The organism is uncultured Psychrobacter sp., from assembly GCF_947488565.1.
In the GTDB taxonomy this organism is placed as follows: Bacteria; Pseudomonadota; Gammaproteobacteria; order Pseudomonadales; family Moraxellaceae; genus Psychrobacter; species Psychrobacter saeujeotis.
This window is the reverse complement of the sequence record NZ_CANKZC010000001.1, coordinates 461372-519042: the sequence shown is the minus strand read 5'-3', so window position 1 is coordinate 519042 and position 57671 is coordinate 461372. Positions and strand designations below refer to the sequence as shown.

The 57671-nt window shown below is 41.9% G+C and carries 49 protein-coding genes (2 of these 49 running past the window's edge); 20 read left to right on the top strand and 29 right to left on the bottom strand.

Annotation, left to right across the window (positions count from 1 at the left end; translation table 11 throughout):
- On the bottom strand, positions 1-541 hold the 5' portion of the coding sequence (locus Q0890_RS01975) for an alpha/beta fold hydrolase (protein ID WP_299216888.1). Its footprint begins 386 nt before the window's first position; 541 of the gene's 927 nt are visible here — the first part of the coding sequence; it begins with the start codon at positions 539-541; its stop codon lies off the left edge, out of view.
- Positions 542-655: 114 nt separating this feature from the next.
- The gene (locus Q0890_RS01970) at positions 656-2413 is read right to left on the bottom strand and encodes an amidohydrolase (RefSeq protein ID WP_299216885.1); all 1758 of its coding nucleotides are present in this window, start codon (positions 2411-2413) and stop codon (positions 656-658) included.
- Between the two features lie 315 nt (positions 2414-2728).
- Here Q0890_RS01970 and arsS point away from each other — a divergent pair, with 315 nt between their 5' ends.
- The 4 genes from arsS (at position 2729) to Q0890_RS01950 (ending at position 6148) form a co-directional block, all read left to right on the top strand.
- Positions 2729-3700, top strand: a complete 972-nt coding sequence (gene arsS, locus Q0890_RS01965) for an arsenosugar biosynthesis radical SAM (seleno)protein ArsS (RefSeq protein WP_299216882.1) — start codon at positions 2729-2731, stop codon at positions 3698-3700.
- A gap of 228 nt (positions 3701-3928) precedes the next feature.
- Positions 3929-4738 (top strand): DUF547 domain-containing protein, encoded by an 810-nt coding sequence (locus Q0890_RS01960; protein ID WP_299216880.1) that lies wholly within the window; start codon positions 3929-3931, stop codon positions 4736-4738.
- 20 nt (positions 4739-4758) lie between these two features.
- Complete coding sequence (locus tag Q0890_RS01955) at positions 4759-5481, top strand: TIGR04283 family arsenosugar biosynthesis glycosyltransferase (RefSeq protein WP_299216877.1); 723 nt, start codon at positions 4759-4761, stop codon at positions 5479-5481.
- Positions 5482-5515: 34 nt separating this feature from the next.
- A complete protein-coding gene (locus Q0890_RS01950) occupies positions 5516-6148 on the top strand; it encodes a TIGR04282 family arsenosugar biosynthesis glycosyltransferase (protein ID WP_299216874.1) in 633 nt (210 codons plus the stop codon).
- 184 nt (positions 6149-6332) lie between these two features.
- Here the strand turns inward: Q0890_RS01950 and mtnP are convergent, their stop codons facing one another.
- Positions 6333-7265, bottom strand: a complete 933-nt coding sequence (gene mtnP, locus Q0890_RS01945; RefSeq protein ID WP_299216871.1) for an S-methyl-5'-thioadenosine phosphorylase — start codon at positions 7263-7265, stop codon at positions 6333-6335.
- A gap of 215 nt (positions 7266-7480) precedes the next feature.
- On the opposite strand from mtnP, the gene Q0890_RS01940 reads away from it, so the two are divergent.
- Genes Q0890_RS01940 through Q0890_RS01930 form a run of 3 tightly spaced genes read left to right on the top strand, consistent with a single transcriptional unit; the run spans position 7481 to position 11073 of the window.
- On the top strand, positions 7481-8512 hold the full coding sequence (locus Q0890_RS01940; protein ID WP_299216868.1) for a TAXI family TRAP transporter solute-binding subunit: 1032 nt from the start codon (positions 7481-7483) through the stop codon (positions 8510-8512).
- Positions 8493-9017, top strand: a complete 525-nt coding sequence (locus Q0890_RS01935) for a DUF1850 domain-containing protein (RefSeq protein WP_299216865.1) — start codon at positions 8493-8495, stop codon at positions 9015-9017. Before Q0890_RS01940 ends, Q0890_RS01935 begins: the two co-directional genes overlap by 20 nt.
- Positions 8989-11073 (top strand): TRAP transporter permease, encoded by a 2085-nt coding sequence (locus Q0890_RS01930; RefSeq protein ID WP_299216862.1) that lies wholly within the window; start codon positions 8989-8991, stop codon positions 11071-11073. Before Q0890_RS01935 ends, Q0890_RS01930 begins: the two co-directional genes overlap by 29 nt.
- Before the next feature lie 272 nt (positions 11074-11345).
- On the opposite strand, the gene lipA is transcribed toward Q0890_RS01930, so the two are convergent.
- Positions 11346-12389, bottom strand: coding sequence for a lipoyl synthase (lipA, locus tag Q0890_RS01925; RefSeq protein ID WP_299216860.1), 1044 nt, complete (start codon positions 12387-12389; stop codon positions 11346-11348).
- A 148-nt stretch (positions 12390-12537) separates the two neighbouring features.
- On the bottom strand, positions 12538-12933 hold the full coding sequence (locus tag Q0890_RS01920) for a carboxymuconolactone decarboxylase family protein (RefSeq protein ID WP_299216857.1): 396 nt from the start codon (positions 12931-12933) through the stop codon (positions 12538-12540).
- A gap of 411 nt (positions 12934-13344) precedes the next feature.
- On the opposite strand from Q0890_RS01920, the gene acnB reads away from it, so the two are divergent.
- From acnB to Q0890_RS01905, 3 genes are all read left to right on the top strand, one after another.
- Positions 13345-15948 (top strand): bifunctional aconitate hydratase 2/2-methylisocitrate dehydratase, encoded by a 2604-nt coding sequence (gene acnB, locus Q0890_RS01915; RefSeq protein WP_299216808.1) that lies wholly within the window; start codon positions 13345-13347, stop codon positions 15946-15948.
- Between the two features lie 198 nt (positions 15949-16146).
- A complete protein-coding gene (locus Q0890_RS01910) occupies positions 16147-18006 on the top strand; it encodes an ATP-binding protein (protein WP_299216805.1) in 1860 nt (619 codons plus the stop codon).
- A 218-nt stretch (positions 18007-18224) separates the two neighbouring features.
- Positions 18225-18668 carry a PACE efflux transporter gene (locus Q0890_RS01905; protein WP_299216803.1) on the top strand — a complete coding sequence of 148 codons (444 nt, stop codon included), beginning with the start codon at positions 18225-18227 and terminating at the stop codon, positions 18666-18668.
- Positions 18669-18775: 107 nt separating this feature from the next.
- Here the strand turns inward: Q0890_RS01905 and Q0890_RS01900 are convergent, their stop codons facing one another.
- The gene (locus Q0890_RS01900) at positions 18776-19573 is read right to left on the bottom strand and encodes an enoyl-CoA hydratase-related protein (RefSeq protein ID WP_299216800.1); all 798 of its coding nucleotides are present in this window, start codon (positions 19571-19573) and stop codon (positions 18776-18778) included.
- Between the two features lie 383 nt (positions 19574-19956).
- On the opposite strand from Q0890_RS01900, the gene Q0890_RS01895 reads away from it, so the two are divergent.
- Positions 19957-20769 carry an alpha/beta fold hydrolase gene (locus Q0890_RS01895; protein ID WP_299216797.1) on the top strand — a complete coding sequence of 271 codons (813 nt, stop codon included), beginning with the start codon at positions 19957-19959 and terminating at the stop codon, positions 20767-20769.
- Positions 20770-20853: 84 nt separating this feature from the next.
- On the opposite strand, the gene Q0890_RS01890 is transcribed toward Q0890_RS01895, so the two are convergent.
- From Q0890_RS01890 to Q0890_RS01875, 4 genes are all read right to left on the bottom strand, one after another.
- On the bottom strand, positions 20854-21918 hold the full coding sequence (locus Q0890_RS01890; protein WP_299216794.1) for an HpcH/HpaI aldolase/citrate lyase family protein: 1065 nt from the start codon (positions 21916-21918) through the stop codon (positions 20854-20856).
- Positions 21919-21987: 69 nt separating this feature from the next.
- Positions 21988-23157, bottom strand: a complete 1170-nt coding sequence (locus Q0890_RS01885) for a cysteine protease StiP domain-containing protein (RefSeq protein ID WP_299216791.1) — start codon at positions 23155-23157, stop codon at positions 21988-21990.
- 35 nt (positions 23158-23192) lie between these two features.
- The gene (locus tag Q0890_RS01880) at positions 23193-24014 is read right to left on the bottom strand and encodes an HAD hydrolase family protein (protein ID WP_299216788.1); all 822 of its coding nucleotides are present in this window, start codon (positions 24012-24014) and stop codon (positions 23193-23195) included.
- 70 nt (positions 24015-24084) lie between these two features.
- Positions 24085-25377, bottom strand: coding sequence for a phosphoribosyltransferase domain-containing protein (locus tag Q0890_RS01875; protein ID WP_299216785.1), 1293 nt, complete (start codon positions 25375-25377; stop codon positions 24085-24087).
- Positions 25378-26181: 804 nt separating this feature from the next.
- Between Q0890_RS01875 and Q0890_RS01870 the strand changes: the two genes are divergently transcribed.
- From Q0890_RS01870 to Q0890_RS01860, 3 genes are all read left to right on the top strand, one after another.
- On the top strand, positions 26182-26883 hold the full coding sequence (locus Q0890_RS01870) for a hypothetical protein (RefSeq protein ID WP_299216783.1): 702 nt from the start codon (positions 26182-26184) through the stop codon (positions 26881-26883).
- Between the two features lie 123 nt (positions 26884-27006).
- Positions 27007-27747, top strand: a complete 741-nt coding sequence (locus tag Q0890_RS01865) for an MHYT domain-containing protein (protein ID WP_299216780.1) — start codon at positions 27007-27009, stop codon at positions 27745-27747.
- Between the two features lie 411 nt (positions 27748-28158).
- Complete coding sequence (locus Q0890_RS01860; protein ID WP_299216777.1) at positions 28159-29346, top strand: sugar transporter; 1188 nt, start codon at positions 28159-28161, stop codon at positions 29344-29346.
- Positions 29347-29366: 20 nt separating this feature from the next.
- Here the strand turns inward: Q0890_RS01860 and Q0890_RS01855 are convergent, their stop codons facing one another.
- Positions 29367-30488, bottom strand: a complete 1122-nt coding sequence (locus Q0890_RS01855; protein WP_299216774.1) for an ATP-grasp domain-containing protein — start codon at positions 30486-30488, stop codon at positions 29367-29369.
- A 239-nt stretch (positions 30489-30727) separates the two neighbouring features.
- On the opposite strand from Q0890_RS01855, the gene Q0890_RS01850 reads away from it, so the two are divergent.
- Complete coding sequence (locus Q0890_RS01850; protein ID WP_299216771.1) at positions 30728-31996, top strand: TerD family protein; 1269 nt, start codon at positions 30728-30730, stop codon at positions 31994-31996.
- 124 nt (positions 31997-32120) lie between these two features.
- On the opposite strand, the gene Q0890_RS01845 is transcribed toward Q0890_RS01850, so the two are convergent.
- From Q0890_RS01845 to Q0890_RS01835, 3 genes are all read right to left on the bottom strand, one after another.
- Positions 32121-32729, bottom strand: coding sequence for a TerD family protein (locus tag Q0890_RS01845; protein WP_299216768.1), 609 nt, complete (start codon positions 32727-32729; stop codon positions 32121-32123).
- Between the two features lie 204 nt (positions 32730-32933).
- Complete coding sequence (locus Q0890_RS01840; protein WP_299186313.1) at positions 32934-33686, bottom strand: TIGR00266 family protein; 753 nt, start codon at positions 33684-33686, stop codon at positions 32934-32936.
- A gap of 186 nt (positions 33687-33872) precedes the next feature.
- The gene (locus Q0890_RS01835) at positions 33873-34448 is read right to left on the bottom strand and encodes a TerD family protein (RefSeq protein WP_299216765.1); all 576 of its coding nucleotides are present in this window, start codon (positions 34446-34448) and stop codon (positions 33873-33875) included.
- Positions 34449-34768: 320 nt separating this feature from the next.
- Between Q0890_RS01835 and Q0890_RS01830 the strand changes: the two genes are divergently transcribed.
- Entirely contained in the window at positions 34769-35428 is a 660-nt protein-coding gene (locus Q0890_RS01830; protein WP_299216762.1) for a 7-cyano-7-deazaguanine/7-aminomethyl-7-deazaguanine transporter, read from the top strand.
- A gap of 145 nt (positions 35429-35573) precedes the next feature.
- On the opposite strand, the gene Q0890_RS01825 is transcribed toward Q0890_RS01830, so the two are convergent.
- From Q0890_RS01825 to queC, 8 genes are all read right to left on the bottom strand, one after another.
- Positions 35574-36635 carry a DUF475 domain-containing protein gene (locus tag Q0890_RS01825; protein ID WP_299216759.1) on the bottom strand — a complete coding sequence of 354 codons (1062 nt, stop codon included), beginning with the start codon at positions 36633-36635 and terminating at the stop codon, positions 35574-35576.
- Positions 36636-36887: 252 nt separating this feature from the next.
- Positions 36888-37463, bottom strand: a complete 576-nt coding sequence (locus Q0890_RS01820) for a TerD family protein (protein WP_299216756.1) — start codon at positions 37461-37463, stop codon at positions 36888-36890.
- Positions 37464-37704: 241 nt separating this feature from the next.
- A complete protein-coding gene (gene rlmKL / locus Q0890_RS01815) occupies positions 37705-40002 on the bottom strand; it encodes a bifunctional 23S rRNA (guanine(2069)-N(7))-methyltransferase RlmK/23S rRNA (guanine(2445)-N(2))-methyltransferase RlmL (RefSeq protein ID WP_299216753.1) in 2298 nt (765 codons plus the stop codon).
- 192 nt (positions 40003-40194) lie between these two features.
- Positions 40195-41400 carry a mechanosensitive ion channel family protein gene (locus tag Q0890_RS01810; RefSeq protein ID WP_299216750.1) on the bottom strand — a complete coding sequence of 402 codons (1206 nt, stop codon included), beginning with the start codon at positions 41398-41400 and terminating at the stop codon, positions 40195-40197.
- A gap of 117 nt (positions 41401-41517) precedes the next feature.
- Entirely contained in the window at positions 41518-43002 is a 1485-nt protein-coding gene (locus Q0890_RS01805; RefSeq protein ID WP_299216747.1) for a dihydrolipoyl dehydrogenase, read from the bottom strand.
- 531 nt (positions 43003-43533) lie between these two features.
- Positions 43534-44031, bottom strand: a complete 498-nt coding sequence (locus Q0890_RS01800) for a peroxiredoxin (RefSeq protein ID WP_299216744.1) — start codon at positions 44029-44031, stop codon at positions 43534-43536.
- Between the two features lie 164 nt (positions 44032-44195).
- Positions 44196-44525, bottom strand: coding sequence for a hypothetical protein (locus Q0890_RS01795; protein ID WP_299216741.1), 330 nt, complete (start codon positions 44523-44525; stop codon positions 44196-44198).
- A 320-nt stretch (positions 44526-44845) separates the two neighbouring features.
- Entirely contained in the window at positions 44846-45643 is a 798-nt protein-coding gene (queC, locus tag Q0890_RS01790) for a 7-cyano-7-deazaguanine synthase QueC (protein ID WP_299216738.1), read from the bottom strand.
- Between the two features lie 277 nt (positions 45644-45920).
- Between queC and ttcA the strand changes: the two genes are divergently transcribed.
- Positions 45921-47084 (top strand): tRNA 2-thiocytidine(32) synthetase TtcA, encoded by a 1164-nt coding sequence (gene ttcA, locus Q0890_RS01785; protein ID WP_299216735.1) that lies wholly within the window; start codon positions 45921-45923, stop codon positions 47082-47084.
- Positions 47085-47194: 110 nt separating this feature from the next.
- Here ttcA and Q0890_RS01780 read toward each other — a convergent pair whose 3' ends face one another.
- The 6 genes from Q0890_RS01780 to ccoN all read right to left on the bottom strand — a co-directional run bounded on the left by Q0890_RS01780 (position 47195) and on the right by ccoN (position 53102).
- On the bottom strand, positions 47195-47782 hold the full coding sequence (locus tag Q0890_RS01780; protein ID WP_299216732.1) for a FixH family protein: 588 nt from the start codon (positions 47780-47782) through the stop codon (positions 47195-47197).
- Positions 47783-47885: 103 nt separating this feature from the next.
- Complete coding sequence (gene ccoG / locus Q0890_RS01775) at positions 47886-49295, bottom strand: cytochrome c oxidase accessory protein CcoG (protein WP_299216729.1); 1410 nt, start codon at positions 49293-49295, stop codon at positions 47886-47888.
- A 341-nt stretch (positions 49296-49636) separates the two neighbouring features.
- Entirely contained in the window at positions 49637-50794 is a 1158-nt protein-coding gene (gene ccoP / locus Q0890_RS01770) for a cytochrome-c oxidase, cbb3-type subunit III (protein ID WP_299217981.1), read from the bottom strand.
- Positions 50794-50973 (bottom strand): cbb3-type cytochrome c oxidase subunit 3, encoded by a 180-nt coding sequence (locus Q0890_RS01765; RefSeq protein ID WP_299216726.1) that lies wholly within the window; start codon positions 50971-50973, stop codon positions 50794-50796. The genes ccoP and Q0890_RS01765 overlap by 1 nt, the downstream gene beginning before the upstream one ends.
- Entirely contained in the window at positions 50973-51611 is a 639-nt protein-coding gene (ccoO, locus tag Q0890_RS01760) for a cytochrome-c oxidase, cbb3-type subunit II (protein WP_299216723.1), read from the bottom strand. The genes Q0890_RS01765 and ccoO overlap by 1 nt, the downstream gene beginning before the upstream one ends.
- Positions 51612-51620: 9 nt before the next feature.
- Entirely contained in the window at positions 51621-53102 is a 1482-nt protein-coding gene (gene ccoN / locus Q0890_RS01755) for a cytochrome-c oxidase, cbb3-type subunit I (protein WP_299216721.1), read from the bottom strand.
- Between the two features lie 1035 nt (positions 53103-54137).
- On the opposite strand from ccoN, the gene Q0890_RS01750 reads away from it, so the two are divergent.
- Positions 54138-54527 (top strand): SCP2 sterol-binding domain-containing protein, encoded by a 390-nt coding sequence (locus Q0890_RS01750; protein WP_299216718.1) that lies wholly within the window; start codon positions 54138-54140, stop codon positions 54525-54527.
- Positions 54528-54695: 168 nt separating this feature from the next.
- On the opposite strand, the gene Q0890_RS01745 is transcribed toward Q0890_RS01750, so the two are convergent.
- A complete protein-coding gene (locus tag Q0890_RS01745; protein WP_299216715.1) occupies positions 54696-55682 on the bottom strand; it encodes a hypothetical protein in 987 nt (328 codons plus the stop codon).
- A gap of 504 nt (positions 55683-56186) precedes the next feature.
- On the opposite strand from Q0890_RS01745, the gene Q0890_RS01740 reads away from it, so the two are divergent.
- Both Q0890_RS01740 and lolD read left to right on the top strand, forming a co-directional pair.
- Positions 56187-57422, top strand: coding sequence for a lipoprotein-releasing ABC transporter permease subunit (locus Q0890_RS01740; RefSeq protein WP_299216712.1), 1236 nt, complete (start codon positions 56187-56189; stop codon positions 57420-57422).
- Between the two features lie 96 nt (positions 57423-57518).
- Positions 57519-57671 carry the beginning of a lipoprotein-releasing ABC transporter ATP-binding protein LolD gene (lolD, locus tag Q0890_RS01735; protein WP_299216709.1) on the top strand. It continues 528 nt past the right edge of the window, so the window shows 153 of its 681 coding nt (coding positions 1-153); the start codon lies at positions 57519-57521; its stop codon lies off the right edge, out of view.

Below are 57671 nucleotides of genomic sequence, written 5' to 3'. Positions count from 1 at the left end.
TAAGCTTGGCATTAAGTACCTTATTCATAATTTCAGCGAACACGGTATTAGGTTTTTTGGGGGCTGTTTTGGCAAGAATAGCATTCAACGGCAGCAGTACTTTTACAAGTGGGTTGGCATCAGCAGTCCCCATAAGAATGGCACCCCTAAAGTCTTGCGCATGATGTTTAAGTACCACACGCACAATAAATGAGCCCATAGAGTGCCCCATAATAAAATGCGGGACGTCAGGATGACGCTCTTTTAAGGTGTTTGCCATGATGATGACATCTTTTAATAATGATTGTGCTGGATGTTCATTACCAAAAAATCCTAGCTCGTCTGATGACTTAATCGTACGACCATGACCGAGCTGATCATAAGTGGCAACTGCGATGCCGTGATCGGCTAAAAACTGCGCAAAATCGCTATAGCGGCCGCTATGTTCTGCCATACCGTGTACGATTAATAAAGTCGCTTTGATGTCGTCTTTAGGTTCAAAAAACGTATGGTGCAGATAATGGCTGTTGTCAGATGAGGTGATCGGCGTCGATGTACTCATAAAATTCCCTGATAAATCAAATAGGTCAAAAAGGTCACAATAAAAATGACGACAATACCGTCATGTGTTAAGACATAACGGTAAAAATAAGCGTCATTATACTTAAATATCGGCTCAACGTTGATAAATCGTTTTGCCTTCTTTGATGGTTTGAACCACCTCGATATCTTTAATGCTGTCAGGCGCCGATGTCAATGGATTGGCATCCAAAATGACCAGATCCGCCAATTTGCCTGGCGTTAAAGTACCTTTGCTGTCCTCTTCAAAGTACTCATATGCGGCATGTGAGGTAGTGGCTTTTAACGCTTGATAAGGGCTGACGCGCTCATCACGACCGATAATCTGGCCGCTACGCGCGGTGCGATTGACCGCTGACCATACAGCGAATAATGGATCGACTGGAGTCACGGTATCGTCTGAGTGATTGGTGTATTTCAGCCCCATTTTATCAGCAGTCGCAAGTGGACTCAAAAAGTTGGCGCGCGCTTCCCCTAAATTTTTGACATGCACGTCTCCCCAAAAGTAGGCATGATTGGTAAAAAATGACGGCAGCATGTTATATTTTTTAAAGGCCTCTAGCTGATCCATTCTGGCAAATTGCGCGTGAATGGGTACGGTGCGGCGGTCTTTGTCTAGTGCTTGTCCGGTTTTGTTTGCGGCATATTCGTGGGCTTTGATGATCATATCAGTCGCCGCATCGCCATTATTATGAATAAACAATTGGTTGTCGCGCGCATAAGCTTTGGCAAACATCTCATTCAGCGCTTCTTGGCTCACGCTTGGTAGTCCGCGACAGTCCTTATCGCAATCAGGTACAGGGGTCAGATATGGCTGGCTAAAATACGCCGTCTTGCCTTGCGGTGAGCCGTCGGCGATGATTTTGGTGCCTTGAACCTTAAAGCCGTTTTGATAGGTTTTCCAAACAAAGTCTTTATCGGCTAAGTTTTCATCCAAGTCACTGACGCCAGCGAGTGACACCAAATCAATCTTTAATTTGCCGGCATCGGCTTGCGATTGAAAAAACTTGATCGCATCGCGCGTGGTTGAGCCATCTTGCGCGGTGGTGACGCCATGCTGAGCATAATAATCTTGGGTTTGCTCAAAAAACTCTGCTTGATTGGGCTCTAACACCTCAAGCATCTTACGCACAAACGGATACGTGGCGGTTTCTTGCACCAAGCCATTGGGCTCACTGCTGCCTTTGACGCGAGCGATATTGCCGCCTTCAGGGGCTTCGCTATCAGCGTCAATACCCATAGCCGCAAGCGCTTTTGAGTTGGCAACACCCATATGCCCGCTGGTATGCTGTAAGTACACCGGATTGTTGGGTAGCGCTTTATCGATCTCATCTTTGGTCGGGTGACGATCCTCGTCAAGTTGACTTTCATCATAGCCCCAGCCGTAGATCCACTCACCATCAGCGATATTGTTGTCTTTTTTATAGGCGCTTAAAGCCTCTAGCATTTTATCAATACTATCAACCTTGCCGACGGGCGGCGGATTGAGGTTCACTTGTCCCATAGTGTTTGAGACCATACCAAAGTGGCTATGCGGATCGATAAAACCTGGGAGTAAGGTTTGGTCTTTTAGATCCACTTGTGCTGCGTTTTTATATTTTGACTGGGCAGAATTCAAGCTTCCAACATAAGCAATTTTGCCTGCTTGAGTAACTAAAGCTTCAACCATTTGTGGCTTATCACTCTCCATCGTAATAATATTGCCATTATAGTAAACAGTCGCTTGGGCAGCTGTTGTCTGTACCACCGCCGGATTGGCTTTTTGATTATCAACATTCTGATTAACAGTACAGCCAATGAGGCTCATAATCCCAAGGCTTAATAAAGTTGGTTTTATAAATATATTCGTGGTCATTATGCTGCTCCTAATTGTGTTAAATATATAGCTGGATGAATGTAACCAATCTAACGATAAAGCCTTATGCGGTCAATGTTATTTGGCTATTTATATTGCTTTACGCTATTGATGAGCAGTTTGCAGTGATAAATAAACGCTGATGTTGATAAAAATATAAAACATATTAATGGAAATATACAAAAGAAAATAAGGTATTATTGATTAGATTAACTTTATTTTGACGGTGAATTTATAAGACGATTTTTGAGACGTTAAAATCTTAGCTATGTCTATTTATACTAAAAAGGACTGACAATTGGGTTCTATATCATTATGAAATCTACCATTGAATTACTCGAAGACACTGACTTTCCTGCTATTAAAAGACGAGGACTCACTGTCCTACAAGTTAATATGGGTTATCTATGCAATATGTCTTGTGTGCATTGTCATGTTGCAGCCAGTCCGTACCGAACGGAGATGATGTCGCGTGAGCTGATTGAGCTTATTCCAAAAGTGCTACAAATACAAAATATCGATACGCTGGATTTGACTGGCGGCGCCCCTGAGATGCATGAGGACTTTAAATACTTGGTCAAGGCGGCACGCAAGCTTGGTATCAAAGTGATTGATCGTTGTAATTTGACAATCTTGATGGAAGAGGGATATGAAGATATGGCGCAGTTTTTGGCAGATAATGAGGTCGAAGTGGTCGCTTCACTGCCGTGTTATTCGCTAGAAAACGTCGATAAACAGCGCGGCAAAGGCGCATTTGATGACAGCATCTTAGGTCTGCATAAGTTAAATGCGCTCGGTTATGGCAAAGACAACCCCAACCTTATGCTCAATCTTGTCTACAACCCGCAAGGCGCAAGCTTGCCGCCCAATCAACAGCGACTAGAAGCGGACTATAAACGCGAGTTAAAAGAACATTTCGATATTGAGTTTAATCAACTGTTTGCCTTAACCAACATGCCGATCCAGCGTTTTGGCGCGGTATTGCTGGCCAAGGGTGAGTTTTATCCTTATATGGATTTGCTCAAAGACAATTATGACGCTCGTAATCTAAAAGACGTCATGTGTCGCTCGACGATTAGTGTCAATTGGCTTGGTGAGTTGTTTGATTGTGACTTTAACCAGCAATTACAGATACCAGTACCGAATAAGTCTCGTCGTCATCTTAGCGATTTATTAACGCAAGACCCTGCTGGTGATGACATTGCGATCGCCGATCACTGTTATGGCTGTACTGCAGGACAGGGCAGTAGTTGTGGCGGTGTTTTAGAAGAAGAGACAGAAACGTAGTTTAGGATTGTTTTTAACCATTTTTATTTAACACACCTCAGTCATTCTTAAATAAAAATTCACGATTTTTACTCCAAGCGACTGTTATAAATTTTTTGTAGCCTCTGTCTGTGAATGCGCCGCAAGCAAAAAATTTATATCAGTAGCAATGTAATATTTTTAGACCAAATCTACTATGTCAGTAGCTACGGAGCGCGTTCCATGTTTACCAATAAGGCACTTTTAACTATGACCTCAATATCTATAGCCTCAACGACCAAAGCTCTTCTTGCTGCCACAATTATGCTATCGAGCGCCGCTTACGCTGATTTTAATCACAGTAGCTGGGATAGTTTGCTGGACAAAAACGTCACTATGACCAATGGTGGTAAAGCGTCTGTGGTCAACTATGCTGGCATGAAAGCGGACAATGGTAAGTTGCGTAACTATTTGGATGCCACGAGCAAAGTCAGTCAGGCAGAATTTAACCGCTGGAATAAAGATGAGCAATTGGCCTTTTTAATCAATGTCTACAATGCTGCTACGATAGAGCTGGTACTCACAAAATACCCTAATATCAAATCCATTAAAGATATCGGTGGACTACTAAGCTCACCATGGAAGCAAGACTTTATTCAGCTACTTGGCAAAACCCGTTCGCTAGATGATATTGAGCATAACCTTATACGCGGCTCAAAACGTTATAACGAACCGCGCATTCATTTTGCGGTCAACTGTGCCAGCATTGGCTGTCCAGCCTTATTAGACGATGCTTTTACCGGCAAAAAGCTAGAAAGACAGTTAGAGCAAATCACCAATAAATTCTTAGCAGACAGCAGCCGCAATCGTCTTAAGGGTAGTACGCTTGAGGTGTCACCGATATTTAAGTGGTATAAAGAGGACTTTGAGACGAACTGGCGTGGTACTAACGACTTAGAAGGGTTTTTGGCCCGTTATAGCTCGTCTTTGGGTCTTAATAAATCACAAACTGCTGACCTAAAAGCTGGCAAAACCAAAATAAGCTACACCAATTATAATTGGAACCTAAATAAGAAATAAAAGATTGAGTACTGCTAACTATGACCGCCGCACTTACTGTTTCTATTGTTGTTCCTATATTAAATGAAGCGGACAATTTACCAAAGTTGTTTGAGCATTTGCATCAATTGACTGCAAAACCGCAGCAAATCATCATCGTTGATGGTGGGTCGATAGACGGCTCGTTTACACTGGCTCAAAGTCTCATGACAGAGATGATAACGATTCAGCAGTCAGCTATCGATTGGCAAGTGCTAGCTTCTAGCGCTGGTCGTGCATTGCAGATGAATAGGGGTGCGGCATTGGCTAGTGGTGATGTACTGCTATTTTTGCATGCAGATACGAAGTTGCCAAATCAGGCTATGACTGAGATAGCATTGGCTATTACACAAGCTAAGTGGGGACGTTTTGATGTGCATTTGGACAGTAATAAACTGCTGCTAAAACTCGTTGGCAGTATGATAAATCTACGCTCGCGACTCAGTGGTATTGCCACAGGCGATCAGGCAATATTTGTTAGGCGACGAATTTTTGAGCAGCTTGGCGGTTACCCCAATCAAGCGTTAATGGAAGATGTTGAGATAAGCAAACGCCTAAAAGCTATCGGCAAACCTGCTTGTTTAACCAGCAAGGTCATCACTTCAGCACGGCGCTGGCAGCAGCACGGCACTTGGCACACAATATTACTGATGTGGCGGTTACGCTTTGATTATTGGCGCGGTGTATCACCAGACAGTCTTAAGCGGCACTATTACAACACCTAAATGACAATGCATATCCTATGTCAAGAAACACTTTATGATAAAAGACACCCTTGTTGTTATCTTTGCCAAGTTTCCCGCTGAGGGCAAGGCAAAAACGCGCTTGCAACCGGCGCTTGGGATGGCAGGCGCAGCTCGTATAGCGCGTAAACTGCTTTTGCACAGTATTGAGCAGGCATTAGCGACAGGGTTTACGGTTGAGCTATGTGTCAGTCCCGCACCAAGCGATCCGTGCTGGCAGACGCTTAATTTACCCGGGTCAGTACAGTGGTCAGCGCAAGTAGAGGGTGATTTGGGGACACGTATGTTAACTGCCAGTCAGCAAGCTTTAGCCACACTCAAGCAAGTTATATTAATTGGCACTGATTGTCCTAGCCTTAATACAAGTCAGATTCGGCAGGCTGTGAGGCATTTGGAAACGTCTGACAGCGTCATGATTCCAGCCTTTGATGGTGGTTATGTACTTTTTGGTTTCAAACAAGCTTATGCCAGTCTATTCGCAAATATCGAGTGGAGCACCGCTAGCGTCGCCTCTATTACTCAGCAGCGCATTAAAGATTTAAACTGGTCACTAGCTTCGTTAGCGCCTTTGCCTGACATTGATGAGCCTACTGATTTAAAATACCTGCCCGTAGGCTGGCTGGACGGTTATAGAATGACTAATAGCTAATTTATGACTATTTGAATATTTTTTCGTAGGCTGTGGCTTTAGCCCAGCATCTTAACTTCGCGTAAGTAGAGCGCTGGGTTAAAAACCCAGCCTACAATGACTTTTCAAAAGTAAAAAAGACCATCAAATGCTTTGATAGCCTTTCATGTGTACAAAGACCCTATAAATTTTAAGGGTTCAACCATTAAGGAAGTAACGCTGCCAGTTTTGTTTTGGTTTGCTCATCCATTGCTGTAACGGGCGTGACTAATGCTTGGGCAAGCGCAGTATGAGCAATAGATTTGGGCTGCTCGCTAGCGAGTAAAGCAATGGCTTGCTTAATGACTTGCTGGGCATTGTCGGCATTTTTCAGCAGGTTCTGAATAGCGTAGTCGGCACTGACAGCTTCCTCAGTAGGATGCCAGCTATCAAAGTCGGTCACTAGCGCAAGTGTGGCATACGCAATACTGGCTTCACGCGCAAGCTTAGCTTCTGGCATATTGGTCATACCGATGATGTCGGCTCCAATCTGCCGATACCAGTGTGATTCTGCGCGAGTAGAGAACTGCGGGCCTTCGATACATATATAAGTCGCTTTTGAGTGGCATTGTCCATCCGCAATATTTGCTTTTTCATAAGCTTGTATCAAGATATCTGCCACTTTAGAGCACAAAGGGTCAGCCATAGACACATGAGCGACTGCGCCATTACTAAAAAATGTACTGTCACGCTGCTTGGTCATATCAATCATTTGATCAGGGACGACCATATCTAAAGGCTTTAGCATTTCCTGCAATGAGCCAACCGCTGATACTGAGATGACATAGCGTACGCCTAAGGTTTTTAGCGCATATATGTTGGCGCGATAGGGTACTTCTGATGGGGACAGTCGATGTCCTTGACCGTGCCGCGTCAAAAACGCGACCGTTACGCCATCAAGTTCGCCGAGCACAATATTATCGGACGGATCTCCATAAGGTGTCTCAACTTTGATGCTGCGTTTATTAGTCAAATCTTGCATCTGATATAGACCGCTACCACCGATAAAAGCGATTTCAGCTGAGTTGCAAATAGCTGTGGAGATGCTGTCGTCTAAAGGCTTTTCATTTGCGATTTGACTATCTTTTACTGTGTTCATTTTACTTGGCTTCCATGTCGTTATAATTGACGTCAGCATAGATTATATTTTTTCAAAAAATAAATTACTATGAATGAGCAGCTTATAGGTATAACACGAAAAAGTCGTTAGATATAATTTGTATTTGAAGTGAGTTGCGGTATGCTTATGAAGCTTATAAAGCAATTAGTTCAACTGATACTCAAAAACAGTCTTAACCATCAAGGAAGAAACCAATGAAATTGACCAGTAAAACGTCTCTAATCATAGCAATGATTGCGTCTAGTTTGGCATTCACTGCGTGCTCAAATACAGAAAATGAAACGGCGAGCGTTGATGATTCAGCGGTCTCTGGTGAGTCGGAAACTGCTGCGGCCACTGCGAATGATAAGCTGGACACAAAGTTTGTTACTATCGCTACAGGCGGCGCATCTGGGCCTTATAATATCATTGGCACGGCATTGTCTGAGGTTTATGCCAAAACCTTTGGGGTTAACTCAAAGACGCAAACCACAGGTGCTTCAGTTGAAAACGTCAACCTATTAACCCAAGGTAAGGTGGATATGGTACTGGCGTTAAGTGATGTCGTCACTGATGCCGTTGAAGGTAAAAACAACTTTGATCAGCCAATTGACAACATCCAGCAGATCGCTGTGTTATACCCCAATGTGGTACAAGTCGTGACGTCGCAACAGTCAGGCATCAAAAATATCGAAGATTTGCGTGGTAAGCGTATCGCGGTAGGCGATCAAGGCTCAGGCACAGAGGTAAATGCCCGAACCCTATTAGAAGGGTTTGGTATTACTTATGATGATATTGATGTGGATTATTTAGGCTTTGCTGAAGCAGCAGATGGCATGAAGGCTGGTAAAATTGAAGCGGCGTTCTTTAGTAGTGGTTTACCGAACTCGTCGTTGATGGAGTTAGAGCAAGGCTTAGACTTGCAACTGATCACGATTAACCAAGACAAGCTGAACGACATCATCGCAACCAAACCTTACTTTAAGACGTTTGAGATTCCTGCTGGTACCTATGGTAATGAGACCGCAATACCGACGGCCGCAATTATGAATGCATTGTTGGTGAGTTCAGACTTATCTGAAGACGATGGCTATAAGCTCACCAAAGCTTTGTTTGAAAACTTAGATGGCTTAAAAACAGCGCACCAAGCAGCTAACGATATCAGCTTGGAGTCTGCCAGTACTGGTATGGTAGCCCCAATCCATCCTGGCGCTAAAAAGTACTACGATGAGCAAGCAGCCAAGTAAACGTCTATGGTTATTAACTAGCGCGGCACTGATGGCTGCGCTAGTTTTTTTTGTGCTATGGGCCAGCGTATCCCAGCAGCCCGTTGTCGAAGTGCAAGTCGATGGCACCACCTGTTATTTTACTGAGCCCAACTTTGAGCTGCGCTGGATTCATTCTGTAGAAAAGCAGTGGTGGGAGGAGCAGTATCAGCGTACAGACGATAGCCTGCTGTTGACCACCACTTATTTTGAAGCGTTTGGCGCAGGTACGCCGTCGACTGAAGCGCTGGCACCCATACAAAAACCTGGTTATTTGGGTTATCAAATCAATGAAATGCTGCCTAACTTAAATTGGGTAGTGTCTAGGCTAACCAAGGGTGAGCTAAATTATGCCGACCATCGGCTTTTGATTCATGAGTGGGCGCCAGACTATTCTGAAGTAACGATTACGCCCAAAGCGTATCATTTAATTGATAGATTAAAAAAGGACTTTTGTCATGAGCTCTCAGATGACGGATCACAATAGTGTGACAACGATGACAGCTAACAATGCTGATCTGCCTATACATGCCAACACTGCTGCTGATACCAATGTAGATGCTGAGCTTGAAGCGCAAGCTCATAATCAAGCCATATTAGAAAAGTATGATCGAGAGTCAATCACCCGACAAATCACTCAAGGCCCAGTCAAGTATCTTATCGCTGGAATTTGCATCTTATATTCTCTATTTCATTTATATATCACCTTCAATCCGATGCCAGCTTTGCTACAGCGCTCTGTACACGTCGGTGTTGGATTTGCCCTGATATTTCTGATATTTCCAGCCAGTAAAAAAAGTAGCCGTAAGCGGGTGGCTTGGTACGACTGGATTTGGTTTGTCCTGTCCTTATCGGGGATGGCCTATCTCATATATGAGTACCAAGACATTGTGACCTCGCGCGGCGGTATGGCCAATCCGGTCGATGTGATATTTTCTATCATCACCGTCATCTGTGTGTTAGAGGGCAGTCGCCGTATCACAGGCTGGATTTTGCCTATATTAGCGTCGATATTTTTGGCTTATCCATTTGTCAGTCACTTAGATTTTATGCCCGATCGATTGCTCACGCGTCCTTATGATATGGGTGATATTTTTGGTCAATTATTTCTAAAGACTGAAGGTCTGTATTCTGTCGCGATTGGCGCGTCGGTGACATTTATCTTTTTGTTCATTTTATTTGGCGCATTTTTGGCGCGCTCTGGTATGGGTCAGCTGTTTAATGACTTGGCACTCGCGCTAGCCGGTGATAAAAAGGGCGGCCCTGCCAAGGTTGCAGTCATTTCAAGCGGCTTTATGGGCAGTATCAATGGCTCAGCATTATCGAACGTTGTCAGCACCGGCGCGTTTACCATCCCGCTGATGAAAAAGGTCGGTTATCACAAAGACTTTGCAGGGGCGGTAGAAGCCAGCGCGTCAGTTGGCGGGCAGATATTACCTCCTATTATGGGGGCCAGTGCTTTTATCATGGCCGAAACCACAGGGCTGCCTTATAGCACGATTGCTTTAGCAGCATTACTACCAGCGGTGCTCTATTACCTGGGCGTTATTGCGCAAGTGCATTTTCGAGCTGGTCGCCGCGACCTAAAAGGCATCGCTAAAGAAAACTTACCAGCCGTCAAAGAGGTGCTAAAAGCACGCGGCCATATGCTACTACCGATTGTATTTTTGATTTACTTATTGATTGAAAACGTACCGGTCGGCTATGCCGCGGCTTATACCATTGGCTTTACAGTTGCCATTAGTATGATACGCAAAGAGACCAGAATGGGGTTCTCGGATATTTTGGGTGCACTAGAAGATGGTGCTCGCCAGTCGCTGGCAGTGATGGCAGCTTGTGCGGTCGTTGGAGTTATCATTGGTGTGGTCAGCTTGACCAGCTTTGGGACGGTGATGACTTCGTCCATCGTGACGTTAGGAGCAGGGTCGTTATTCCTCACCCTAATATTGACGATGCTAGCATCGATGGTACTCGGCATGGGGCTGCCGTCTATTCCTGCGTATATCATTACCGCAACAATGGCAGCGCCTGCGCTAGCAGGTTTTGATATTCCGATTTTATCAGCCCATATGTTCGTCTTTTATTTTGGTATTTTTGCCAATATTACCCCACCTGTGTGTCTAGCCGCCTTTGCTGGGGCGGGCATATCCGGTGGTGATCCAATGAAGACAGGCTTCTTATCGTTGAAGCTGGCATTGGCCGGATTTATCGTGCCGTTTATGTTTATTTATAGTCCGACGATGCTGATGATAGATCCCACGGGTCTAGCGGTCACAGCAAAAGACTTTCCGTTGCCGCCTATCTTTGACATAGTGACAGTCGTATTGACATCGGTAACAGGTGTTATCGCCTTAGGGGCCGCGTTAGAAGGGTATTTTAAAGGTGCTATGAGTCCACTCACGCGTGGCATATTGGCCATCGGCGCGTTACTACTGATTTATCCTGAGCTAACCACAGGATTGGTAGGCGGCGTGATCGTGCTGATTATTGCGATATATAATATCAAGACAGCTGATAAGCCAACGCCAACTATGACGGTTTAAAGAGTTGAGCTTGAAAGCTTTGAAGATTTTTAAAGGTTTATTAAAGTTACGTCATTCTCAACTATCTAACTTTATAGTTAAATATAGGGAGTTCAGTATAAAAACGATACAGCGGAACTGGTATTAGTTTCGCGCAGCATCTGTCGGCGTAGGTTGGGTTAAAAGCCCAGCCTACAGTAATCCTAGAGTACTTTATAAAAAAGGGTGAACAGCAACTAGCGACTGTTCACCCTTCATTTTATTTACAGACTTGCGCTTACAGTCTTGCGAATTTAACAGCCAAGCTTACCTTCAGCCTCAAGTGCCTTTTTGCTACGGATAGGCGCTGGGCAATCCTCGCCGTAGTATTGACGATCGGCAAAGTAGCTTGAACGTACCATTGGGCCTGCCCAAATGCTAAAGAAGCCAATCTTTTTACCATAATCCATATAACGCTGGAACTCGTCTGGATGTACGTAGCGATCAACAGGCGCATGGTTTTTACTCGGCTGTAGATACTGACCGATGGTAATCATATCGACATCATGAGCTTTTAGATCATCGAGCAGCGCGTAGATTTCTTCTTCAGTCTCACCGAGGCCAACCATAAAACCGCACTTAGTAGCGATATCAGGACGACGCTCTTTATACAGTTTAAGCAAGTCGAGCGAATGCTGATAATCAGAGCCTGGACGGAACGCTTTATACAGACGCGGCACCGTCTCGATATTGTGGTTAAAGACGTCTGGCGGTGTTTCAGTCAATAAATCAAGCGCAATCTCCATACGACCACGGAAGTCGGGTACCAATATCTCAATCAAGCAGTTAGGGCTTAGCGCACGAGATTCGTTCAATACTTCTACAAAATGCCCAGCGCCGCCATCTTTTAGATCGTCACGATCGACAGAGGTAATGACCGCATATTTAAGACCCAGGCCTTGAATGGTCTCAGCAGTATGACGTGGCTCATCCTTATCTAGCTCGTTTGGACGACCGTGGCCCACATCACAGAACGGACAGCGGCGGGTACAGATATCACCCATGATCATAAAGGTCGCTGTCCCATCAGCGAAGCACTGTGGCAGGTTAGGGCAGGCCGCTTCTTCGCAGACGGTATAGAGCTTTTGCTCGCGCAAGGTGGCTTTGATACGCGCGACTTCAGCAGGCGACGACATCTTTACCCGAATCCAATCTGGCTTTTTCTTGGCCTCGACGGTCGGGATGACCTTAATTGGAATACGCGCAACTTTGTCGTAGCCACGCAGTTTTTCGCCTTGAATGGCTTTTTTTGGTTTGACCTTAGCAGCAGGTACATGTGTTTGTACGGCAGTTGTCATAATAGAGTTATCTCTTAACCCTTTATACTATAAGGGTTTATGGAATGATCAGAATGTTTGATAAGTGTCGGTATTATAGCAGAAATTTAGGGTTTAATTTTTAGTGAATACTCTTAAGACTACTATGAATTGTTTGACTACCATAGTTTTAAATATCTATATCAATATCCAACTCATTCAGGATTTCTATGGCAGCGCGAAACGCTTCTTGGGTAGCAGGTGCACCGCAGTATGGCAAGCTATGCATCAATACTTCTCGAATCTCAGCAACACTAGCACCATTATTGATAGCACCGCGAATATGGCCTTTGAGCTCGGTCGGACTTTTTTGCGCGATCAAAAAAGCAATGGTAATTAACGAGCGATATTTACGCGGTAGTACTGAGTCATCTTGCCATGTGCTGCCCCAAGCGTGTTCAATGATCCAGTCTTGTAACGGCTGAGTAAAGCCAGTCGCGCTATCAAGCGAGCGCTTAACATGTGCTTCACCCATTACTTCAGTGCGCACTTGTAGACCATTTTGATAATCGATATTTTCTGTCATTTTAAGCTCCTTCCTATTATTTTTAATGTCATTATTCCCTATATTTCTTTTATGCGGTTCTTATTTATGAATAAAACTGGTTTTTTCAAGCCAGTCTAGCGTATTCATACAGTGTATCTATTTTGTTTAGTATCGACTATCGCCCATTTATATACCTGACTATGATGCTAAAAATAGGTGCCTATTTTTTAGGGTCATGAAAGGGTAGTTAATCATATAATTGATAGTACTATTTTTATAATAAATGTCCAATATGGCTTTATTCTGTACCTTTTAAAGCCATAGCCATTAACATTTAGAGCATTTTAAGCTATGATTGCACCGAAATTATTTTATAAAGTACATAGACGCAGGCAGTCATACTGACTACCCACGTATTGTGTTAATTCCCAACTAACGAGGACGACTATTGTGTTAGAAGCTTATCGTAAACATGTCGAAGAACGTGCCAAGCTAGGAACTGTACCGCTACCATTAAATGAAAAACAAGTAGCAGAGTTGGTTGAACTATTAAAAAATCCACCAGCAGGTGAAGATGATTTCTTAATGAACCTGCTAGAAAACCGTATTCCAGCAGGGGTTGATCAAGCGGCTTATGTTAAAGCCGCATTTTTAGCTGCTATCTTAAAGGGCGAAGCCTCATCACCGCTTATCAATAAGAAAAAAGCGGTTGAAATCTTAGGTACGATGCAAGGTGGCTATAACGTACAGCCATTGGTTGCCGCACTAGATGACGCCGATGTTGCTCAGGACGCTGCTGAAGCGTTAAAAAAGACTTTGCTCGTATTTGACGCGTTCAATGACGTCACTGAAAAAGCTGAAGCGGGCAACGATATTGCCAAAGAAGTCATCCAGTCTTGGGCGGATGCTGAGTGGTTCTTGAACCGCGCCGAGGTACCAAAGAAATCAACTTATACAACGTTTAAAGTCACAGGCGAGACCAACACTGACGATCTATCTCCTGCGCAAGACGCGTGGAGCCGTCCTGATATTCCATTGCATTCATTAGCCATGCACAAAAACTCTCGCGACGGCATCACTGCTGATGAAGAGGGCGTGGTCGGTCCGATGAAGCAAATCGAAGAGCTCAAAGAAAAAGGCCACCCACTTGCGTACGTCGGTGACGTGGTTGGTACTGGTTCTAGCCGTAAGTCTGCAACCAACTCAGTATTGTGGTTGATGGGTGAAGATATCCCTAATGTACCAAACAAACGTGGCGGCGGTCTTGTACTAGGTAATAACATTGCTCCGATCTTCTTTAACACGATGGAAGATTCTGGTGCATTACCAATCGAAAAAGTAGCGGTTGATAACCTAAATATGGGCGATGTGTTCGACATCTATCCGCATGATGGCAAAATCACTAAGCACGACTCAGATGAAGTTATCTCTGAGTTCAAGCTCAACTCACCAACCTTGCTTGACGAAGTGCGTGCGGGTGGCCGTATTCCATTGATCGTTGGTCGCGGATTAACTAACCGTGCGCGTGAGTACATGGGTCTAGGTCATTCAGATGTATTTGCTAAGCCTGAAGAGCCAGCCGATACCGGCAAAGGCTTCACCTTAGCACAAAAAATGGTTGGTAAAGCGTGTGGCCTAGAAGGCGTCCGTCCTGGTATGTACTGTGAGCCAAAAATGACCACAGTCGGTAGTCAGGACACTACAGGCCCAATGACCCGTGATGAGCTAAAAGATTTGGCTTGCCTAGGTTTCCAAGCGGACCTCGTCATGCAGTCATTCTGTCACACTGCCGCTTATCCAAAGCCCGTTGACGTTGAGACTCAGCATACTCTACCTGACTTTATTATGAACCGTGGCGGTGTGAGCTTACGTCCGGGCGATGGTATTATTCACTCGTGGCTTAACCGTATGCTACTTCCAGATACTGTTGGTACTGGTGGTGACTCGCACACGCGTTTCCCAATGGGTATCTCGTTTCCAGCGGGTTCTGGTCTGGTTGCATTCGCAGCGGCGACTGGGGTTATGCCTCTAGATATGCCTGAATCTGTGCGTGTCCGCTTCGTTGGCGAGCGTCAGCCTGGTATCACACTACGTGATCTCGTGCATGCCATTCCTTATCAAGCGATCAAAGAAGGTTACTTGACGGTCGACAAAAAAGGCAAAATCAACGAGTTTAATGGTCGTATCCTTGAGATCGAAGGTTTAGAAGACTTAACCGCTGAGCAAGCGTTTGAGCTATCTGATGCCTCAGCTGAGCGAAGTGCTGCTGGTTGTACCATTACCTTATCTGAAGAGTCAGTGACTGAGTACTTAAACTCAAACATCACGCTACTTAAGTGGATGATCTCAGAAGGCTATGGCGACGCGCGTACCATCAGCCGCCGTATCGAGCAGATGCAAGACTGGCTAGCGAATCCAAGCCTGATGCGTGCTGACGAAGACGCTGAATACACCATCGATATGACCATCGATATGAACGAAATCAAAGAGCCGATCCTGTGCTGCCCGAACGATCCAGACGATGCCAAGACCTTGGCTGACGTGGCTGGTGATACCATTGATGAAGTATTCATTGGTTCGTGCATGACCAACATCGGTCACTTCCGTGCCGCCGGTAAACTGCTACAAGACGTACCAGCAGGTAGTCTCAAGACTCGTCTATGGATTGCGCCGCCGACTAAGATGGATGCGCGTCAGTTGATGGAAGAGGGTTACTACAACATCTACGCACAAGCAGGCGCTCGTACTGAAATGCCAGGCTGCTCACTATGTATGGGTAACCAAGCGCGTATCGCACCGAAATCGACTGCCGTTTCGACCTCAACCCGTAACTTCCCGAACCGTTTGGGTCAAGGCGCGAACGTTTATCTTGCGTCTGCAGAGCTAGCTGCGGTTGCCGCGGTATTGGGCAAATTACCAACCAACGACGAGTACCAGCAGTATGCCGGTATGCTTAACAGCATGGGCGAGGAAGTGTATCAGTACATGAACTTTGATCGTATGGAAGAGTACACTGAAGAAGCGGATAAAATTAACGTCGCTCAGTTGACTTAATTTTGCGTATATAAGCTTTTAAAATTAGAAGCTTTATACTAAAAAATTATACGTAAAACAAAAAACCCCCGTATCGTTATGATGCGGGGGTTTTTTGTTTTACGTATAATTTAACCTGACTTGAAAGTAAACTTTATTCCACCAGTATCATAGTGTATAGTCTGCATATATTTTGTAGAAAAATAATAGGCCTTGATCATGAAGATAGTAAAGTTGCAAATCGAAAATTTTAGGGGGTTTGAAAACGTTGAGGTCATGCTTGATGAAAAGTTTAACGTAATAGTAGGGAGGAATGATGTCGGAAAGTCTACTGTTCTGGAGGCACTCGAAATATTTTTTAATAATAATACAGTCAAAATTGATACTGAGGATTTATGTAAGTTTAGCGATAAAGACTACATAGAAATAGGTGTATCGTTCAAATTACAAAGCTTTGAACTGAGAATAGATACCATACCAACTTTCCTAGATAAAGAGTATTTGTTGGATGAATATGGTTTTTTAAACGTAGTTAAAAGATGGGATTGTAGCAAGAAATCTATAACAAAAGCGTCAGAAAGAATTTTTATAAGAGCTAACTATCCTAAAGGATACGATGAGCCTCTCATTACTTTGAAAAATTCTGATCTTAAGTCAAAAGTAGCTGATATATTCGGCGATGATTTACCTGATAATATAAAGCAGAATACTAATTCAACTATGAGGTTAGCTCTATACGAAAGCTATAACAAACTAAATAGTATTGATTTAAAGACAACCTTAATAGAATTAAACAAAGAGGATGCGAAAAAGGTATGGATCAACCTACAAAAAGATATCCCTTTATTCTTTTTATTTCAATCAGATAGAGCTAATAAAGACTCAGATAAAGAGGTTCAAGATCCATTAAAAGCAATCACAAAACTAGCCATAAGCGAAGTGCAAGATGATTTAGAGAGGGTTATTAACAGAATTGAAAACTTAGTAACTCAGGTAGCACAAGATACAGTCAATAAAATGCAAGAAATGGATCCTAGCTTAGCAGAGTCATTAAAACCTAATCTCAGTCAAAAAAATTGGGATTCACTGTTCTCTTTTACTTTTATAGGCGATGACGAGGTACCAATTAATAAGCGTGGAAGTGGTTTTAGAAGATTGTTACTTTTAAACTACTTTAGAGCAGAAGCGGAAAGGGCGAATGAAAGTAGAAAGCCAATTATATATGCTATTGAAGAACCAGAAACAGCGCTACATCCTAATTGGCAACTCATGCTAATTCAATCTTTGTTAGATTTAAGTGAGAACAATAGTGCGCAGATACTGATAACTACTCATAGCCCAGCGCTCGCAAGTACAATAAATTATGAATATATAAGGTTCATAAAAAAAGAAAATAGAGTACATGATATTAGTCAAGGACATAATACTAGTCTAGATGAGGTGTGCGCTACTTTAGGTATTATGCCTACAATTTCTTCTTCTAATGATTTGGGTAGAATCAAAGTCATTCTATGTTTAGAAGGCATCAACGATGTTAAGTTTTTTTATAATATAAGTAACTTATTTGATATTGATCTAGAAAATGATTGTAGGATATTGGTAATTCCTTTAGGTGGTAACACTCTTCTTGAATGGGTTAATAAATCATACTTAGACAAGTTGACCTTACCTCAAATACATATATATGATAATGATGTTGCAAAATATCAAGATGCTATAGATATTGTAAATGAACGGACAGACGGGTCTTTCGGTTGCTTAACGCGCATGGTAGAGATTGAAAACTACGTACATCCATCTTTAATTAAAAGTATTTATAATATTGATGAAGATTATTTCGTAGACAACAATAATTGGAAAGAAGAATGGGTGACTCATAATGTACCAAAAAACTTAAATGAATTTCTAACTGATTTGTCACAAAGACGAGGCACAGAAATACTTAATCACGGAAAATCAAAAATAAAAAGTAAGTTTGCAGACGAAGGTGCTAAGCTGATGACCGTAGAGCTTTTGCAAGATTTGAATGTCTTTGATGAAGTTAATGATTGGTTTAGTGGAATAAAAGCATTCCTTTGAGAGATATTTAGCAACGTAAGTTTTACTCATAGTAAAAGTTGAGAACCAAAATCGTGCGTGGTTTTACTGTGGGCGGCACCAGCTGATTTTTTATGCCATCTTCTATATAATATAAGGGCAGGCGGAAACCGTGGCTCTGTACTTTTTTACTTTTTTTATCTCGGGACGGACCGACACTTTGATCATGCACTTATAATCCAAGTGCTTTGGAGTCTTGGTTGATTACCTTATCCCCTCTCAAACGTCGCATCGTTTATGTAGTTATCTTTGAGATTATTGCTATTATCTCGTCCACTTATGTATTGATGAAACTTAGTGATAGTGATGCCGCAGAGTCGCTACCCGTCGCGGTGATGGTGTCATTGGCTGCTGTGATTTGGAATTTTATATATAACACCGCTTTTGAAGCATGGGAACAGCGCCGGCAGGTAGCAAAGCGTACGTTATTAATCCGCAGTATTCATGCATTGGGGTTTGAAGGCGGCTTGGTATTGGTTTGCCTACCGATTTATATGATTTGGTACGATGTTGGTTTGCTAGAAGCTTTCATGATGGAGGTGGCATTACTGCTGTTCTTCTTGGTATACACCTTTATCTTTACTTTAATATTTGACAAGATATTTACCTTACCAAACCATCATAAGCCAGCCCCTGCTTCTTAAACAGCACTCATATATCAAAGTACTGCTTATTATTTACAAACCATGCTCAAAAAAAGCTGCCAATAATAGGCAGCTTTTTGAGTAATGTATACAGACATAAAGAGGTGTTATTTGCCTTTATAAACTGGTTTGCGCTTTTCGATAAAGGCGGTTACCCCTTCAATAAAATCATCGGTTTTGGCCAGCATGACTTGCTGCTGTACTTCCCTATCTAGGGCTTCGTGTAGGCCAGAATAGGCATGGGTATTAAGAGAGTCTTTCATGATAGACAGTGCTTTACCGGGCAAGGCACTCAGACGAGAAGCGAGCTTTAGTACCGCGTCATCTAACGCCTCAACAGTGACAACTTGGTTGACTAGATTTAAGTCAGCCATATCTTGTGCGCCGATTTTATCTCCCAGCATGACAAGCTCGGTAGTCTTGGCAGGACCGACTAGCTGATTTAATAAGTACACACCGCCAGCATCAGGTATGAGACCAATATGGACGAACGCTTGGACAAATTTGGCATTGTCTGCAGTGATACGAAAATCACAAGTAAGCGCCAAGTTCATGCCAGCGCCCGCGACAGCACCTTCGAGCTTGGCGATAATAGGCTTGTGGATACTACGCAGCTTTAAGCTGACTTCGCCTGCGCCTTCGACCATACCTTTTAGTTTATTGGAAATTACCTCTTTGTCGATGCCTTCAGACAGCATCTCTTTGATATCGCCGCCACTTGAGAAGTTACCGCCAGCACCTTGTAAGATAATTACCCGAACATCATCATCAGTGTCGGCCTGCTTAAGCGCTGCTAGTACACTTTCTTTAAGAGGAGTACTAAAGGCATTTAGGCTCTTTGGATCATTTAGGGTAATAGTGGCGATATGATTTTCGCTCTGATACTCAACGAGAGATTGGGGCATTTTGGATTTCCTTGTCTTATACAGTTGTTTATATCTATTAGCAGTCAATACAAAGAGAAGATAATAAGTCGGTTCTACTAATGCCAATTACTATAGCAGCTTGCTATGATTATAAAAGCAGGTTTTGTGAGCGCTAAAGCCACAGTAAGATAAGTAATATATAGAAGATTATGAATCAGGGGTCAGTCTCAACACTTGATAAAAACAATGTATTTATTTAAATTTGCTTACATTCATTATCAAAGTCCGTACTAGGCGACAAAGGGTTTGTGTCTTATGCTAAAGCATAAAAACCTGTATATAAAAATACTCACAAACAAGCCAATCGCTTTTTACTTATAAATAACTATAGTTAATTGACTACATCAGACAAGGACGCTTTTATGCCACATATAAAAATCAATAATGCCGATATTTATTACGAGGACAGTGCACCCAACGATCAGCATAAACCGGTCATGGTATTCGCTCATGGTCTGCTGTGGAGCTCACGGATGTATGATAAGCAGGTCACTTATTTTAAAGAAGATTATCGCTGTATTGCTTTTGATTTTCGCGGGCAGGGACAGTCGCAGGTCACCAAAACTGGTTATGATATGGACTCTTTAACTAATGATACCATCGCGCTACTAGACGCTCTTGATATTGATAGTTGCCACTTTGTAGGCTTGTCAATGGGCGGGTTTATTGGGCAACGAATCGCTATAGACCGTCCAGAACTTTTGTCCTCCTTAATACTACTTGAAACGTCATCTGATCCTGAAGATCCCAAAAACGCCCCACAGTATCGCAAACTCATTACCGCGATCCGGTGGTTAGGGATGAAGCGCATCAGTAAAAAAGTCATGCCAATTATGTTTGGCAGTAGTTTTTTGGCAGACAAATCGCGCAAATCTGAATACAAAGAGTGGCTGGCGCAGATCCAAGGCAATAGTAAGATTGGGGTGACTAAGGCTACGATGGGCGTCATCGAGCGTAAAGGAACCTATGAGCAGCTAGGAAGTATCACCACACCAACATTGATCGTAGTTGGTGACGAAGACGCTGCGACGCCTTATTCAAAGTCTGAGCGTATGCACTTTGCCATTAAGAGCTCTAAGCTTGCAGTCATTAAGCGCGCCGGTCATACAGCGACTGTAGAAGAGCCTGAACAAGTCAATACTGTGATGAGTAAGTTTTTAGAGTGCTGCGTGTAGTGTATAAAGTCTGACTGACAAAAAACCGCTATCCTAGCTGGGTAGCGGTTTTTTTAGGTCAATGTAATGTATAAATCATCAATCTTATAAACGGGGTTTGTAGTCACTGTTGCCATCGTTAATAGTACCAAACACTTCAGCACGGTTCACTATTTCATGGGCCCAAGCGCGATGTGTTGCAGGCTCCAACATCGTATTGTTGTATTTAAATACCGCTTTTGCTTCACTATGGAGTATCGCTTGCGCCTCATCTAACATACTAAGCGGCACACAATAAGCTTGCTGCACCAAAGCAATCTGACTTGGATGGATGACGGTCTTACCGACTAAGCCCAAGCTGACATCACGAGTCAGCTCTTGCATAAACAGCGTTGGTTGATCTAAATATTCAAACACGGGCGCGCTGAGATAAAACCCATGCGGCACAAAGCAGCCAAGTAGCTGATAAGCGAGTGTACCAATCGGAGTATCGTAGACGACACTATTCTTTGGGCGACGCAAACGCAGCGCGGCAAACAAGTCGTTACCGCCAATACGCAAGGCATAAACGGGCTGATTAAAGGCTTCTTTAAAGCCAATCGCCAACTCTTGATTGTGATGCGGATTAAATAAAGCGGCAGTCTCCAAGGTTGGCATCAACAACTGCTCTGTGCTGACATTTTGGCAGGCCATACGCCAATTCGACAGGCTGTACATATCGACTTTGGGCATGACAAAACCATCGACAAGATCAATATGAACAAAATCTGCAAGTTGTTGTAGCATCATCGGATTACGTGGGCGTACAAACACTAGCGGCCGCGTTGGTTGCTGCGTCTGAATATCTGCCTGTCTTGAAGGCTTATTAATGCTATCGACGTGTAATGCCCACGTATGGAGTAGTGCTTGCAAGCGCTCAAGTGCCAACTCGACATCGTGATGGCTAACGGCATCTTCTAAACAGATAATGATGCTATTAATCGTCGGTAATTTATCTCGCTTAATGACTTGCCAAATATCTTGACGAGTCGCTGGCATGTAAAGGCTTGCACCAAGCTGATAGGGATGATAAGTGTGCGGCTTGATCATGGCATGACGCTCAGTGATCAGATGCTCATAAGACTGTGTGTGGCTATAAATATTTGTTTCGTTATTTGGCGTATCTGACATAGTTGGCATCATAAATAAGGATAAATGAGAAATTATAAAAGGTGACAAAGAGTAGAAGATTACAAGGCGCTAATCGTCTTTGCCGCGCTGCTTAATAAGAGTGATGGCTTGATAAGGCAGTATTTTAGCACCTAAAACGCTGATAGCAATATGACGCTCGCTACATAAATGACGTAATAACACCGTGTCAGGGTGCTCAGCAGTGGCTAACAAAATACGCTCAGGGTCGCGGCGTAATATCGCTCTTGTCGCCTCTGCAATCGTTGGCTTAATGCGGTTACGATTGGTGATGTCGTAGTCTGCTGCGATTTTATCTATCAGCTCGGCTGTCTGATATCGGGGCCGCGTAAACGTCGGCAAACACTGCGCTGATATCGTCAGTGTTTGCCGCACGTTATCGATTTGCTCGATAAATTTTAGGCTATGGTCTGCCTCTACCAAATTATCATAAAATACGCTGCGATGTAGCCCTGATTGCGGCTCGGTATACAAACTACGAGAGATCAGCCCCGATACGGTACTGTTAAGCAATCCTGATGGGATTAGCCAGTCATCAGTACTGGCTGCCAGCCAAGCGACTCCTGCTGGATCAGCAAGTGTTAATAAAGGAATGGTGCCCTTACCTTGATGATAAATACTGGCAAAATATGGATGATTGGGGTCACTAAAGGCCTCTAAACTGCGCGCCAACTCTTGGTAAATGGCGCCTTTACCCGTCCAGCCATCAACGAACACGATGGGACTGTTTGGATAAGCCTCCAATATCATCTGCAGTGCGACTGGATCAAGACCGCGATCACGAATGATGCTGATGCCATAATGCACACTGGACAAAGCATAGCTGCTAGTGGCATCGGCTAAGGCTCGCTGCAATAACACCCCAATCGGCAAACCTGCTCGCACCAAGCTGACCAGTACTAACGGACACTCATCATGAACAGTATGCTGAAAAGTATGATGTAGCGTATGAGCCAAATGAGCAATATCAGTCGCGCATCTATTTGTGCCTTGAGCTAGGGCTTGCGCGTATAGCTGCTCATGCATGGCGGTCGGTGCTTGCTCTAAAGTCAGCATGTCTGAATAGTGACGCTGACCACTTTGTATAAGAGCTTCTTTTTGACTGACTGGCACATCGGCTACTGTCTCTTTATCGACGATATCAAGCAGTACCGTTACATCACTGGCAAGATAACTGCCTGAGCTGTATTTTTTTAGTTGTTGAATATTGGGGTGGGTCATAGAAGGTTTTTTTCTCGTATAAGCTGTTATTATAATTACTGAGAACTGATATTTTCGTGCAGCTGACCATGATTGGGCATACCGTACCAATCTAATAGCTGTAAAAACGGCAAATCGGCTAAGCTATCACCAAAACCAAAACTTGGCCGTTGACTGTCTAAATGATGGTCTAGTAAAAACTGTACGGCATGACGCTTATGCACTGCATGCGGCAGTATGGCAAGATTGTTAGCATTTACATGCACATAAAAATCTTGCTCAAAATCACGTATCAATGTAGGCAGCTTCTTAGCCAACTCTACCAATGCTTGATGGTCCTTTTGTGTATGTTTAATCGCCAAATAAATGGTCAGCTCTTCATTTACAGACCCATTACTAAAACTGTCGATATGCGGTGTAAATACTAGCTGACTGTTATCGTTTTTACTATGGTTTGCAAATACTTGGCTCAATTGGTTCAGCTTATCCTGTAAGGGTACAAGCTCGTTATACATATGCTGCTGCCACGTGCTTAATAGCTCACCATCAGAAGTTAAAATAATCGCTCCGTGAGTTAAGACTTGCCAACTGTTAAAAGGCAGTTTAACGCGTTTAATCTCATAGCGGTCGCGTGCGGTAACGACTATTAAGTCAGTGCTCACAAGTAGCCAGTTAAAGAAATTAGCTTGGCGCTGACTCATAAAGCTCAATGGTACGCCTTGTTTGTTGACCACGGCGCATACTAAGTGTTCGGTTTTAGCAGTGGGTAAATTCCATACATCAATTTTACGCTGGGTTTGAAACAACGTGTCGTCCAAATCCATAAGTGCATAAGGTTTGATGATGTCAGGATTAGTCTTAAAAAACGGGGTAGCCATAAAAGTGTCCGTAAATAATGAGCTTGAAAAGTAGAGCATAACCCAGTCAGAGCGTAGCTTGGAGAACAAGTTAAAGCATAGGGCTCACTACCAATACATTATCCAAATCTTGCCACATATCATCCACGCTTTTAGAAGCTGTTTCTATACAAAGCACAATCAAATCCCATTCCTTTGGCTCAACATTATAGACAAAGTTGGTCATACCAAGCCCATAATTATCGTTAAAGCTCATCATTGTACTAATTGCGCCACCAAGGGCAATTGGTGAGCGGGTCAATGCGCTAAATTTGACGGTTGGTACTGTGCTAGAGCTTTGTATTTGCGTCTCTTTTTCAAGCCATTCTGCCAATAAAAATGGCAACCAAACAAATTCATTACTGCCCAAAACCAAAATCCGCTCAGGCAACTGTTTTTGTTCAAACTGTAGCTGACCACTAAACTGAGTGAATGCCTTTTGAAACTTCAATAAATAGTCAGCGAACCCATCTGTACTATCGAGGGTCGGGAAGCGTCCCCAATTACCAGTATCGGCTAATGGCTGACTACCAGCATCAGTAGTGTCAACCGATGGCATGATAATTGCTCTAGGGTTAGGAGTATCTGTCCATTGCCAAGTACCTGACAGCAAATGATGACGTTGAAAGTCGATATTAGGTAGACGTGCTGATACCTGATCAGAGACTGGCTCGTCTGCGTCAGTTGCAGTTTGGGTCTGATTTAGAGACCAATCAACCAGCGTGGTGAGATGTACTTGTTCTAGCTTTGAGAGTCCTGAGTTGCGTAAAGCTGTCACCACATTAATGCAAGTATTGCCTGTCGACGCTTCGTCATCGACCATAATCAGTGTTTTGCTGGCCAGTAGCTGTGCTTGTATGGCGTTATCGTTGCTTTTATAAATTAAATGCTGACTGGCATGACTATGATCTTCGCTAAAAGTGGTCAATAGGGCGTTTTCGTCACTGTCTGCATGCTGGGCATGACGAGTAGAGTTTAACAGTAGGGCATTTGGATAGCGCGTTTGTAGCGCTTGATGGACACCAGCCGATAGACCAACGGCAGTTTCTGCCATCCCAACGACTAAAATCGGCTCAGGTAAGTTACTAGGGACTGAGTTTGCCAAATCAGTGAATGCTTGGCGCATAGTCGTAGGTGCAACTGGAATATGCCGCCCCAACACTTTTGATACAAACAAAAATGCACGTTTTGGATTGATACGCTGCGCAAATCCAAGTAAATCTTCTAATTGGTAACGGCTGTTTTTTTCTAAGTCATTATTACTTGTCACACAATTGGTCTGATAAGTCAGACTGAGTGTGCCACGGGGCAGGGAGATGGTTGTACTGTGTTGCTGAGATGACATTGGTGTTCCTTTAATTTTTCAATTTTGTAGAGCGACGATTGGGGCAGATGATAACTGAAATGTCATTATAACGCGCAAGTTTTATGATTTTTGCAATAACAGTAGAAGTAAAATAAATATAAGTGTATTAGTAAAATAAATGCCTATTACATTTATTCGGATTAGCGAATTTAAATAAAAATAGGCATTAGTTTTTATTTAATTTTGGCTTATTTATTAGTCGAATGTCATTTATCGGAAGAAACATCCCTTTATCGGATGATATTGTGCTAAAGCTTGCTAGTGTTTATTCCTTCAGTAATAATATTGAAAAACCCTTCCATAGAACAGATGCTAGATTATTTTAGTAATATTAAGAAAAGATAAAAGAATATTTTTCAAATTAATAAAAACATAACTACTATCTTTATTAATTTTTAAAATAAATATTAGTAGAGAGAATGTATAATAATTTAATCTGTAAGCTAATATTTATAGCTGATACTCACTTTGTTAAATCAGTAATTCTATATCTTTAAAACTAGTTTGTTGCCTACGTTTATGTAGATAGAATTCATAAGGTTAGACTAAAAAAACTATGGAATGACTATATATTATAACTTATAAAACCGAAGGTTTTGGCTAGATATAATTATAATTTTTATAAAAAAATACTGCAATTTTTATAAAAATTATAAACCAAATGTATAACGCTACTATAAACCGTATATGCCATTTATTTTGACTATGAACTTTGTCTAAATAGCTTGGTACTAAATTGGTACTGAAAAAGTCTAGCTATATATACAAAAAAAGGAGTGGTCTTTGAAATTCTCTTGTGCATTAGAAACGTCGTCTGAACGCATTCGCCTAGTTAACGTAATCTCGCCTCTTATTAAAGCAGGTTATCAACTGGTATCACAAAAACAAGAACCATCAGAAAACGGTGGAAATATTATTCATGTGGTCGCTAGAAGTCAAGGACCAAAAACACAAGCTGATCTGGTTGATGACTTATCCTCTATCGCAGGCTGCACGCTCTTTAATTTAGAAATATCTGACGAAGAAACTGAAGCACCAACCAAAAAAGCGATGGATGAAAAAGATGTTTTAGCGACTATCGGTGCTCAGTATCCCAATATAGTTAATGTGGTCAACCAATACGCTGACAGTTTAGCAGACAATAAGCGTGCGACTGCGTTACACGAACTAGGCCGTAAGGTTGGCGGTGGTATCTATCAACGCGATTATGCGCTTGGGAGTCCGTTAAAAAAATCTGTTGCTATCAGTCGCGAGCTTGTTCCAGCATTGAAAGGGTTCGCTAAAGTTAAAGCTGATGGAGACATGATTAGTTTAATCAGATGCCCGTTCTGTAGTTCGTCAACTAGCAGTCAATCAAGTTGTAACTTTGTAGTAGGTTACATAGAAGGCTTTTTGACGTCCAATCCTGCAGTAGGTAAAGCCAGCGTTGAGGAGACCAGCTGCGGGGCTGGGGGAAACAATACGTGTGAATTTAGCATTAGATAAAATAGTCGCTCATAGATAGTTTAGCCCCTATGAACAAAGAATAGTAGATGTATTAAGCACCTCGGTTCAACCAAACCAGCGTGATTTTATGCTCAACTTTTATTAAATATGAAGGATAGAAAAATGATTGAAGTTCAATATGACATGCTTTTGGTGTTTGTCTCATACGCGATTGCCGTATTTGGCTCTTATGTTGGTTTAAACCTTGCTATTCGTGTTCCAGCTGCAAAGCCAGGCGCAGATCTGTATTTTTGGGTAGCTTTATCTGCCATCGCTATTGGTGGTGCCATCTGGTCAATGCATTATATCGGTATGATGGCAGTCGATATGCAGATGCCAGTGACTTATGATGTAGGTATGACGATTGCTTCTATGATACTTGCAGTTGTGTTCGTTGCCATCGGAATCGTTATTGTAGGTCGCGGTACACCAAGTATTGCTAAATTATTAGGCGGTGGCACACTAGCGGGTCTTGGTGTTGCAGCCATGCACTATACTGGTATGGCATCAATGCAGATGGAAGCGACCATGTCGTATAATACAACACTTCTAATCGCCTCAATTGTCATTGCTATCGTAGCGGCTATCGCTGCATTATGGTTGGCGTTTAACTTACGCGGTAACTTGCAACGTTTTGGTAGCGCGTTCATTATGGGAATCGCGGTTTGCGGTATGCACTATACAGGTATGGCTGCGATGGAAATGACTCATACAGGCGATATGATGACTATGGGCTATACCAATTCAGGTGCATTCACCTCATCACTGACTATCTTTATCAGCTCAGTCATTGTATTAAGCTTACTATGGGCTGCTGCCTCTTACAACGCACCTAAAAAAGCGACACTAGTGTTTGGCGAATAATAACAAGCCAATAACGTTCTTGTAGTTAAACCATAAAAAAGGTTTTTAGATTTATATCTAAAAACCTTTTTTTGTGTCTGAATACTTAAGCCAGCTTTAGCTATACGGTAAAAGGGTTGTAAGTGAAACTGTTTTAAGGTTGCCGCGTTAAATAAAAGACTACTTAAATTGACGTTATAGGCTTAGGATTTTTTATATTACTCTTATATAGTAGGTTTAACTTAAACGTGTTGCAGCGATACTGGGATGAATTTTGCGCAGCCTCTGAGAACGCAGCAAGCAAGGAAAATTTATCCCAGTATCGCGTTTGAACTTATGACAGTTTTATTTTCAACTGACTATATGATCTGAATCATTGTCTTTATTCTTACCTCTGCCGTGCTGTGTTGACGTCTTTTCATAGTGGATTTTATGGAACACAATCTTGATGCGGGAGTAGTTTCTCGCCGTACCCAATATTTTCGAGTAATACTAATGGGTATCAGCGCGTTTGTGGTGAATACTACAGAATTCGTGCCTGTGGCTCTGCTAAGTGATATCGCTCACGACTTCTCTATTACCACTGCAGAAACAGGTTGGATGCTAACACTGTATGCCTGGATAGTCGCAGCCATGTCATTGCCACTCATGCTACTGACCAGCAGGCTTGAGCGTAAGCGTTTACTATTGGCCTTGTTTGTCGTATTTATTGCCAGTCATGTATTGTCTGTCTTTGCTTGGAGTTTTCAAGTTCTTCTAATCAGCCGGGTAGGAATCGCTTTTTCACATGCGATATTTTGGGCTATTACTGCGGCCATAACTTTACGCGTAGCACCTGAGGGTAAAAGGGCTTTAGCACTTAGTATACTGGCTACGGGTACGTCATTAGCGATGGTCTTGGGTGTTCCTATAGGACGCATAGTTGGTCAATGGTTTGGTTGGCGAACTACGTTTGCTGGCATTGGTGTAATTGCTTTTATCGTATTTGTTCTACAAATGAAATTGCTACCAAACTTGCCAAGTATGTTTGAAGGATCTTTTAGAAAAATTCCAGAATTGCTCAAAAACCCATTGTTGATCAGTCTGTATTTATTTTGCTTTGTGGTTTTTACCGCAGACTACGCAGCATACTCTTATATTGAGCCTTTTATGAGTCGAATTGGCTCTATTAGCGAGAATTTGGTCACTTTTGTATTGCTACTATTTGGTGGAGCAGGACTTATTGGTAGTCTGATATTTAGTCGATGGAGTGATAAATCCAATACGATGTTAATGTTGGGATCTACGGTATTGATATTAGGGTCTATGGTTACGATGTTATGGGCGGTCAACTCGATATGGTTGCTCAGCCTGAATACGTTAATCTGGGGCACAGCAATGATACTGTTGATGCTGTGTATTCAAGCCAAGGTTATCGAGATTGATATCAATGCACAAGACATGGTGATGGCGATGTTCTCTGGCATTATTAATTTAGGGATTGGTACTGGTGCTTTACTTGGTGGTTATGCCGTCACTCATATCTCACTATCAAGCGTGGGTTTTGTGGGCGCTGCTGTCGCGAGTGTCGCGCTGCTACTGATGATTATGATGATAAGGCGCTTTCCTGAATTACGTTAAGAGTGATGTCTTAACTCATTCTAAAATTTCACGCTCGTCGTAATTGAGCGCACCTGACAGGGGGTAATCTGTTCGATGATGTCAGCTAATTTTGGCTTAGCTGTTAGTCCTAACCAATAGGCAAACCCTACCTGGGTTAAATCTATACCGCTATGAGCCGTATAGCTAATACCACCTGATGGGCGACTGTTAATCTCAAGCACACGGTGCTGACCATTATCATCCGCCTTGGTCTGTACACTAACAATACCATCACAACCAAAAGTTTTAATCAATGGCATAACGACGTCCATAACTGACTGCTCGTAGCCGATATGCTGGATTTTCCCCGTTTTATGGCGAGTAATTGCGGCTAAGACTTCGCCATATTCACAGACCACATCGATAGAATATTCTTGCCCTGATAAGTAAGGCATCAGTAACATAGGAATAGGACGCTCATGCACCATCTGACTGTTTGTATAGGCATTCACAAACTGTTCAGTATTGATTTTCTTACTGTCTGTAAAATACAGATGCTCAAAACTATCATATTGCTCATTAGCTGCCTTACCAGTATCTAATCGCCAAAATCCTTGAGCAAAAATACCAGTAACCGGTTTTACACATAGTGGTTGATGACTATGTTTAGCCAGTAACGCTTCAAGCTCATCAGTAGTGTCAAAGCGCCAAGCGTCTGCCACAGGGATATCATGCGTATGACACTGCTGCATAAACGCAAATTTATCTTCAATCGACGCTAGTGCCTCTACGCTGGTTGCACCCGTTAATAAGCGAATACCTGCTGTATCAAATGCCTCACGCTGCACTTCGTAATCAATTCCATTACGACCAGTCAAAAGCACCTTTACGTTGTGTTGCTTTGCATGCTCTAACACAAATTGCCAACGCGGCATGTCAGGTTTTAAGGCTGAGTCTCGATCGTCATCTATTAACACGCCAGTAGGCTCTTGATAAGTCAAATCAGCAAATTCAAAAATCTCAGGACGATGATGTCGATGTGAGGCGATCACATCAAATGGAGTGTTAGAACGAGTTTTTAGGGTTTGTAAGCTAGATAACATATCGCGCTGGCTTGATTGTCCTTCAGCAAGCCAAACCGCGCTCAAATCATACTGATATTCATTGTCTTGGTTGTCCATAAATTTCTCAACGTCGTTTGGTTTGGCGTACTATGTTCACAGTCATTATATACAAATGTGGCAAATTATAAATCATTATGCAGGTAATGCACGACAGCTGATGTAATAGATTTCAAGCTTTACCATAGCAAACGTATTCGCATTCAGCAGCTGCTAAAAATTGAGTCATATCCATGCTACTATAAGACGATAATAAGGCTAAGAATATCTCAACTGTATAACCATATAAAGGATAAATCATGAGTCAAACCCTAGTTGCAGGTGCCAATGCACCATTACCAAATGACAATATTAGTATTAGAATTTTGAGTCAAAATGCGATTAATTGTGCCGCTTATCGTCTGACAAACAGCGGCAAAGTCCGCGGTGATGGCGATATGGTGTTTTATGGTCAAAAAAGTAGTGATGATAATAGCGTCAGCTTTCGAGGTCATGACAGTGATGGGTTTTTTGATATCAATTTGCATGCACAGCCTGCAAGCATCGAAAAAATAGCCTTAGCATTTTCTAGTGGGCAGACGCTGGCGCAACTGGGTGATGTCGATATTCAAGTATTGCAAGGCAGTCAGATACTGATGACTTGCCAGCTTAGTAGCGCTGGACGTAATGAAAAAGCCATCATTCTGGCAGAATGCTATCGCAGACAAGGTAGCTGGAAATTTCGCTTTATTGCTCAAGGTTTTGAAGGTGGACTAAAACCATTATCCGAGCATTTCGGTGTTGAGATTGCAGATGAAGCACCAGTTCAGAACCAGTCACAAAATCAGCCACAGAGCCAATCACAATCTATCAATACCCAAAGACCTATCAACACCCAAAAAGCAGGTAGTGTAAGTCAAGCAAGCACACCGCCGCCGATTCCAACCAGCCCTGCAATCAACTTAAGCAAAATTACCTTAACAAAAAACCAGTCCAGCATTAACCTCAAAAAACGCGATGACTTTGGTAAAATATCAGTCAATTTGGATTGGAATCAGCGCCCAGATACGGATAAAGCAGCGCCCAAAAAGGGTTTACTAGGCGATCTATTTAAGCAGCATGGGAAAGGCGGTATTGATCTTGATGTCGGTGCGATGATTCATCTGAAAAATGGCGAAAAAACACTGATTCAAGCACTAGGCAATCGTTTTGGTAGTTTGCAATCAGCGCCTTATGTATTGTTACGTGCTGACGACAGAACTGGACAGGTAAGTGGTGGTGAATGGCTTGATATTAATGGACAGCAGTGGGCACAAATCGAAGAGGTGTTTATTTTTGCCTTTATCTATGAGGGCGCGCCAAACTGGGCGCAGACGGATGGGGTGGCGACGATACATGTGCCAGAACAACCACCAATTGAAACTCGCTTAACCGAAGGCGCTGGTAATCTACCGATGTGTGCCATTGCACGTTTGGTGAACCAGCAAGGCAGTATTAACGTTGAACGCATCAACCAATACTTCAAAGGGCATCAAGAAATGGACAAAGCTTTTAATTGGGGCTTTAGTTGGAAGCGCGGGCGTAAATAGTACTTCTCAACATATAAATAATAAATATAAAAAGAGCGGCCCATCTACTGATAGACGGACCGCTCTTTTTTGGAATAAACTATTTAACTAGATTGGGAATAATCCAGTTAGAGTCACTAGTCAATTATGCATGTGGCGTGATAGCAGGCATCAAGTCATGAAAGGTGCGACCAGAAGCAGTTTCACCAATAGCGTGCATCTTCCATTCATTATTATGGCGATACACTTTTGCCATAATCATCGCTGTATGACTGCCTTGTGCAGACAAGTTATAACGTGCCACTTCTGAGTTGTTGTCAGCGTTGACGATACGGCAAAAGGCATTTTCTACTGTCTCAAATGTCTGTCCAGTAAAGCTATTGACAGTAAAAACCAGTGATACTACCTCAGTAGGAACTTTTGCAAGATCGACGTTGATCACTTCGTCATCACCGTCGCCGTCACCTGTGCGGTTATCACCAGTATGAACAATACTGCCATCTTTTGACTTAAGCTGACTGAACCATATGGCATCGACAGGCTGTTTGTTGTTATCAAACATAATGCATGAGGCATCCAAATCGATTGAGTCGCCGCCAGTGCCGCCACCAAATAACTTACCTAAGAAGCCACCTTTTTTGTCTTGGGGTCCTTGTGCGACATCCCAGCCAAGACCTAGCTTGACTTGGGTAAGGTTGCCGCCAGCTTCTTTGCTTAAGGATATTTTTTGACCCTTTTGTAAACTAACTGCCATGATGAGATCCTTATACCCTCTCAAAAATTACGATTAGCTGCGTCAAACTTGCTTAGTCTATGATGCGTAGTTCTACGATGCATAGTACGGACACTTATTTTCCTTGCTACTCGCATTTTTGTCGATAGTATTGTAGTAATTGTGAGTGGAATATTTAAATGTTGATTACTGTAGTTAGCCATTCATTTTGCTTATAAAGTTTGCTTATAAGATATTATCTAAAAAACCGCCATTACCGCCGCGACCACCTGAACTGCTACCTAAGATACTTTGTAGCCAGCCCTGATAACTGTCTCGATTACGTGAACAAATAATGATCTTGCCAGTGCCTGAAAAGTTCAGCACCATACCTTCACCACTAGTGACTGAATTGATGATATTACTCATAATACCTTTTTTCTTACTGGTTGAGACCGACAGCTTGTAATCAAGGTTTGAGTCCCAGCAGACTACATGCCCGTTATCGATAATGACATCTTTGTCTGGCGTCACATCAATCTCAAACAAGGAGCCAAAGCCAGAGACAACAACTTGACCTTTACCTTGAGTCTGCATGACCATAAAGCCGCCCGTATCACCAAACACCGCACCGCCGAGGTTACGCTGAATATTTGCTCTAATATCGACCCCTGTCTGTGCGGCGACAAAAGCACCGTCACTCAGAGTATACTGCTGAGTACCGACGTCCAGTATCTGCATATCGCCATCCAGTGTTGGCGCAAGTAGGCAGTCACCTTCACCATTGACCGCTTCTATCTGTTGTTGAAATAGTGATTCATCATTAGCAAAGCGGCGCATTAACGATTGCATCAATCCACCTTGCATTTTACCTTTTAGCTCAAGATTGGACTCCATCATTACCATGGCATTGGCTTCGCAATAAATCGAATCGCCTTTTTTAAGGTTACAATGCAAAAATGGTTCGATAGTTCCGATTAAGCTAAACGTAGCAGTCATAAATGACAAATCCTTCTAATTCTATATTGGTTGTATACATCTTACTAAGCAATTATATTCAAAAATTTTACGTAATCATCTATATTTAAAGCCATCAAATGTGGTCAATACACTTGATGGCTTAGGGATGAATACAATCAGACGTCTGATTGACTATGTTTACTCATAAATGGTTAAAATCAATGATTAAACATTGACACCATAAGAGGCGGCTAATGGTCCTAGACCACCGCTAAAGCCTTGACCAACTGCGCGGAATTTCCAATCACCGCTATGACGGTATAACTCCCCAAAGATCATTGCAGTTTCGGTGCTACCATCTTCTGATAAGTCATAACGTGCGATTTCAGATTGGCCAGTGTCGTTTACGACGCGGATATAAGCTTCACCAACTTGACCGAAGTTTTGATTGCGGTTTTGACCTTCATAAATAATAGCGCAAATAGCTACTTTGCTGACGTCAGCTGGAATGCTTGCAAGGTTGATTTTGATTTGTTCATCATCACCGTCGCCCTCACCAGTACGGTTATCGCCAGTATGCTCAACAGCACCATTATCCGACTTTAGATTATTAAAAAAGATAAAGTCCTGATCATTACGTACTTTACCTGCTTCATTGACCAAAAAGCCAATAGCATCCAAATCAAACTCTTGACCGTCGGTTGCACGTGGATCCCAGCCAAGACCAACGGTGATATTGGTTAAGCCTGGCGCTTCTTTTGATAAGTTTACGTTGCCGCCTTTTGTTAAGCTAATAGCCATATAAATATCCTTTAGATTAATAATTAAGTGGATTGAAGAGTCAAAAAAATGAAATAAAAATCGTGCAGTCGTCTAACAATCAACGTAAATATCAAAAATATCTACCTGTATGTCACGTCCTGCATGTCATTACGTTTTACTATACTAAGCGTTTGCCTACTAAGCAAGGCGAATTTTGTGTGACTATATGACATATACATTTCTATTTATAAAAAAATGGTTTTATTGCAATATCACGCTCACTTTGGCTATTTATTTGATTATGATTTATAATAGCGCGCTCAGGTTCCCTCTACCCTGGTGTAAAAAAAGGCCGCTTTATGACTGTCAGTACTGTTTTGATAACCCCGATTGAACCCATTCGCTATAGCCGTGCTTTATTTTGGCTAGTCAGCTTGCATATCTTTATCATCGCAAGTAGTAACTACCTGGTGCAATTACCTGTTGAGCTGTTTGGCTTTATCACCACCTGGGGCGCTGTTACCTTTCCTTTTATATTTTTGGTTACTGATTTGACCGTGCGTATCTTTGGTCAACATCTTGCTAGACGCATTATCTTTTTTGCTATGCTGCCTGCGCTATTGATCTCTTATTATTTTTCAGTAGTATTTTCAAATGGTCAGTTTATCGGTCACGAACACCTGCTGGATTTTAATCTGTTTGTTTTTCGCATTGTTCTTGCAAGCTTTAGCGCTTATGTTGTCGGGCAGCTGTTAGATATTCAAGTATTTAATAGATTACGCCGTCTTAGCGTCTGGTGGATTGCGCCCTTAGCATCGACGTTTATTGGTAATCTGGTCGATAGCTTGTGCTTTTTTGCCATCGCTTTTTATAAAAGCCCAGATCCTTTTATGGCGTCGCATTGGGTTGAGATCGGCATGATGGATTACTTGTTTAAGATAGTCATGGGCGTGTTTATCTTCTTACCATTATATGGTGTGATATTGGCAAAGTTGCAGAAGATGCTGGCAGGGAAGTAGATCATAAAAGTAGTAAGGTATGTGTACATCCGTATTCAGTAAGCTCTACAAACAGATGTAAAAACAGGTCATAACCGATAGCGGCGATGACCTGTCATTTTATGGCTCAAATCAATTTAAGTATTAATATTAGAGTTATCAAAACCTATTCAAGCACTTCTTGCTTACGATATTTAAGTGAAGAAAGTAGCGCCCAGCCAATAAAGGCGATACCGATAAGGCCAGTAATCAGCTCAGGTACGTGGAACTTCACTGACAATAGCATAATAATTGCCAACGCACCGATAGCGTAGTGCGCGCCATGTTCAAGATAAACGAATTCATCAAGCGTGCCTTTGTCCACTAAGAAAATGGTCATAGAACGTACAAACATTGCACCGATAGCAAGGCCTAGCATAATAACGATAACGTCGTTGGTAATCGCAAATGCGCCGATTACACCATCGAAACTAAACGAAGCATCAAGGACTTCTAAGTATAAGAAACCAATGATACCGCCTTTCATAATGGCACTGGTTGCTTCCCCGCCTGACATACCGCCTTCATGTTCTAAGTCTTCTTCAAGATCGCCTTCAAGCATACCGGATACCACTTGTACGCCCAAATAGACCAAGATACCCCAAACGCCAGCGATCAATACCGCAGAAGCTTGTTCTGTGCTGGCCCATGATACTGCAATCATTAAAATGATAAGTGCGACAAAGACACTCATAGCATCAACTTTGCCAAGCTTAGCCAAGCGACTCTCAAGCCATTCAAACCAATGCACATCTTTATCATCGAAAACGAAGTTCAAGAAGACCAATAGTAAGAAAATACCACCAAATGCTGAAATTTCAGCATGATGTGCCATCAATCTGGCAGAGTACTCTTCTGGATTATATAGAGCCAAGTTGATCACCTCCATCATACCAAGGTCAGCGGTGACCGCGACAATGACGATAGGAAAAACCAAGCGCATACCAAATACCGCAATTAAAATACCAACGGTTAAGAAGATTTTTTTCCAAAATTCATCCCAGCCTTTGAGGACTGAGGCGTTGACCACCGCATTATCAAACGATAATGAAATCTCCATGACGGCCAAAATAGCAGTAATAGATAGGGTGGCTATCATGCCGCCTAAACCGCCATGTGAATATCCCCACCATGCCGCTACCGCTAGGGCAATGGCTGTAAAGATAAAGTCTAAATAAAAATGTCTCATGACACATCCTGTCTGGTTGCGTAAAGCTAAGGTCGGCCTATTATAGACACAAACCACAAAAAAGTGGCTATTGCTAACCACTTTTTATGCATAATTCTAACCGAAACATAAAGCATTATCCGTCGTTTGGCTACCAATAATAATGACTGTCTGGCAGTTGTATTTAAGACTGGTAGCCAAGCAACCTCTACTTTATATTTTGGATGTGATAATTGTTAAAGTATCAGTCTACGTACTGAATTAAGAACAACTTTAAATATCCACACCATACTGCTGACACATGGCTTGTAGGCCGCCTGAGTAGCCCTGACCGACAGCGCGGAATTTCCACTCACCATTATGGCGATACACTTCGCCAAATACCATCGCCGTCTCAACGGAGTAGTCTTCTGCCAAGTCAAAGCGAACGACTTCAGTACCTGTCTCTTCGTTAACGACGCGGATGAAGGCGTTGGCTACCTGACCAAAGTTTTGACTACGGGCGGCCGCATCATGGATAGTAACGGTAACGACGACCTTGTCAACATCAGTAGGTACTTGGGTTAGGTTTACTTTGATGACTTCATCATCACCATCACCTTCGCCAGTACGGTTGTCACCGGTGTGCTCAACTGCGCCATTGTCGGACTTGAGTTGATTATAAAAGATAAAGTCATGATCACCGCGTACTTTGCCAGCCGTACTTAGCAAAAACACACTGGCATCAAGATCGAATTCTGCGCCAGACGTCGCGCGCTCGTCCCAACCAAGACCGATAAGCAGTTTGGATAAATTTGGATCGGTTTTCGTTAGCGATAAGTTACCGCCTTTATTAAGTGATAAAGCCATTTGATAGTCCTTATTATTAGAGTAAGTTCAACGTTTTATTAAAATCGTGTTGATGTTGAGACGATACAAGGAAGAATAATATTGCATCAAAAATGGTGCAAAACCAACACGTAATAACGTTCTATCATAACAACAAAAAATGACCCAATCAAAGCAGATTGGGTCATTGTTGTGTTTATGACAAGGTGAACTACAAATAATAATATTTAAATACTACAGTGAATTTTAATACATCTAAACTCTAGCGATGACGAATCTCAAAACTTTGATGGATGGGTTTTTTAATATTAAAGTCAAAGCCAATAGTCTTTGAAGTAATATCAACGATAGCGTAGCGCTCGCTCAGCTGTTCATCTAATTCAAAGCGAGTAAAGTTGTTTGAAAAATACAACACGCCATCTGAAGTCAAACGATTCATAGCACGGTTGATAAGGGCAGCATGGTCACGCTGTACATCAAAAGTACCCTGAAACTTTTTTGAGTTTGAAAAGGTCGGTGGATCGATAAAGATAATATCAAATTGCTCAGTATTGTCCTTAATCCACTCAAAGATATCAGCCGCAACGAATTGATATTTGTTACGACTAACATCCAGACCATTGAGTACAAAGTTTTGTTTGCCCCAGTCTAGATAGTTCTGTGACAAATCAACACTAGTGACTTTTTTTGCGCCAGCAAGGGCTGCGTGCACACTCGCTGTACAGGTATAAGCAAATAAGTTTAATACCGATTTACCGCAACTGTTGTCTTTGATACGTGCGCGCATATTACGATGGTCAATGAATAGACCAGTATCGAGATAATCAGTAAAGTTGACATAAAAATATGCACCATCTTCACGAGCGACATAAAACTTACCACGTTTTTCAGTGTCGCCTTGCTTGCTATATTGATCATTGCCAGATTGACGTGCACGGGTTTTGATAAAAACTTGCTCGCGGTTGATATCAAATACCTCACGAATACCCATCAATGCCAAATTAAAGCGTTTTTTGGCAGTTTCTGGCGGAATGGTTTTGGGCGGTGCATATTCTTGCACATGCGCATAATCGCCATATAGATCAATTGCGACTTTGAAATCAGGCAAATCAGCATCGTAGACACGGATATTACTGACGTTGTCTTTTTTGGCCAGTTTTTTAAGCTTAGCAAGATTTTTTTGCAGACGGTTGATGAAGTCCTGACCATCTTCTACGTCAATCTCACTCTTTTCAAAGCGACTAACAAGGTTGCCCGTTTGTCCAGCGATGAGTGTTCCGTAACGGAAATAAACGGTGATAGCACCATTATGACAACGTAATGTTTTGGGCGCTTTAATCGGCAATATATCAACTTGTTCGACGTTAGCGGCCAAAATACCAAGCATGGGGTCAATTCCGCTACCAGCAAAGCTATCTTGCAAGATGAGCCCTAACGCATGGTATAACGGTTTTATCATCTCTTCATCACCCAAACGCTCACCATAAGGTGGGTTGGTGATGATTAAAGGGTTGCTCAATCGACCATCATCGACCAGTGGTTTTAACACACCACTTAATTGGTCAAGAGCGCGAGTTTCTATGTCCAGTAGCGGTAGCAAATCTTGCAAACCTGCTGCAATCAGGTTTTTCTCTGTCGCTAGAGTCGCACCGCTATCTGCATCGTAACCTAGTATAAGAGGCAGGGTATCTGGCTGCTCATGAGCAATCGCTAAAGCGTCGCGAAAACGTGTCTGCGCATCATCAATCATTTGCTGCCATAGCGCATCATCATGATGTTGCCATTCATAAAAACCAAATTGATTGGCCGCTTTATCGATACCGACTGCATAATCACAATGCATAAGGAGCGCTTCGATAACAAACGTACCAGAGCCGCACATAGGGTCGATGAGAGCATTATAAAAAGGTGCGTTACCAGCGTCGTTTTTCTTATGCCAACCAGCACTATAGAGTAGGGCAGCTGCTAGGTTTTCTTTTAATGGGGCTTCGGTCATCGCCACACGGTAACCACGGCGATGCAAACTGGTACCTGATAAGTCTAGATACAGCTCAGCTTGTTTGTCGTTGACAGTCGCAAATACAGAAAAGTCTGGATTTTTACTATCGACATTAGGACGGCTGTCATAAACTTCATTAAAAGTATCGGCAATCGCATCTTTGATACGCAGCATCGCAAACTGTTGACTGACAGCAACACGCTTGTCAACAGACAGGCGAATCGCAAACGTTTGCTCCAAGCTAAACTGTTCAGTCCAGTTGACCGATTTTGCCAAGCCATAAAGCTGTTCTGCCACATCATAATCTGTATTGATGTTTTTACGTTTGATAAGCATTAGTACTCGTGACGCCACACGAGACCACAAGCAAATCGTATATAGATCTTGCAAAGTGCCGGTTACTGCCAGACGGCCCGTACTTTTAATGTCACTTGCAATACCAAAACTTGTCAGCTCAATCTGTAGGGGCGCCTCAAGTCCATCAGCACAGGTAATGATAAGATCAAGCGACAACGCTGGTGGAGATACTGTGGAAGAGAGGGGCGAGGCTGTTTCGGACATACGGATACCTGTGGGCTAAATGGATAAATGAGGCGCATCATAAAGTACGATGTTTAACCCGCGATTTTACCATATTTCAGGATAGGATGGTTTAAAGTGGTTGGTATTAAGCAATATAGTCGATACTAAGTGTTTGAGTGTGCTAACTAATGATATGCACCAATACCCAATATCTAATGCGTCTCGACTGTTTTACTTTTCATTTTTGGTTAAGGGTAGCGGTTCTGTTTTTGTTTCTGGTTCTGCAATGACTTGCGTTGTGGTTGCAAAAGGTTTGGTAGCGATGGGGTAGTCGACATCCTTTGGCATGAGCAACCGCATATGCGGGTAGGGCGTTGAGATATTGGCAGCATCGAAAGCGCGTTTGATATCTTCTTGTAGGTTTTCTTTAATTTTTGGCATACGTGCTACGGCTGCAGGCTTCACCCAAAAGCGCACAATAAAGAATACGCCATATTCTCCAATCTCATCGACTGTGGCTGAGGTCTCAGGACGACTTAACACAACATCGGTGTCAGTCAATACTTGTAAAATCTCTTTGCGAGCTGTATCGATATCATCTTCGAAGGCGATACGCATCCGAAGATCAAATCGTATAAAGTTCTTAGAGGTCAGGTTGATCACCTCAGAGGAGGCCACGTTAGAGTTTGGAATGATAACGGTGATGTTGTCTCGCGTCAAAATATGGGTGGTGCGCAAGGCAATAAGTACCACACGCCCTTCGTTTTCATTAATATGAATCCAGTCGCCCACCTGAAACGATTGTTCGAGCAAGATTGTGATACCGGCGATGAAGTTGGCAAGTGTTGATTGTGCTGCAAAGCCGACTGCCAAGCCAACGATACCAAGACCAGCTACCAAAGATACAATATCGAAGCCAAATTGGGCCATGACGCTGGCAAGTCCAAGCACCCATATTAGTACAGATAAAATATTTTTGAGTAGCTGCTCGATAGAGGCATTAAGACCATAGTGTTGCAGTACTTTATGAATGATCTGTCCTGATGACGTCCACAATATATAGTAGATACCTGCCCAAATACTGGCCTTTGCTGTGGCTTTAACAGTACTTGGCTCAAAGTTAATCTGACTCATAATGGCGATTAGACTAGCGACAACCCATATATAACGCAGTACTGAGCGTACGATGTTACTACGTCGCTCATTAAGGCGAAACCGTGTCTTATTGTGCTTGATAATATAAATCGCCAGCCAATAAAAAAATCCTAACACTGCAAGCAGTATCAGGATTTTGATGCCAGTACTAACCAACTCTACTATCTGAGTGGACCAATCAAAAGAATCTTCTTCTACTGAGCCACCAAGCGCAAGATATAAACTGGTATGTAGATCACGGATAATCTCTTCAAAAAAATCAGTAATACCAGCAATTGCCATTATCTTGTCCATGCAAAGTTAAGTCTCAAATTACTACAAGCTTTGTGCCAATCAACAGTCTAAATAGGGATTGGCACAAAGCATATCTCTTATTTGAAAGTGTAACTGAGCAGACAACTAAAAGCTATACTCCTGTGCATCTTGAGATTGATAGGGTATCTCCATTTTATGCTGGACATCGCGCAGAGCAGTACGCAGACCTTCTAAAATAGTAGGATGATAAAAAGGGGTGTCGAGTAAATCTTTGACACTTATATCATTGGTAATAGCGGTCGCCAATATATGTCCAATATACTCAGCATCTGGACCAACCATACTGGCACCTAAAACTCTATCAGTTTTTTTACAAGCATAAATATGCAATAGGCCGCAGTTGACACCCATAATACGACTACGTCCTTGGTTGTCAAAACTGACACGGCCGATGACATATTCTAACTCTGGATCCTGTTGTATCTCAGGTAGTGACATACCAACGTTGACAATCTGCGGTGAGCAAAACACGATAGAAAAAGGAGTAGCTGGCGGACGTATATAGGCATTTGCTTCATTTTTGCACACTTTATTACCTGCACTATAGCCTTCATCACTAGCAACATGTAATAGAGGGATATTAGCATTGGCATCACCAACAATGTAAACATCAAGATCACCAATCTGACCCGTTTTCTTATCTAATTGTTTTGGACGGTTTTTGTCATCAAGCTCAACATCTAAATTTTCAATACCCAATTGTTCAATATTATTACGACGTCCAGTCGCGACTAGTACACGTTCACCTTGCCATTGCTGCATCTTACCTGCACTGTCTTCATACTCAATGAAGGCGGACGCCATATCCTCTCCTTCAACAGTTTGCGTACCTACATTATTGATCTTACTGCCCAAATGCATAGTCAATTCGCGGTTTAAACAAACGATTGCTTTATTGTTGATGTCATCATCTTTAAGTCCAGCAACGCGTTTATCACGATTGAATAAAGTGACCTCTACACCTAAGCGTTTAAACGCTTGCGCAAGCTCTAATCCGATAGAACCTGCACCTATGACGGCTATAGATTTGGGCAAGTCTGTCAGCTCAAAGACGGTATCAGACGTCAATAAAGTGTCACCAAGATTGTCAGACCAGTCATCTGGGATATAAGGAGAGCTGCCCGTAGCCACGATAATTTTATTGGCTTTTATCAACTCATCATTAACTTCAATCAAACCTTGTTTATTAATATGCGCGCGCCCTGATATTTTCTTGTTTTCAGGCCAGCTATCTACTTGCTTCTTAATATAGCTTGCAAAATGGCTACGCTCATCACGGACACGTTCCATTACTCGTTTGCCATCTATCTGAGTCGTAGTATGAATGCCAAAGTCTTCAGAATGATTGGCGTCATGAGCACGATCAGCTGCGGCAATTAAAAGTTTACTTGGCATACAGCCGACTTGGATACAGGTTGTACTCCAAAACCCGTCATTAATAATAACAATGTTTTCAACAGTTTTACTGGCTTGACGAAACGCGTTCTGACCTGCAGTACCAGCACCAATTACCGCTACCTCTACCTTACGAGTGACGTTCTTATCAGTGTTACCAGACGATTTGCTCATATTATCCTCAGTTAGTTAATTATTTATATCTATATTTGACGATTTGTTTTTTTTAAATAGTGGGCTTCAATACTAAAGCTTATCTAAACGTTATACACCTGTGCATACGTAGCAAGCTGTTGCAAAAATGTGTCATTATATCCTCAGATGACATAAATGCTTTTACAAAAATATTGATTGAAAATGATAAATATAGTTTCTGTTTTGTCAGAAAGTTTCATAGCAAGTGCTAATAATAAAGCGATGATTACGAAAACTTTGATATACAATTAAGTTTACTAAGTCGACATGGCAAACATATGTCATTAATGGATGATACGCTAACAAGCTTCTATGAAGCTATTAAGGAGTTAAACGCGACTGAAAGTGTGACAACTTTAACAACCCAGATTTAGGATTTATAAAAAATAGTCTTTTATTGTTAAAAATAAAGAAGCCTTCATAGCTCTGATAAATACCGATAATCTTTATCAAAGTTAAGAAGGCTTTTTAAACATTTACTTGTTTTTCAAGCAATATTAATCTAAGTGATTACGCACTTAGTGTCTCTAACAAACGCTCAGTATAACCTTTTGCTCTTAGGTTGCGCTGCGCGTGGGTCAGTGTCCCGTCCTTATCAAATACAAATACTGAACGCACAAGGCCCATAGTGATTTTTCCATACATGTTTTTTTCTTTGATAACGTCAAAGTACTGGCAGAGTTTTTCATCACTATCGCTAATAAGTGGAATTTGTAGATCGTATTTGGTGATAAACTTCTTATGAGACTCAACGCTGTCTCTTGATACGCCAACGATATCATAGCCAAGCTTATCGAAAACAGGTAGATGTTCTGTAAACTCTGTGGCCTGCGTAGTACAACCAGATGTATCGTCTTTTGGATAAAAGTAAAGAATCAGTCCTTTATCGGTATGCTCTACAAGCTCTTTTAAGCCGATACTATCATCAATCAAGTGACCATCTAAATTGCGAACGATCGCTACTGGAAAATCTGGTAGGGTAATACTTTCTGTTGCTGGCTTTGCCATATTAACTTCCTTATCTTATTGAATTCAAAATATAGTCGATGTCAGTTGACTCATTATAGTTAAATTAATAACAGTGATTGATAAATTTTGTATGTTGTTTATTTACTAGCAAAAAAAAGACTGACGATTGTCAGTCTTCTTAATACACGTATTTAAAAAATAACTTAAGCAGGCTTTTGAGGTTGTTTTAAGTCCAGACCTTTAGTGCATTGCTGCAAATCTTTTTGCATTGTTTTTACGTAAGGTAGGCCTGATGGGTCTTTTTTATCTTTTGCGTAGCTTTCAATTTCCCACATCTGACCAATCGTCATTTTACTGCGCACATCGATGGTACAGTTACACAGTTTAGTGGCGGTACTTTTGTCAGCGACTTTATATTTGACCGCACCAGTAACGCACTGATTAATGTTGTTTTGCTTGATATCAGTAGCATTTGCTTGCGGCATAGCGACCAGACCGATTAATGCTAGGGGTAGTACTTTTAATAACTTCATATACACTCTCTTATAAATAAACACAGCGCCGATAAAACAAACGCTAAATGAATAATACTGTTGATAGCCAGATACTGTTAAAAAGCTTTTCATCTATCGGCTATGCTGTTATTTGTAAACGATATCTAGTGGGGGTATAAGGCTTTATACCATAACAACTATAGCTATCAATGAACACTGTGTGCTTGCTGTGTTGATGCAATCAAATGTTACGCTTATGTTTGTCAGCTTTATGGTCTGTGCTTTGAGCATAAAGCAGTGTTTAGATGAAGACATTCAAACATAAACTTAAATACACAAGCAAACTCAAATGTTTGAATTTATTCAGGACGTTGGTACTGTACTTGGTAATGCGTAGGATCAGCAACGCCCGCTTGAATAAATCCTTGACGACGTAGCGCACAGCTGTCACAAACACCGCAAGCAAGCCCATCTTTATCTGCTTGATAACAAGAAATGGTCTGTCCGTAATCGACACCAAGCGTAAGTCCAAGCTCAATGGTTTGTGCTTTAGACAATCTCTGCAAAGGTGTTTGAATGCTTAAATGATGACCTGTAACGCTAGCTTTGGTGGCAAGGTTTGCCATGTGTTCAAAGGCGGCGATGTACTCAGGACGGCAATCAGGATACCCAGAATAATCTACTGAGCTGACACCAATAACGATATGATTGGCAGCCGTTACTTCGGCAACTGCCAACGCATAAGATAAGAATATGGTGTTACGCGCAGGTACATAGGTATTTGGAATGGCATCGTTATCAATCTTATCGTGCTTTTTATCAGGGAATTTATCCGCATCCCCATCAGGGACCGTCATACTGTGATCGGTTAATGATGAACCACCAAGCTGGGCAATATCGATATCAATAATGCGGTGATTCACTGCCGCAGTTTTAGCAATCGCTTTCGCTGCGACAAGTTCACTATTATGGCGCTGACCATAGTTGAAGCTGACTGCGGTTACAGAAGCATAGCGAGCCTTCGCCCAGTACAAACAAGTGACCGAATCAAGCCCACCTGATAGTAAGACGACAGCATTTTGATCTTGTTGAAGCGTATGTGCATGAGTTTTGGATACTGAGCTGGAAAAGTCAGATTGCGAGGTAATATCGGTCATAGTAGTATCTATTATTGAAAAGCGAAAAATGGCCATTTTAACAAAAATACGGCTACTATTACATAACCATAGAAGTTATAAGATCTGTATGGATAAAAAGGGTATTGAATTTTATGACTTTAAACCCTGTAATTTAATCTCATCTTTTCAAACTGTTAGCATTTTTTGTTATAATCGCTGCTGCTTTTAGCGCATTAGTAGTAACACGTCATTAAACCTTGTTCTACTATCAATTGCTTTATCGCCAAATCACCTTTGTAAAGATACTGAGTAATCTATGACCGTAGCGACCTTATTCACGCCAAAAAATACGCTTGAGTCTGACAAGATGTCTACTAAAGCACATCTAGATAGCCATACTTTAGAAGCTGATGCTTATAGTATGGAGTATGATGACGCTGATGACATCGCTACAGAATCTGCTTCCAAAGATTTAGCTGATGAACAAACTCTGACAGAATCTGCATTATTTCGCAAATTACAAAAAAAGCTACGCAGGCAGGTTTCGTGGGCCATTCGTGACTTTAACATGATTGAGGATGGTGACGTCGTGATGGTATGCGTTTCGGGCGGTAAAGATAGCTATACGCTGTTAGATATCTTACTGCTATTGAAGCGTATTGCCCCAATCAGCTTTGATATTGTCGCAGTCAATCTTGATCAAAAGCAGCCTGGTTACCCAGAGGATATCCTGCCTGCTTATTTGAATGAGCAAGGTATTGCACATTATATTTTAGAAAAAGACACTTATAGTATTGTCAAAAGCGTCGTACCAGAAGGTAAGACCTATTGCTCAGCTTGTTCACGTCTGCGCCGAGGCTCGCTATACGGTTTTGCTAAGCAAATCGGTGCAACCAAAATAGCCCTCGGTCATCATCGCGATGATATGTTAGCCACTTTCTTTTTGAATCTGTTTCATGGTGGTGCACTCAAATCAATGCCGCCAAAGCTGCTGAGCGATGACAAGCAAAATATGCTTATTCGTCCATTGGCTTATGTCGAAGAAAAAGACATCATTGAATATGCCCGCTTAAAAGCATTTCCTATCATTCCATGCAATCTATGCGGCAGCCAAACCAACTTGCAGCGTGCCATCATCAACGATATGCTGCGCGATTGGGATGACGCGCACCCGCAGCGTCTGGCCTCGATATTTAAAGCCATGCAAAATGTTGCGCCATCGCAATTAGCTGATCGTGAATTATTTGATTTTGAACAGCTAAGACTAGAGCGTGATAACCATGAGCGTCTATTTGAAGGGGATAATATCCAAGCAGGGCAGACCGACAGTCTTGCTGAAATTGGTCTGCCTGTCGCGCCAAAGACTCAGACTTTTCATGCAAAGTTTGATAATAACCACAAACAGTCAGCAGCTTTGGATAACAGAAAAGAAAGTAACCGTGCCACACAAAAAATTCCTACGATTAATCCACTTCTTTAGCTGCTTATTTAACTAAGTAAAATTGGCTAGTACATAAAAAAACCAGCTTTTAATAAGCTGGTTTTTTGTGGTTTTAAACGAGTTATTTTGAAAACTATGTCCAAAAAGGCTTAACTTTTGGCAAACACTGGCAGTGGATCAAAACTGACTTCTGGACGAGGCAATTTTGCAACGTCTTGCATACGCCAGTCGTCTTTACCATCATTGCTCACTTGCAAATAGTATTTGGCTTTTACTGAATCAATATCCACTTTGGCACTATATCTATTCCCTTCTTGATGCTCTAGCACCACGTCTCGATCCTTTTTGACATCTGTTGCATGTGAAATCGAAAGCTCTAATGTATCAGGGTAGGTAAGTGGTTTACCATTTAACAGTTTGCCTGTTTGTAAGCTCTGCTGTGGATAATCAAGGTAAAAAGTAATATCTCCGTTTGAGGTAAATTGCATTTTGCCACTCAAGTCTAAATCGTATGTCAGCTTATCGCGTGATACATCGTGATAAAGCGTTTTGCCGTCCATATACCAATCATCACGTACCACACTGTCACGAATCTGATAAGAGTAGTAAACAAACCAAAGACAAGCGATAACCACAAAAGCGGGCATACCAATGACAAAGATAATCACCATATAATTTTTATACCATGGTTGGCTATCTTGATGCTTAAAACTTGGCGAAGAATTTGGTGTAGACATAGAATACCTATTAGATGTATGAGCCGATCAATGTGCTATTACCTAGATTGAGTCTCTAATATACAGACACTCAATCATAGATTATACCTTATCTTTCAAGTATTTACTGGCCTTGAGTCGTAAAAATGTTTTGTTTACTGACTTTATACTGACCATCCTCACTGACCACGTTTAAAGTAACAGGCGTTTGACCAGATTCAATAATATCAGGGTCACCATAAATACTCACAGGCATATCGAAGCTTTCGCCAGCTTCTAATGGCACGTCGTTAAAACGCAGCACTAAGCTAAGACCATCTTGCGGTGCGAGCGATATTTTGTAAGCGTGAGGCTCTTGGGTTTTGTTGGTTAGCTTCACAATGTAGCTGTTTTCAATCATACCTTGGTTAGTTAAAGAAGACAGCTGATTACGGTCACGGCGAATGTCAATTTCTAATGGCACGCGATCAGTTAATGCATAGATAAGACCCCCACATAACACAGTTAATAGGGTCAAGTAAGCAAACAAACGTGGGCGTAAGACACGGCTAGGCTCTTTTTCAGCCAATTGTCTCTCAGTTGTATACCTTATAAGCCCGCGTGGATAGCCAACTTTGTCCATGATTTCATTACAGGCATCGACACACGCTGCACATTGAATACAAGCAACTTGTAGGCCGTCTCGAATATCGATACCAGTAGGGCATACCTGCACACACATTTGACATTCGATACAGTCGCCTAAATGGTCTGGATTGGTACCTTTTTTTCGTGCGCCGCGAGGTTCACCGCGTTCATAATCGTAAGATACGATAAGAGTGTCTTTATCGAACATGACACTTTGGAAACGACCATAGGGGCAAATTTGAATGCACATCTGCTCACGCATATAACCGGCGTTAGCATAAGTCGAAAAAGCGAAAATAAATATCGAAACCCAAACCCAAGTTGGCCAATCAGGAAAAGGGATGAACCCTATCATCTGCCAGCTGTTGTACAGTGCTTCTGTTCCTGATACATAACTGACAAAGGTCGTGGCAGTAATCATCGAAAACACAAACCAAATAAAATAAATCAAAAACTTTTTAAATGCTTTACTCGCACTCATCGGCGTTTTGTCAAACTTAATACGCTTGTTACGATCGCCAATGATTAACTTCTCAACATATTGAAACAGATGCGTCCAGATGGTTTGTGGACAAGCATAACCACACCATACTCGACCAGCATAAACGGTGACCATAAACAGCGTAAAAGCGGCAATAAGAGCAAACGCGGCAATAAAATAAAAATCTTGCGTCAAAAACGTCATGCCGAATATATAGTAGTGCTGTGAGGGCACATCAAACCATATTGCTTGCCTACCGTTGTAACGCAACCAAGGTAAAATTAAAAATAACGCTAAAAACGCATACATACTGATGACACGGATATTTTGATAAAAACCTTTGACGAATCGAGGATGTATACGATGCTTTGTCGCATCAAGATCTATTTGTTGTACTGGGATTTTATTAGGTTGTGGTGCTGACATAAACTTGCCTCTTTAAAAAAAAGAATCAGTTCGCTGGCATGGGTAACATACATAAAGTGATGCAAGGCTTAGCATTGTTATCAATGTCAGTAAGTAGTTAAAGCATAAACATGGCACAAAAAAACTGACCAACTACCAAATGATTGATTGTAAATAACGGGTTTTAATACTGGCTATTTTACCATTTACCTTAATATAAATGGGGCGATAGGCTCAAAAAACAATCATTATACGAATATAAAATATTTTTATTATGAATGTTTAAACTCAAAAAAGGAGAGCCGTCATAACAGCTCTCCTTTGTTAACGCTCATTACTAATCAGTCTAGATAGTTAAGAACTTAATTGCTGCTGACTACTGGAACACTCTCGGCCGTTTTTGGCATAGAAGCCGCAGCTTTCACATTAGCGCCGTTCTTGGTAGCTGCTGATCTGTCTGATAATGAATAAACATAAGATACTACAAGCATAATACGCTCATTACCCAATTTGGTTTCCCATTCAGGCATGACGCCTGCACGGCCATAACGTAGGGTATCGCGAACAGTCTCACGCTCACCGCCATACAGCCAAATGTTATCAGTCAAATTAGGCGCACCAGTTGAAATCATACCTTTGCCATCTTTACCGTGACATAAAGCACAGTTCGCATCATAGATAGATTCGCCTTGGGCAACTAAAGTTTTATCCAGCTCACCGTTATTCTTATGACCGTTGTTATCAGACAATGATAGAACATACTCAGAAGCTGCACGAACACCTTCTTCACCAATCTGATCACGCCATGCTGGCATACCACCAACGCGGCCTTTATGTAGCGTGGTGAGTAGGTTTGCCGCCTCACCACCATATAACCAGTCGTTATCCGTCAAATTAGGATAACCTGTGGCTCCTTTAGCGTTTGACCCATGACACACTGCACAGTTTTGTAGGAACAAACGGCTACCTACTTTTAGTGCGTTAGGGTTTTGTGCCAGTTTTTCGATTGCAGGCGCAAGATCAGTAATTTTTTCGTCAATCTTAGATTGCAAATCCGCTGGTGGGTTGTCACTACGTTTCAAAGTATTTTGTAACTCTGATAGCTCACTTAAAGTCTGAGCAGCATCAGTAGCATCCGCTTTTACCAGAATACTTTTTTCAAAGTTATCGGTAAATACTTTATTGTTGCTTTCAAGTTCACTATTTAACTCATTGTGAGAAGTCCATGGTACAGTCTCGCCATCAACTTCTACCGTTGCAATACCGTCCCAGTGTTTTGGGAACATCGCTGGAAAAAATATCCAATAAGCGACCGCCCATACAATAGAACCAAAAAATATTACTAGCCACCATTTGGGTAGCGGTTTGTCGTATTCTCGAATACCATCATACTCATGTCCTGTAGTGCCGTCCTCTTCTACTTCTGGCTTATACTTTAGTACCATTAGTAAAACTGCGAGAATACCTAACCAACACGCAAAGCTCAGTATAGTGATCCAAGAACTCCAAAAAAATGTCATCATTCATCCTTATTGCGCGGCTGGTCAGATGAGGATTCTTTGTCCTCATCATCAAGCGCAAGTTGTGCATCTTCTTCGAAGCGTTTTTTGTTTTTTGGCGAATACGCCCACCATGCAACGCCCAAAAAAGCGATAAAGGCGGCAACCGTTGCAATGGTTTGTAGTTCACCAATACTCATTAGCGCTGTCCTTCCATCGCTGTACCCAATTGCTGCAAGTAGGCGACTAAAGCATCAAGCTCTGTAGCACCCAGTACTGCATCAGGAGCACCTTCAATGTCTTCTTCAGTGTAAGGTACGCCAAAACGGTCACGGAATAGACGCATCTTAGTTTGAACATTGTCACCATTGACTTCATTGGTTGCAAGCCATGGGAAACCCGGCATAACAGATTCAGGCACCAACGAACGCGGATTGATTAAATGCTGCTTTTGCCAATCATCAGAGTAGCGTTCACCAACACGAGCCAAATCAGGTCCAGTACGCTTCGAGCCCCATAAGAAGGGATGATCCCACGTAGACTCAGCAGCACGTGAATAGGGTCCATAACGTTCAACTTCTGCACGTAACGGACGAACCATTTGCGTATGACAAACATGACAACCTTCACGAATATAGATGTCACGACCTTCAAATTCTAATGCAGTCCATGGTTCCATAGCAGGAAGAGGAGCGTTGACCCCACCATCCTCAGGACCTTTGTTATCATAAATGAGTGGTACGATTTCAACTAGCGTTGCAAAGCTAATAGCAATAACAATACCGATGACCAACAAGCCTGTATTTTTTTCAATAATTTCATGCGGTGTACCAGCCATGATCGCTCCTTATACGTTAGCTGTCGATGGTTTTTCGACACTAGGTTCATGATCCGTTGGATCTGCAACATCTACAGGCTTACCTTCTGGCATCTTGAGCGTTTTATAGCAGTTATATGCCATAACAAACATGCCTGATACATATAAGAAGCCACCAAAAGCGCGACCAATATACGGGAAATGTGAAAACTCAACCGTATCAACGAAACTATATACCAAAGTACCGTCAGGGTTAGTTGCAAGCCACATCATGCCTTGACCAATGCCCGAGATCCACATAGAGACGATATAGAAGATTGTCCCTGCAGTCGCCAGCCAAAAATGCGTAGTGATTAAACTGATCGAGTACATCTTTGGTTTGTTATAAATACGTGGTAACAATACATATAATGAACCGATAGTAATCATACCAACCCAGCCAAGTGCCCCTGAGTGTACGTGACCGACCGTCCAGTCAGTGTTATGCGATAAGGCGTTGACTGTCTTAATCGACATCATTGGACCTTCAAACGTCGACATTGCATAAAATGACAATGCCACAATCATAAAGCGAATAATCGGATCCGTACGCAGTTTGTCCCAACTGCCTGATAGTGTAAGCACACCATTAATCATACCGCCCCAAGAAGGTGCAAATAGGATGATTGAGAACACCATAGCAAGCGACTGCGTCCAATCTGGAAGCGCTGAATAATGCAAATGGTGACCACCAGCCCACATGTATGAAGCAATTAACGCCCAAAAGTGAACGATAGACAAACGATACGAATAAATCGGACGACCAATCTGTACTGGAACGAAATAGTACATCATTCCAAGGAAGGCAGCTGTTAGATAAAAACCTACTGCGTTATGTCCGTACCACCATTGCACCATCGCATCAGTTGCACCGCCAAATAACGAGTAAGACTTAAATGCACTAACAGGAATGGCCATGCTATTTACGATGTGCAGTAGGGCAATCGTAATAATAAAAGCACCAAAAAACCAGTTAGCCACATAAATATGTGACGTTTTACGTTTAATAAGGGTGCCAAAAAAGACAATGGCATAAGATATCCATACCAAAGCAATCAAAATATCAATTGGCCACTCAAGCTCCGCATACTCTTTAGTAGAGGTTAAACCTAAAGGTAGAGTAATTACAGCGGATACGATAACTGCTTGCCAACCCCAAAAGGTAAACCAAGCCAGATAGGGGGCAAATAGTCTTGTCTTACAAGTACGTTGAACGACATAGTAAGAGGTTGCGAACAGGGCAGAGCCACCAAACGCAAAAATGACCGCATTGGTATGTAGCGGTCTTAAACGACTAAAGGTCAGCCATGGAATGTCAAAGTTAAGTGCTGGCCATGCCAACTGTGAAGCAATGAACACACCAAGACTCATGCCGACGATGCCCCATGCAACGGCCATAATCGTAAAAAATCTTACGATAGTAATTTCGTATTCACGGTCAACTGGGGCGACTGCTGTGTTTTGTAAACTCATTGGATGATTCCTTTACAGCCCGAATTATCAATAGAACTAACTAACGCTCCACGTTACGTATATGATAAAACATAATGAACGTGACACATGATATTGTCCGACTCACCTATTACCGTAAGGGTTTATTAACTACTTTATTAAACTTTTCGCAGGGGATTGATTAGTAATGATGGCACGAAAGAAACAAGGCTTACGACTACTATTCAGCGAGACTAAGGCAATTAATATATCGTTACAGTTAATGCGAAAACAAACCGACTTTAGGCATCAAACATCTATTTTACAAAGCGTGAATGATAGAGGTATGCGAGCGGCGGCTGACAAAAACATATTGACGTAATATTTAGTTAAAATTCCTGATTCTGTTTAAGGTATTGTAACGCAATCTTAATAAAATATCATCAGAACTATGCGTCAAAATACAAACTCTTTGGTAAACCATACGGCTAACAACCTTTACTTATAGCTAAGTGAAAGGATGGTAAAACGTTATATTTATGATAAAAATAGATGTAGCTCTAAGCTGACAGTAAAGAGTAACTAACCTAGTCACTCTATCATTCAATAGCGTTGAATTTCATCATACATCTTTATTAATGCTACTAACTTATCTGTCTCTAACCATATGATTTAACTTATGATACGCTTATAAAGTAGATATGTTAAGAACATTTTTTGAAGTTTATCAAGGTTTTATCTTATGTAATAGTATTGGCTTATTAAAGCAACAACTTATATATGACATGTAGTTATTCAAAGTCATCGGCGCTCATCATAACAAAAAACCTTAATATATCAATACAAAAAATAAGGATTTTTCTTATAAGCTTCATAGAAGCTAAAGCTCAGTGTGAAGCACTAAAGTATGTTGATCAGCAACGGTCTTAAACAAAACCAACCATACTAGCATTTGTTACAATTCAGAAAAATCTCATATTTTTGGGTTTTACTTATTATAAAATCACGCCATAATGACATGCAGTAATATTAGCAATGACATTAATCGTAATTTTTTAACGTAAACAGGATAATAATATGGCAGTTTTTTTGACGGATGCATGGTTTGAGCAGGTAGCGCAGTTAGGGAATGAAGCTGGTGAGTTGAATTTACCACCAGCATTGGCAGACATGGTTATTAATTTAAAAGTTTCTGATGCTGAGCAAGATATCGAAGCCAGTTTTTCAGACGGCTTACTTCATCAAGGTTTAAATGATAATGCTACTACTACGCTGCTACTTGATCGTGATACTTTACAATCTATCATCACAGATTTTGACATGAATGAGATTATGGGTGCTTTTATGGGGGGTAAGATTCGTGTCGAAGGAGATATGTCACAGTTGATGGCATTACAAACTGCCCGTCCAAGTACAGAACAAAAAGAGCTATTTAAAAAGATTAAATCCATGACTACTATGGCGTAAAGCACTGGTCAAACGGTGTCAGGTAAATGATGTTACTCTTTGGCCTGAGATAAAAAGTCTGTAAGTAAAAGCCTTTAAATAAAAAGCCTTTAATGTTAATTAGAGGCTTTTTATTTTTGCTAGATGTCGGTTGTAGACAGTGTGTCTGTTTAGACTATTATAAAGATATCAGCTGGCCTGAGTCTGTATTTGTACTTTTGTGTTTTTAGAGTCCTGATTTTCTTTATAAATCGCTGCTTGTAGCCAGATATTTGCTTGAACATAATTATTTACTTTGATGGCCTTTGTGCTTGCCGTACTCAGAGCGCCGATACGCACAACAAATGGGTCTGCATCCTGCTCACGCAATATAACCACATCGAACAAAATAATAGGCTTGTCATTGAACGTTGTTTCTTGTTTGCCAATAACTTGCCCCTGACACCATGCTTCGTCTTCTTGGCCGAGTGTATCGCCAAATAGATAAGCACACATATGACCCAAGTTAATCTCTACTGGTGCCATCTGTTCTTTGGTTTCAGGTTGCCAACCTTTAATCTGTTCTTGAATGTCTTCTGGTACTTGTCCATCATTGGCCGCAACGATATCGTTAAAAGCGCGATGATAGCGAATCGCTTCTTGATCCTCGACCATAATGACTTCCTCTTGATCACTGATCGAGATTTCGTGAGCCCAAGCGCTAAAATTCACAAAATAAGGCGTGCTTTGTTGATATAAGTGGCGATTGGCTGTATAGAGCTGGTCAAAAGCATAAATAATACTGCCATCAACACTACGCAGGCGTAACACTGCATCATGCGAGCTGTCACTGACAATCATACGCTCAATCGTACAAGTCAGACCATAGGGACCATTGACGCATGGATAGGCGTTAATAAAGCATTCAGGTTTGCCATCTTTCATGGCAAGTACTTGATTGATATGGCAAGGCTGATCCTCAGACAGTAGCAAACAAGCGTCTTGGGCACTCGCATTAGCATTAAGGCCCTTGGGCATGGTCGCTTGTTCGATCATTTTTTGTAGCCACTCTGGCACATCACGACTCATATCATCAGTCAAGATACGCCAATGATCAGCGTGCCCTGCCGTTTGCTCATCTGTTAAAGTAATTTTGGTCGGAGATTGTACGTTTTTATATTGATAATTAATAGTCATGAAAATACTCAAACTTAAGTCTGCCATGGAGTTTGGACGCCAAATAGCGCAAAAAGATTTTATTTGTTACTAACACAGTAAGCCAATACCTAAGCAATATATTATATACAAGCTCAATATTGTGCTATGTTTGCGCAGCATCAACGGGTCAACAAACAACAATGATGGGTTAATGACAATTGTCCTTAGCATATAATATATAGGTATAGACACAACTAATAGCAAGCCCTTCTTAGAAAAATAATAATAAAGCCCTATATTTTGCTAAAAAAGACTAGCTGTTTTCACTAATGACTGGCACATGTTAGAAAAATTGTGTCAAACTATCCACTTTTTTGGTAGCCATGATTGGGACGTCTAAAACCTTATGTATATGTTTGTCGCATATTCATATAACCATGACCAGTACTGGCTCAGTTGCTTATTAAGCGCGGCAAGCTCGTTAGCTTGCGTTAGTGTGCTTATCTGACAGTTGCTCACCTAGATAAGATAAAGAGTTTGAATATGTTTCGTCCTTTAGCATTATTTATTGGTTTACGGTATACCCGAGCAGAGCGTAGTAATCGCTTTATCTCGTTTATATCGCTCATCTCAATGATTGGTCTAACCCTTGGAGTAGCGGTATTGATTACCGTGCTATCAGTGATGAACGGCTTTGATCGAGAGTTAAAAACCCGTATTTTGGGAATGGTGCCGCAAGCGACTGTAACGTCGCCTGAAGTCATCGGCGATTGGAAGCAGCTTGCTGATCGTATCAAAGAAGACCCAGAAGTTGCAGCAGTTGCGCCATTCATACAGTTGCAAGGTATGCTGACTTCTAATGGGCAAGTTGCCGGTATTATGGTTACAGGTGTTGATCCTGAGTACGAAAAAAATGTCTCGATTATTAATGAGCATATGACTGAAGGCAGTATTGATACATTAAAAGGTGGTGACTTTAGCATTGTACTGGGCGAGGAGATGGTGCAGTCTCTGGGTTTGAATATTGGCGACAAGGTCACATTGGTGCTACCAGAAGCGTCACCATCACCAGCTGGTGTTATACCGCGCTTTAAGCGTTTCACCTTGACAGGTATTTTTAGTATCAGTCCAGAAGTGGATAGCTTGATGGCATTTATTCCGATGAATGATGCCGCCAAATTGCTGCGTCTCCCTGAGGGCGCGCAAGGTATTCGTATGAAGCTTGATGATCTATTTAATGCACCGATGGCCGCGCAAAAAGCAGCGGCAATTGCACCAGAACAACTGTATCCCAATGACTGGACACAAACTCATGGCAATCTATTCGGCGCCATTCAGATGGAAAAAGCGATGGTCGGGTTATTATTGTTCTTAATTATCCTTGTCGCCGCCTTTAATATTGTCTCAAGCTTAGTCATGCTCGTCACGGACAAAAAAGCAGATATAGCGATTTTAAAGACTTTTGGTGCCTCTCCGCGTCTGATTACTCAAGTATTTATGGTGCAAGGTGTGGTCATCGGGGTCATTGGTACCGTCGCTGGTACTATGCTTGGGGTCATTTTCGCCTTAAGTATTAGCGATATTTTAGGTTGGATCAATCAAAGCTTTGGTCTAAACCTGTTCGATGCTTACTTTATTAACTATTTACCATCACAGCTACGCTTGGTTGATGTTGTACTAATCACTGGCGCATCGTTTATTTTGAGCTTTTTGGCCACTATCTATCCTGCACGCCGGGCAGCCAAAATTCAACCTGCTCAAACGTTGCGTTATGAGTAGTAACATTGACGGTTATACGGCAGCAGTATAAAAATATAATTATAGACTTTTAAGTGTCAGCGTTTGATTGACAAAAATTTGAGTGAAGGAAGCGGTATGGCGGCCATTTTAGAGGCAAGCAACATTAGTAAGGTATATGATGAGGGTGCAGTGCATACGCAAGTGCTGACTGGATTGGATTTATCTGTCAATGCAGGCGAGCGCATCGCTATCGTTGGTACAAGCGGATCAGGTAAGAGTACTTTGCTG

Coding starts and splice junctions, on each gene's coding strand:
- Q0890_RS01970 (WP_299216885.1), bottom strand. CDS start 2,413: ATGACCACGAATATATTTATAAAACCAACTTTATTAAGCCTTGGGATT.
- arsS (WP_299216882.1), top strand. CDS start 2,729: ATGAAATCTACCATTGAATTACTCGAAGACACTGACTTTCCTGCTATT.
- Q0890_RS01960 (WP_299216880.1), top strand. CDS start 3,929: ATGACCTCAATATCTATAGCCTCAACGACCAAAGCTCTTCTTGCTGCC.
- Q0890_RS01955 (WP_299216877.1), top strand. CDS start 4,759: ATGACCGCCGCACTTACTGTTTCTATTGTTGTTCCTATATTAAATGAA.
- Q0890_RS01950 (WP_299216874.1), top strand. CDS start 5,516: ATGATAAAAGACACCCTTGTTGTTATCTTTGCCAAGTTTCCCGCTGAG.
- mtnP (WP_299216871.1), bottom strand. CDS start 7,265: ATGAACACAGTAAAAGATAGTCAAATCGCAAATGAAAAGCCTTTAGAC.
- Q0890_RS01940 (WP_299216868.1), top strand. CDS start 7,481: ATGAAATTGACCAGTAAAACGTCTCTAATCATAGCAATGATTGCGTCT.
- Q0890_RS01935 (WP_299216865.1), top strand. CDS start 8,493: ATGAGCAAGCAGCCAAGTAAACGTCTATGGTTATTAACTAGCGCGGCA.
- Q0890_RS01930 (WP_299216862.1), top strand. CDS start 8,989: ATGAGCTCTCAGATGACGGATCACAATAGTGTGACAACGATGACAGCT.
- lipA (WP_299216860.1), bottom strand. CDS start 12,389: ATGACAACTGCCGTACAAACACATGTACCTGCTGCTAAGGTCAAACCA.
- Q0890_RS01920 (WP_299216857.1), bottom strand. CDS start 12,933: ATGACAGAAAATATCGATTATCAAAATGGTCTACAAGTGCGCACTGAA.
- Q0890_RS01910 (WP_299216805.1), top strand. CDS start 16,147: ATGAAGATAGTAAAGTTGCAAATCGAAAATTTTAGGGGGTTTGAAAAC.
- Q0890_RS01900 (WP_299216800.1), bottom strand. CDS start 19,573: ATGCCCCAATCTCTCGTTGAGTATCAGAGCGAAAATCATATCGCCACT.
- Q0890_RS01895 (WP_299216797.1), top strand. CDS start 19,957: ATGCCACATATAAAAATCAATAATGCCGATATTTATTACGAGGACAGT.
- Q0890_RS01890 (WP_299216794.1), bottom strand. CDS start 21,918: ATGTCAGATACGCCAAATAACGAAACAAATATTTATAGCCACACACAG.
- Q0890_RS01885 (WP_299216791.1), bottom strand. CDS start 23,157: ATGACCCACCCCAATATTCAACAACTAAAAAAATACAGCTCAGGCAGT.
- Q0890_RS01880 (WP_299216788.1), bottom strand. CDS start 24,014: ATGGCTACCCCGTTTTTTAAGACTAATCCTGACATCATCAAACCTTAT.
- Q0890_RS01875 (WP_299216785.1), bottom strand. CDS start 25,377: ATGTCATCTCAGCAACACAGTACAACCATCTCCCTGCCCCGTGGCACA.
- Q0890_RS01865 (WP_299216780.1), top strand. CDS start 27,007: ATGATTGAAGTTCAATATGACATGCTTTTGGTGTTTGTCTCATACGCG.
- Q0890_RS01860 (WP_299216777.1), top strand. CDS start 28,159: ATGGAACACAATCTTGATGCGGGAGTAGTTTCTCGCCGTACCCAATAT.
- Q0890_RS01855 (WP_299216774.1), bottom strand. CDS start 30,488: ATGGACAACCAAGACAATGAATATCAGTATGATTTGAGCGCGGTTTGG.
- Q0890_RS01850 (WP_299216771.1), top strand. CDS start 30,728: ATGAGTCAAACCCTAGTTGCAGGTGCCAATGCACCATTACCAAATGAC.
- Q0890_RS01845 (WP_299216768.1), bottom strand. CDS start 32,729: ATGGCAGTTAGTTTACAAAAGGGTCAAAAAATATCCTTAAGCAAAGAA.
- Q0890_RS01840 (WP_299186313.1), bottom strand. CDS start 33,686: ATGACTGCTACGTTTAGCTTAATCGGAACTATCGAACCATTTTTGCAT.
- Q0890_RS01835 (WP_299216765.1), bottom strand. CDS start 34,448: ATGGCTATTAGCTTAACAAAAGGCGGCAACGTAAACTTATCAAAAGAA.
- Q0890_RS01830 (WP_299216762.1), top strand. CDS start 34,769: ATGACTGTCAGTACTGTTTTGATAACCCCGATTGAACCCATTCGCTAT.
- Q0890_RS01825 (WP_299216759.1), bottom strand. CDS start 36,635: ATGAGACATTTTTATTTAGACTTTATCTTTACAGCCATTGCCCTAGCG.
- Q0890_RS01820 (WP_299216756.1), bottom strand. CDS start 37,463: ATGGCTTTATCACTTAATAAAGGCGGTAACTTATCGCTAACGAAAACC.
- rlmKL (WP_299216753.1), bottom strand. CDS start 40,002: ATGTCCGAAACAGCCTCGCCCCTCTCTTCCACAGTATCTCCACCAGCG.
- Q0890_RS01810 (WP_299216750.1), bottom strand. CDS start 41,400: ATGGCAATTGCTGGTATTACTGATTTTTTTGAAGAGATTATCCGTGAT.
- Q0890_RS01805 (WP_299216747.1), bottom strand. CDS start 43,002: ATGAGCAAATCGTCTGGTAACACTGATAAGAACGTCACTCGTAAGGTA.
- Q0890_RS01800 (WP_299216744.1), bottom strand. CDS start 44,031: ATGGCAAAGCCAGCAACAGAAAGTATTACCCTACCAGATTTTCCAGTA.
- Q0890_RS01795 (WP_299216741.1), bottom strand. CDS start 44,525: ATGAAGTTATTAAAAGTACTACCCCTAGCATTAATCGGTCTGGTCGCT.
- queC (WP_299216738.1), bottom strand. CDS start 45,643: ATGACCGATATTACCTCGCAATCTGACTTTTCCAGCTCAGTATCCAAA.
- ttcA (WP_299216735.1), top strand. CDS start 45,921: ATGACCGTAGCGACCTTATTCACGCCAAAAAATACGCTTGAGTCTGAC.
- Q0890_RS01780 (WP_299216732.1), bottom strand. CDS start 47,782: ATGTCTACACCAAATTCTTCGCCAAGTTTTAAGCATCAAGATAGCCAA.
- ccoG (WP_299216729.1), bottom strand. CDS start 49,295: ATGTCAGCACCACAACCTAATAAAATCCCAGTACAACAAATAGATCTT.
- ccoP (WP_299217981.1), bottom strand. CDS start 50,794: ATGACATTTTTTTGGAGTTCTTGGATCACTATACTGAGCTTTGCGTGT.
- Q0890_RS01765 (WP_299216726.1), bottom strand. CDS start 50,973: ATGAGTATTGGTGAACTACAAACCATTGCAACGGTTGCCGCCTTTATC.
- ccoO (WP_299216723.1), bottom strand. CDS start 51,611: ATGGCTGGTACACCGCATGAAATTATTGAAAAAAATACAGGCTTGTTG.
- ccoN (WP_299216721.1), bottom strand. CDS start 53,102: ATGAGTTTACAAAACACAGCAGTCGCCCCAGTTGACCGTGAATACGAA.
- Q0890_RS01750 (WP_299216718.1), top strand. CDS start 54,138: ATGGCAGTTTTTTTGACGGATGCATGGTTTGAGCAGGTAGCGCAGTTA.
- Q0890_RS01745 (WP_299216715.1), bottom strand. CDS start 55,682: ATGACTATTAATTATCAATATAAAAACGTACAATCTCCGACCAAAATT.
- Q0890_RS01740 (WP_299216712.1), top strand. CDS start 56,187: ATGTTTCGTCCTTTAGCATTATTTATTGGTTTACGGTATACCCGAGCA.